This window comes from Pseudomonas sp. KCJK9016, from assembly GCF_046231795.1.
Classification (GTDB): Bacteria; Pseudomonadota; Gammaproteobacteria; order Pseudomonadales; family Pseudomonadaceae; genus Aquipseudomonas; species Aquipseudomonas bananamidigenes.
Genome location: NZ_JBJJMM010000002.1, coordinates 54,801 through 110,407, shown reverse-complemented (window position 1 = coordinate 110,407; position 55,607 = coordinate 54,801). Strand labels below are relative to the sequence as shown.

At 61.6% G+C, this 55,607-nt stretch carries 53 protein-coding genes (2 of these 53 cut by a window edge); 28 read left to right on the top strand and 25 right to left on the bottom strand.

Annotated elements, in window-relative coordinates:
• A protein-coding gene (locus tag ACK6BI_RS02145; protein WP_409315826.1) for a transporter substrate-binding domain-containing protein crosses the window boundary here: on the bottom strand, positions 1–341 show its 5' portion. It extends 244 nt beyond the left edge of the window; 341 of the gene's 585 nt are visible here — the first part of the coding sequence; its start codon is at positions 339–341; the stop codon falls past the left edge of the window.
• Between the two features lie 134 nt (positions 342–475).
• Between ACK6BI_RS02145 and ACK6BI_RS02140 the strand changes: the two genes are divergently transcribed.
• Positions 476–901, top strand: coding sequence for a DUF4399 domain-containing protein (locus ACK6BI_RS02140; protein WP_409315825.1), 426 nt, complete (start codon positions 476–478; stop codon positions 899–901).
• Positions 902–995: 94 nt separating this feature from the next.
• Here ACK6BI_RS02140 and serA read toward each other — a convergent pair whose 3' ends face one another.
• Positions 996–2,225 carry a phosphoglycerate dehydrogenase gene (gene serA, locus ACK6BI_RS02135; protein WP_065258890.1) on the bottom strand — a complete coding sequence of 410 codons (1,230 nt, stop codon included), beginning with the start codon at positions 2,223–2,225 and terminating at the stop codon, positions 996–998.
• Between the two features lie 204 nt (positions 2,226–2,429).
• On the opposite strand from serA, the gene ACK6BI_RS02130 reads away from it, so the two are divergent.
• The 4 genes from ACK6BI_RS02130 to ACK6BI_RS02115 all read left to right on the top strand — a co-directional run bounded on the left by ACK6BI_RS02130 (position 2,430) and on the right by ACK6BI_RS02115 (position 6,675).
• Positions 2,430–3,824 (top strand): FAD-binding oxidoreductase, encoded by a 1,395-nt coding sequence (locus ACK6BI_RS02130; RefSeq protein ID WP_409315824.1) that lies wholly within the window; start codon positions 2,430–2,432, stop codon positions 3,822–3,824.
• 40 nt (positions 3,825–3,864) lie between these two features.
• Positions 3,865–4,530 (top strand): fumarylacetoacetate hydrolase family protein, encoded by a 666-nt coding sequence (locus tag ACK6BI_RS02125; RefSeq protein ID WP_409315823.1) that lies wholly within the window; start codon positions 3,865–3,867, stop codon positions 4,528–4,530.
• Positions 4,531–4,728: 198 nt separating this feature from the next.
• A complete protein-coding gene (locus ACK6BI_RS02120) occupies positions 4,729–5,652 on the top strand; it encodes an SdiA-regulated domain-containing protein (RefSeq protein ID WP_409315822.1) in 924 nt (307 codons plus the stop codon).
• Positions 5,653–5,757: 105 nt separating this feature from the next.
• Complete coding sequence (locus tag ACK6BI_RS02115; RefSeq protein ID WP_409315821.1) at positions 5,758–6,675, top strand: SdiA-regulated domain-containing protein; 918 nt, start codon at positions 5,758–5,760, stop codon at positions 6,673–6,675.
• A gap of 147 nt (positions 6,676–6,822) precedes the next feature.
• On the opposite strand, the gene rpiA is transcribed toward ACK6BI_RS02115, so the two are convergent.
• On the bottom strand, positions 6,823–7,497 hold the full coding sequence (gene rpiA, locus ACK6BI_RS02110; RefSeq protein WP_065258895.1) for a ribose-5-phosphate isomerase RpiA: 675 nt from the start codon (positions 7,495–7,497) through the stop codon (positions 6,823–6,825).
• A gap of 146 nt (positions 7,498–7,643) precedes the next feature.
• On the opposite strand from rpiA, the gene ilvA reads away from it, so the two are divergent.
• Positions 7,644–9,158 (top strand): threonine ammonia-lyase, biosynthetic, encoded by a 1,515-nt coding sequence (gene ilvA, locus ACK6BI_RS02105; RefSeq protein WP_065258896.1) that lies wholly within the window; start codon positions 7,644–7,646, stop codon positions 9,156–9,158.
• A 39-nt stretch (positions 9,159–9,197) separates the two neighbouring features.
• Positions 9,198–9,623: a DUF2269 domain-containing protein gene (locus ACK6BI_RS02100; RefSeq protein ID WP_409315820.1), complete on the top strand. Its 426-nt coding sequence runs from the start codon at positions 9,198–9,200 to the stop codon at positions 9,621–9,623.
• 104 nt (positions 9,624–9,727) lie between these two features.
• On the opposite strand, the gene ACK6BI_RS02095 is transcribed toward ACK6BI_RS02100, so the two are convergent.
• Positions 9,728–10,384 (bottom strand): HAD family hydrolase, encoded by a 657-nt coding sequence (locus tag ACK6BI_RS02095; RefSeq protein ID WP_409315819.1) that lies wholly within the window; start codon positions 10,382–10,384, stop codon positions 9,728–9,730.
• A gap of 143 nt (positions 10,385–10,527) precedes the next feature.
• Here ACK6BI_RS02095 and ACK6BI_RS02090 point away from each other — a divergent pair, with 143 nt between their 5' ends.
• Positions 10,528–11,007 carry an RNA pyrophosphohydrolase gene (locus ACK6BI_RS02090; protein WP_003229203.1) on the top strand — a complete coding sequence of 160 codons (480 nt, stop codon included), beginning with the start codon at positions 10,528–10,530 and terminating at the stop codon, positions 11,005–11,007.
• A 22-nt stretch (positions 11,008–11,029) separates the two neighbouring features.
• Entirely contained in the window at positions 11,030–13,294 is a 2,265-nt protein-coding gene (ptsP, locus tag ACK6BI_RS02085; protein ID WP_409315818.1) for a phosphoenolpyruvate--protein phosphotransferase, read from the top strand.
• 31 nt (positions 13,295–13,325) lie between these two features.
• Here the strand turns inward: ptsP and ACK6BI_RS02080 are convergent, their stop codons facing one another.
• Positions 13,326–14,072, bottom strand: coding sequence for an NRDE family protein (locus ACK6BI_RS02080; RefSeq protein ID WP_409315817.1), 747 nt, complete (start codon positions 14,070–14,072; stop codon positions 13,326–13,328).
• A 130-nt stretch (positions 14,073–14,202) separates the two neighbouring features.
• Here ACK6BI_RS02080 and ACK6BI_RS02075 point away from each other — a divergent pair, with 130 nt between their 5' ends.
• From ACK6BI_RS02075 to ACK6BI_RS02065, 3 genes are all read left to right on the top strand, one after another.
• On the top strand, positions 14,203–14,985 hold the full coding sequence (locus tag ACK6BI_RS02075) for a sulfite exporter TauE/SafE family protein (RefSeq protein WP_409315816.1): 783 nt from the start codon (positions 14,203–14,205) through the stop codon (positions 14,983–14,985).
• A gap of 83 nt (positions 14,986–15,068) precedes the next feature.
• Positions 15,069–15,884, top strand: a complete 816-nt coding sequence (gene lgt / locus ACK6BI_RS02070) for a prolipoprotein diacylglyceryl transferase (RefSeq protein ID WP_065258902.1) — start codon at positions 15,069–15,071, stop codon at positions 15,882–15,884.
• Positions 15,885–15,935: 51 nt separating this feature from the next.
• Positions 15,936–16,907 carry a thymidylate synthase gene (locus ACK6BI_RS02065; RefSeq protein ID WP_409315815.1) on the top strand — a complete coding sequence of 324 codons (972 nt, stop codon included), beginning with the start codon at positions 15,936–15,938 and terminating at the stop codon, positions 16,905–16,907.
• Positions 16,908–16,966: 59 nt separating this feature from the next.
• Here ACK6BI_RS02065 and cadR read toward each other — a convergent pair whose 3' ends face one another.
• The gene (cadR, locus tag ACK6BI_RS02060) at positions 16,967–17,416 is read right to left on the bottom strand and encodes a Cd(II)/Pb(II)-responsive transcriptional regulator (protein ID WP_409315814.1); all 450 of its coding nucleotides are present in this window, start codon (positions 17,414–17,416) and stop codon (positions 16,967–16,969) included.
• Positions 17,417–17,501: 85 nt separating this feature from the next.
• On the opposite strand from cadR, the gene ACK6BI_RS02055 reads away from it, so the two are divergent.
• The 8 genes from ACK6BI_RS02055 to ACK6BI_RS02020 all read left to right on the top strand — a co-directional run bounded on the left by ACK6BI_RS02055 (position 17,502) and on the right by ACK6BI_RS02020 (position 26,964).
• Complete coding sequence (locus ACK6BI_RS02055) at positions 17,502–19,757, top strand: heavy metal translocating P-type ATPase (RefSeq protein WP_409315813.1); 2,256 nt, start codon at positions 17,502–17,504, stop codon at positions 19,755–19,757.
• 16 nt (positions 19,758–19,773) lie between these two features.
• Complete coding sequence (locus ACK6BI_RS02050; protein WP_409315812.1) at positions 19,774–20,637, top strand: LysR family transcriptional regulator; 864 nt, start codon at positions 19,774–19,776, stop codon at positions 20,635–20,637.
• Between the two features lie 107 nt (positions 20,638–20,744).
• Positions 20,745–21,821 (top strand): putative 2-aminoethylphosphonate ABC transporter ATP-binding protein, encoded by a 1,077-nt coding sequence (locus ACK6BI_RS02045; RefSeq protein WP_409315811.1) that lies wholly within the window; start codon positions 20,745–20,747, stop codon positions 21,819–21,821.
• Entirely contained in the window at positions 21,821–23,545 is a 1,725-nt protein-coding gene (locus tag ACK6BI_RS02040) for a putative 2-aminoethylphosphonate ABC transporter permease subunit (RefSeq protein ID WP_409315810.1), read from the top strand. Before ACK6BI_RS02045 ends, ACK6BI_RS02040 begins: the two co-directional genes overlap by 1 nt.
• 35 nt (positions 23,546–23,580) lie before the next feature.
• Positions 23,581–24,606: a putative 2-aminoethylphosphonate ABC transporter substrate-binding protein gene (locus ACK6BI_RS02035; RefSeq protein WP_409315809.1), complete on the top strand. Its 1,026-nt coding sequence runs from the start codon at positions 23,581–23,583 to the stop codon at positions 24,604–24,606.
• Positions 24,607–24,753: 147 nt separating this feature from the next.
• Positions 24,754–25,887: a TIGR03364 family FAD-dependent oxidoreductase gene (locus ACK6BI_RS02030; protein ID WP_409315808.1), complete on the top strand. Its 1,134-nt coding sequence runs from the start codon at positions 24,754–24,756 to the stop codon at positions 25,885–25,887.
• Entirely contained in the window at positions 25,887–26,453 is a 567-nt protein-coding gene (locus ACK6BI_RS02025; protein ID WP_409315807.1) for a phosphonate degradation HD-domain oxygenase, read from the top strand. The genes ACK6BI_RS02030 and ACK6BI_RS02025 overlap by 1 nt, the downstream gene beginning before the upstream one ends.
• A gap of 85 nt (positions 26,454–26,538) precedes the next feature.
• Positions 26,539–26,964: a hypothetical protein gene (locus ACK6BI_RS02020; protein WP_409315806.1), complete on the top strand. Its 426-nt coding sequence runs from the start codon at positions 26,539–26,541 to the stop codon at positions 26,962–26,964.
• On the opposite strand, the gene ACK6BI_RS02015 is transcribed toward ACK6BI_RS02020, so the two are convergent.
• Both ACK6BI_RS02015 and ACK6BI_RS02010 read right to left on the bottom strand, forming a co-directional pair.
• Positions 26,961–28,346: a GTPase/DUF3482 domain-containing protein gene (locus ACK6BI_RS02015; protein WP_409315805.1), complete on the bottom strand. Its 1,386-nt coding sequence runs from the start codon at positions 28,344–28,346 to the stop codon at positions 26,961–26,963. The genes ACK6BI_RS02020 and ACK6BI_RS02015 overlap by 4 nt on opposite strands.
• Positions 28,339–29,712, bottom strand: a complete 1,374-nt coding sequence (locus ACK6BI_RS02010) for a DUF2868 domain-containing protein (protein ID WP_409315804.1) — start codon at positions 29,710–29,712, stop codon at positions 28,339–28,341. The genes ACK6BI_RS02015 and ACK6BI_RS02010 overlap by 8 nt, the downstream gene beginning before the upstream one ends.
• Positions 29,713–29,797: 85 nt before the next feature.
• On the opposite strand from ACK6BI_RS02010, the gene ACK6BI_RS02005 reads away from it, so the two are divergent.
• On the top strand, positions 29,798–30,310 hold the full coding sequence (locus tag ACK6BI_RS02005; protein ID WP_409315803.1) for a dihydrofolate reductase: 513 nt from the start codon (positions 29,798–29,800) through the stop codon (positions 30,308–30,310).
• A 41-nt stretch (positions 30,311–30,351) separates the two neighbouring features.
• Here ACK6BI_RS02005 and ACK6BI_RS02000 read toward each other — a convergent pair whose 3' ends face one another.
• Positions 30,352–31,743 (bottom strand): L-cystine transporter, encoded by a 1,392-nt coding sequence (locus ACK6BI_RS02000; protein ID WP_065258914.1) that lies wholly within the window; start codon positions 31,741–31,743, stop codon positions 30,352–30,354.
• Positions 31,744–31,984: 241 nt separating this feature from the next.
• Here ACK6BI_RS02000 and ACK6BI_RS01995 point away from each other — a divergent pair, with 241 nt between their 5' ends.
• The gene (locus ACK6BI_RS01995) at positions 31,985–33,046 is read left to right on the top strand and encodes a haloacid dehalogenase-like hydrolase (protein ID WP_260521397.1); all 1,062 of its coding nucleotides are present in this window, start codon (positions 31,985–31,987) and stop codon (positions 33,044–33,046) included.
• A 61-nt stretch (positions 33,047–33,107) separates the two neighbouring features.
• On the opposite strand, the gene ilvD is transcribed toward ACK6BI_RS01995, so the two are convergent.
• From ilvD to ACK6BI_RS01965, 6 genes are all read right to left on the bottom strand, one after another.
• A complete protein-coding gene (gene ilvD / locus ACK6BI_RS01990; protein ID WP_409315802.1) occupies positions 33,108–34,949 on the bottom strand; it encodes a dihydroxy-acid dehydratase in 1,842 nt (613 codons plus the stop codon).
• Positions 34,950–35,215: 266 nt separating this feature from the next.
• Complete coding sequence (locus tag ACK6BI_RS01985) at positions 35,216–36,448, bottom strand: multidrug effflux MFS transporter (RefSeq protein ID WP_409315801.1); 1,233 nt, start codon at positions 36,446–36,448, stop codon at positions 35,216–35,218.
• Complete coding sequence (locus tag ACK6BI_RS01980; protein WP_409315800.1) at positions 36,441–37,397, bottom strand: diiron oxygenase; 957 nt, start codon at positions 37,395–37,397, stop codon at positions 36,441–36,443. Before ACK6BI_RS01980 ends, ACK6BI_RS01985 begins: the two co-directional genes overlap by 8 nt.
• The gene (locus ACK6BI_RS01975) at positions 37,394–38,467 is read right to left on the bottom strand and encodes a SagB family peptide dehydrogenase (protein WP_409315799.1); all 1,074 of its coding nucleotides are present in this window, start codon (positions 38,465–38,467) and stop codon (positions 37,394–37,396) included. Before ACK6BI_RS01975 ends, ACK6BI_RS01980 begins: the two co-directional genes overlap by 4 nt.
• Before the next feature lie 443 nt (positions 38,468–38,910).
• Positions 38,911–40,107, bottom strand: a complete 1,197-nt coding sequence (locus tag ACK6BI_RS01970) for a class I SAM-dependent rRNA methyltransferase (protein WP_260521393.1) — start codon at positions 40,105–40,107, stop codon at positions 38,911–38,913.
• 124 nt (positions 40,108–40,231) lie between these two features.
• Positions 40,232–40,771: a type 1 glutamine amidotransferase domain-containing protein gene (locus ACK6BI_RS01965; RefSeq protein WP_409315798.1), complete on the bottom strand. Its 540-nt coding sequence runs from the start codon at positions 40,769–40,771 to the stop codon at positions 40,232–40,234.
• 227 nt (positions 40,772–40,998) lie between these two features.
• Here ACK6BI_RS01965 and ACK6BI_RS01960 point away from each other — a divergent pair, with 227 nt between their 5' ends.
• The 3 genes from ACK6BI_RS01960 to ACK6BI_RS01950 all read left to right on the top strand — a co-directional run bounded on the left by ACK6BI_RS01960 (position 40,999) and on the right by ACK6BI_RS01950 (position 43,040).
• The gene (locus ACK6BI_RS01960; protein WP_409315948.1) at positions 40,999–41,811 is read left to right on the top strand and encodes an HDOD domain-containing protein; all 813 of its coding nucleotides are present in this window, start codon (positions 40,999–41,001) and stop codon (positions 41,809–41,811) included.
• 25 nt (positions 41,812–41,836) lie between these two features.
• On the top strand, positions 41,837–42,649 hold the full coding sequence (gene mutM / locus ACK6BI_RS01955) for a bifunctional DNA-formamidopyrimidine glycosylase/DNA-(apurinic or apyrimidinic site) lyase (RefSeq protein ID WP_409315797.1): 813 nt from the start codon (positions 41,837–41,839) through the stop codon (positions 42,647–42,649).
• A 67-nt stretch (positions 42,650–42,716) separates the two neighbouring features.
• Positions 42,717–43,040: a multidrug transporter gene (locus ACK6BI_RS01950; protein WP_409315796.1), complete on the top strand. Its 324-nt coding sequence runs from the start codon at positions 42,717–42,719 to the stop codon at positions 43,038–43,040.
• Between the two features lie 38 nt (positions 43,041–43,078).
• Here the strand turns inward: ACK6BI_RS01950 and ACK6BI_RS01945 are convergent, their stop codons facing one another.
• From ACK6BI_RS01945 to ACK6BI_RS01925, 5 genes are all read right to left on the bottom strand, one after another.
• A complete protein-coding gene (locus ACK6BI_RS01945) occupies positions 43,079–43,330 on the bottom strand; it encodes a YfhL family 4Fe-4S dicluster ferredoxin (RefSeq protein ID WP_010222176.1) in 252 nt (83 codons plus the stop codon).
• A gap of 102 nt (positions 43,331–43,432) precedes the next feature.
• Positions 43,433–43,912: a pantetheine-phosphate adenylyltransferase gene (gene coaD, locus ACK6BI_RS01940; RefSeq protein WP_003229157.1), complete on the bottom strand. Its 480-nt coding sequence runs from the start codon at positions 43,910–43,912 to the stop codon at positions 43,433–43,435.
• A gap of 115 nt (positions 43,913–44,027) precedes the next feature.
• Positions 44,028–45,623, bottom strand: a complete 1,596-nt coding sequence (locus ACK6BI_RS01935) for a GMC family oxidoreductase N-terminal domain-containing protein (RefSeq protein WP_409315795.1) — start codon at positions 45,621–45,623, stop codon at positions 44,028–44,030.
• Positions 45,624–45,663: 40 nt separating this feature from the next.
• Entirely contained in the window at positions 45,664–46,209 is a 546-nt protein-coding gene (locus ACK6BI_RS01930; RefSeq protein WP_409315794.1) for a twin-arginine translocation pathway signal protein, read from the bottom strand.
• Positions 46,210–46,233: 24 nt separating this feature from the next.
• A complete protein-coding gene (locus tag ACK6BI_RS01925) occupies positions 46,234–47,664 on the bottom strand; it encodes a coniferyl aldehyde dehydrogenase (protein WP_409315793.1) in 1,431 nt (476 codons plus the stop codon).
• Between the two features lie 138 nt (positions 47,665–47,802).
• On the opposite strand from ACK6BI_RS01925, the gene ACK6BI_RS01920 reads away from it, so the two are divergent.
• A complete protein-coding gene (locus tag ACK6BI_RS01920) occupies positions 47,803–48,474 on the top strand; it encodes a TetR/AcrR family transcriptional regulator (protein WP_065258928.1) in 672 nt (223 codons plus the stop codon).
• 27 nt (positions 48,475–48,501) lie between these two features.
• Positions 48,502–49,356 (top strand): sulfurtransferase, encoded by an 855-nt coding sequence (locus ACK6BI_RS01915; RefSeq protein WP_409315792.1) that lies wholly within the window; start codon positions 48,502–48,504, stop codon positions 49,354–49,356.
• A 6-nt stretch (positions 49,357–49,362) separates the two neighbouring features.
• On the opposite strand, the gene ACK6BI_RS01910 is transcribed toward ACK6BI_RS01915, so the two are convergent.
• From ACK6BI_RS01910 to ACK6BI_RS01890, 5 genes are all read right to left on the bottom strand, one after another.
• Positions 49,363–50,193 (bottom strand): AraC family ligand binding domain-containing protein, encoded by an 831-nt coding sequence (locus ACK6BI_RS01910; RefSeq protein WP_409315791.1) that lies wholly within the window; start codon positions 50,191–50,193, stop codon positions 49,363–49,365.
• Between the two features lie 4 nt (positions 50,194–50,197).
• On the bottom strand, positions 50,198–51,196 hold the full coding sequence (locus ACK6BI_RS01905; protein ID WP_409315790.1) for a hydrolase: 999 nt from the start codon (positions 51,194–51,196) through the stop codon (positions 50,198–50,200).
• A 63-nt stretch (positions 51,197–51,259) separates the two neighbouring features.
• The gene (gene rsmD, locus ACK6BI_RS01900) at positions 51,260–51,868 is read right to left on the bottom strand and encodes a 16S rRNA (guanine(966)-N(2))-methyltransferase RsmD (protein ID WP_409315789.1); all 609 of its coding nucleotides are present in this window, start codon (positions 51,866–51,868) and stop codon (positions 51,260–51,262) included.
• A complete protein-coding gene (locus ACK6BI_RS01895; RefSeq protein WP_409315788.1) occupies positions 51,868–53,355 on the bottom strand; it encodes a M16 family metallopeptidase in 1,488 nt (495 codons plus the stop codon). Before ACK6BI_RS01895 ends, rsmD begins: the two co-directional genes overlap by 1 nt.
• A complete protein-coding gene (locus ACK6BI_RS01890) occupies positions 53,348–54,703 on the bottom strand; it encodes a M16 family metallopeptidase (RefSeq protein ID WP_409315787.1) in 1,356 nt (451 codons plus the stop codon). Before ACK6BI_RS01890 ends, ACK6BI_RS01895 begins: the two co-directional genes overlap by 8 nt.
• A gap of 608 nt (positions 54,704–55,311) precedes the next feature.
• Between ACK6BI_RS01890 and ftsY the strand changes: the two genes are divergently transcribed.
• Positions 55,312–55,607, top strand: the start of a protein-coding gene (gene ftsY / locus ACK6BI_RS01885; RefSeq protein WP_409315786.1) for a signal recognition particle-docking protein FtsY. 1,150 nt of this gene lie beyond the right edge of the window; only the first 296 of its 1,446 coding nucleotides appear in the window; it begins with the start codon at positions 55,312–55,314; its stop codon lies off the right edge, out of view.

Genomic DNA, 55,607 nt, shown 5'->3' with positions numbered 1-55,607 from the left:
TGTGTGTAAGGCTCGCTCACGTCGAAACGATCCTTGAGTTCCGGGGTCAGTGCTATGTGGTTGAGCGCGACGTCGTACTTGCCGCTTTCGACGCCCTGAAACATATCGGCCTCGTCGGTGACAATGAAATCGGCGCGTACATCCAGTTCGCGGGCCAGTTGTTGACCCAGCTCGACCTCGAACCCTGTGAGGGTGTCGTCATCCTTGAAATTGAAGGGCGGTGTATTAGCCTCAAGGGCGATGCGCAATTCGCCTCGGTCGTTGACGTCATCAAGCAGTTCGGCGTGAGCCAAGGGGCTCAGAAGGGGAAGCAGGCAGATCAGGCCAGGCAGAAAGCGCATGGTCACTCCTTTGAAATCATTGTCGCGGCCTGTTGGTCAGGCTCGCTTTGCTATGGTTGTCGAGTGCCTTCGACAACGAATGGTCATGAAGTTGTCATGACCGCGCGGATTTTACGGAAAAACTGGAGAAGAGAATGAAAACATTCATGTCACGTGCTGCTTTGGCTGGTTTGCTGATGGGCGTTTCGGTGCTGGCCAGTGCGGCCACGCCGGCGCCGAAGGGAGCCGAAGTGTTCATCGTTTCTCCCGAAGACGGAGCAAAGGTTTCGCAGACCTTCACCGTCAAGTTCGGTACAAAGGATGTCGCGCTCGCGCCGGCCGGTGATGCCACACCGAACACCGGTCACCACCATCTGCTGATCGACGCCAAGGACATCGTTCCGGCCGGCGCAGTGGTGCCGACCGACGCCAACCATATGCATTTCGGCAAGGCCCAGACGTTCGCAGAAATCAAACTGGCGCCAGGCAAGCACACTTTGCAACTGGAGCTGGGCGACAAGAACCACATGGCTTTCGACCCGCCGGTGGTCTCGAAGAAAATCACCATTACCGTCGAATAAAAAAGGGAGCCCTTCGGGGCTCCCTTTTTAGTGACGAAGTTCAGGCAAAAGCGCTTTTCACTTGCCGCTTGAAGCTTGCCACGCGTAGCTGCAATTAAAACAGCACACGGCTACGGATGGTGCCGTTGACGTGTTGCAGCTTCTCTTGCGCCAGCTCCGAGTACTCGGCGTCGACGTCGATCACCACGTAACCGACCTTCTCGTTGGTCTGCAGGAACTGACCGGAGATGTTGATGCCGTTTTCGGCGAAGACCTTGTTGATCTCGCTCATCACACCCGGGATGTTCTCGTGGATGTGCAGCAGGCGGTGCTTGCCAGGGTGAGCCGGCAGGGCCACTTCCGGGAAGTTCACCGACGATACCGAGGTACCGTTGTCGCTGTACTTGACCAGTTTCTCTGCCACTTCCAGACCGATGTTGGCTTGCGCTTCAGCGGTGGAACCGCCGATGTGCGGAGTCAGGATCACGTTGTCCAGGCCGCGCAGCGGGCTTTCGAACTCTTCGTCGTTGGAGCGCGGCTCGACCGGGAACACGTCGATGGCAGCGCCGATCAGGTGCTTGTCCTTGATCGCGGCGGCCAGGTGCTCCAGCTCGACCACGGTGCCGCGTGCCGCGTTGATCAGGATGCCGCCCTTCTTGATGGCACGGATCTCCTTCTCGCCGATCATCCACTGGGTCGCAGCGGTTTCCGGAACGTGCAGGGTGACGATGTCGGACATGCCCAGCAGCTCGTGCAGGTTGCCGACCTGGGTTGCGTTGCCCAGTGGCAGCTTGGTCACGGTGTCATAGAAGAACACCTGCATGCCAAGGCCTTCGGCCAGGACCGACAGCTGGGTACCGATCGAGCCATAGCCGACGATGCCCAGTTTCTTGCCGCGGATCTCGAAGGAGTTGGCTGCGGACTTGATCCAGCCGCCACGGTGGCAGGATGCGTTTTTCTCGGGGATGCCGCGCAGCAGCAGGATCGCTTCGGCCAGCACCAGCTCGGCCACGGAGCGGGTGTTGGAGTATGGTGCGTTGAACACGGCGATGCCGCGCTCGCGGGCCGCTTCCAGGTCGACCTGGTTGGTGCCGATGCAGAAACAGCCGACGGCCACCAGCTTCTTCGCGTGATCGAAGATCTCTTCGGTCAGTTGGGTGCGCGAACGAATGCCGATGAAGTGAGCATCAGCGATCTTTTCCTTGAGCTGGTCTTCCGGCAGGGAGCCAGTCAAGTATTCGATGCTGGTGTAGCCCGCCGCCTTGAGGACGTCGACAGCCGATTGGTGGACGCCTTCGAGAAGAAGGAACTTGATCTTGCTCTTATCGAGAGAAGTCTTGCTCATCTGCGTAAACCTGTATCCCGGAGAAAAATGGCAGGAAATGGTCAACAGACATTGACCTGGACGACAAGAAAGCCGTCACCGCAGAACCGCCGTTGGGCACTGGCCTGCGGGGTCGGTATGCTAGCATAGCCGCCCTGCTAATCACTCATTCCTGCGACGTGAAGCGTTCTCAGGATGACCATGAATTGTTCGAGAGTTCTGTCGATGACCAATCCTGCCCTGATTGATGAACTGAAGACCCTGGTCGAACCCGGCAAGGTCCTGACCGACGCCGACTCCCTGAACGCGTACGGCAAGGATTGGACCAAACATTTCGCCCCGGCGCCGAGCGCCATCGTGTTTCCCAAGACCATCGAGCAAGTGCAGGCCGTCGTTCGCTGGGCCAACGAACATAAAGTGGCGCTGGTGCCATCGGGTGGGCGCACCGGTCTTTCCGCCGCTGCCGTGGCCGCCCATGGCGAAGTGGTCGTGTCGTTCGACTACATGAACCGGATTCTCGACATCAACCTCACCGACCGTACCGCCGTGTGCCAGCCGGGCGTGGTCACCGAGCAATTGCAAAACGCTGCCGAAGAACATCACCTGTACTATCCGGTTGACTTTGCTTCCGCCGGTTCCAGCCAGATTGGCGGCAATATCGGCACCAATGCCGGCGGGATCAAGGTCATTCGTTATGGCATGACCCGCAACTGGGTGGCGGGCATGAAAGTGGTCACCGGCAAGGGCGATGTGCTGGAACTCAACAAGGACCTGATCAAGAACGCCACCGGTTATGACCTGCGCCAGCTGTTCATCGGCGCCGAAGGCACCCTCGGCTTTGTGGTCGAAGCCACCATGCGTCTGGATCGCGCACCGAAAAACCTCACGGCGATGGTCCTCGGCACCGCCGATTTCGACTCGATCATGCCGGTGCTGCACGCCTTTCAGGGCAAGCTCGACCTGACCGCGTTCGAGTTCTTCTCCGACAAGGCCCTGGCCAAGGTCATGGGCCGTGGCGATGTTCCGGCGCCGTTCGAGACCGACTGTCCGTTCTACGCCTTGCTGGAATTCGAGGCGACCACCGAGGAGGTGGCCAACAGTGCCCTGGAAATCTTCGAGCATTGCGTGGAGCAGGGCTGGGTGCTGGACGGCGTGATGAGCCAGAGCGAAACCCAGTTGCAGAACCTGTGGAAGCTGCGCGAGTACATCTCGGAAACCATCTCCCACTGGACGCCGTACAAGAACGACATCTCGGTCACTGTCTCGAAAGTCCCGGCGTTCCTGCGGGAAATCGATGCGATCGTCGGCAGACACTATCCGGATTTCGAAATCGTCTGGTTCGGCCACATCGGCGACGGCAACCTGCACCTGAACATCCTCAAGCCGGATAACTTGAGCAAGGACGAGTTTTTCGCCAAGTGCGCCACCGTCAACAAGTGGGTGTTCGAAACCGTCGAGAAGTACAACGGTTCGATCTCCGCCGAACACGGCGTGGGCATGACCAAGCGCGATTACTTGACCTACAGCCGCTCGCCGGTGGAAATCGAATACATGAAAGCGGTCAAGGCGGTGTTCGACCCGAACGGCATCATGAACCCGGGCAAGATCTTCGCGGTTTGATCTGCAATCCCTGATGAATCAATGAAGGCAGGAGTCGGTAATGAGCTATCAGCACCAGTATGTCGACGGTACGCGGATTCATTTTCCGCTGGGGAAAGTGGTGTGTATCGGCCGTAACTACGCCGAACACGCCAGGGAGCTGGATAACCCGGTCCCTACCGAGCCGCTGCTGTTCATCAAGCCGGGCAGTTGCGTGGTGCCGCTGGAAGGCGGTTTCAGCATTCCGACCGAGCGTGGCTCCGTGCATTACGAGGCGGAAATCGCTGTGTTGATCGGCAAGCCGCTGTCCACCAAACCGAGTCGTGAGGAGGTGCTGGACGCGATTTCCGGTTTCGCCCCGGCGCTGGACCTGACCCTGCGCGACAAGCAGGCCGAACTCAAGTCCAAGGGCCTGCCGTGGGAAATCGCCAAGTCGTTCGATGGCGCGGCGGTGATTGCTCCGTTCGTGGTCGGCAGTACTTTCCCTGATCTCACTGACATCGGCATCCGCCTGACCATCAATGGCGAAGTACGCCAGGACGGCAACAGCAGCGCGATGCTCAACCCGATCGTGCCGATGATTCAGCACATGGCCGGTTGTTTCTCACTGCAGGCCGGTGATGTGATCCTGACCGGCACGCCGGTGGGCGTCGGCCCGCTGAACGTTGGCGATGACATCGTGCTGGAACTGCCGGGCGCCAGCCGCTTCACCAGCAGCGTGCGCTGACTGCAACTCTAAGAAAAACTGTGGGAGCGAGCTTGCTCCCACATTTGTTTTTGTGGTGCCGCCCGCAAAGGCATAAGGCAATCCCGCCATTTGCCGTTTTTTTCACATCCTGTCCGGATAATTCCGGTCATTCTGGCGTCTGAGCCGGCCTCTTTGTGCTATTACCCTATGGCCTGAATTTTCGGAACTCGTCCTCTGATGCCATCTCAAGCTCAGCTCAATCCTGCTCGTCGCTCACGTTACGCCCTGCGCTGGTATTACTGGCTGTTGCTGGCAGTCGCTGCCGCTTACGGTCTGGCGCATGCGATGCATTGGGATGACCGGGGCCTGCTCTGGCTGCGCGAGCGCTTCGAGAGCCCGGCCGAACGTACGGCCAGCATCTGGTTGCCTGACTATCGGGTGGTGATCGACGGCAAATTGCTGCCGGGAATGGAAAAGGATGAGGCCTCGGACCTGTCCTTCGACCCGCAGAGCAAGACCCTGTTTTCGGTGATGGGCAAAAACCCGTTCCTGGTCGAACTGACCTTGCAGGGCGACGTGCTGCGCAAGATGCCGCTGGTGGGCTGGAGCAACCCGGAAGGCGTTACGGTGCTGGGCAACGGCCTGCTGGCGGTCGTCGATGAGCGCGAGCACATGCTGTCCATCGTCAAGGTCGACGCTGCGACCCGCGAACTGAAACGCGATGATTTCCCGAAATACGACCTCGGCCCGTCGAAGGACCAGAACAAGGCCTTTGAAGCGATTGCCTGGGACCCGCGCAATCAACAGTTGCTGCTGGGCGAAGAGCGTCCACCGGCACTGTTCACCTGGAAAAGCGACGGCAGCCAGACCCTCGACGGCGACAAGCAGAAGCTGCCGAACGACGAGCTGGACATCCGCAATCTCTCGGCGCTGGCGGTCGATCCGCGTACCGGCCATACCCTGGTGCTGTCCGCCGATTCGCACCTGCTGCTGGAACTGGACGAGAAGGGCGAGCAAGTCAGCTTCATGACTCTGCTCGGCGGTTTCAACGGCCTGAAGAAAACCATTCCCCGCGCCGAAGGCGTGACCATGGACGAGCAGGGCACGCTGTACATGGTCAGCGAGCCGAACCTGTTCTACCGCTTCGAAAAACAGAAATAACCTGCCCGCCGCTGCAAGGTTGTCGTCCGGGGCAAGGGGCCTTTAAGCTTCGATTCAGACAGGCGTGATATTTCATCCGCCTGTTTTGATCCGAGCCCAGCCCGAATGCGTCGACTTGCCCGCCCCAAGCCTCTTCTGATCATCCTTTCGGTCATTACCCTGCTCGCATTGATTGCGATCGGCCAATACCTGCGACTGTTCGAGCGCGCCTGGTTCAACCTGCAAAGTCACTGGCAGCCCCACCGCATCGAGGCGATCAATCTGGACCGGTACCACGTGGCCATCGAGGGCCGGGTCATCGAAGGGCTGAACGATGACGTCTCGGCGCTGACCTACGATCCGGTACGTAAGAGCCTGTTCACCGTCACCAACAAGCATGCCGAGCTGATCGAGCTGTCGCTGGAAGGCCGGATCTTGCGGCGTGTCGCGTTGATCGGTTTTGGCGATGCGGAGGCGGTGGAGTTCATCAGCGCCGATACCTACGTCATCAGCGATGAGCGTCAGCAGCGCCTGATCAAGGTTCATCTGGAGCAGGACACGACTTTCCTTGATGCAGCCGACGCCGAGCAGATGACGCTCGGCGTGCACATGAGCGGCAACAAGGGGTTCGAAGGTCTGGCTTACGACTCGGTGGGCAAGCGTCTGTTCGTGGCCAAGGAGCGCGATCCGATGCTGATCTACGAAGTGCATGGCTTTCCGCACTTCAACCCGGAAAAATCCTACGCGGTACATGTGATCAACAACCCCAAACGCGATGCCGGGATGTTCGTGCGTGACCTGTCGAGCCTGCAATACGACGAGCGCAGCGGCCATCTGCTGGCGCTGTCGGACGAGTCGCGGCTGATTCTGGAGCTGGATGTGGACGGACGCCCGTTGAGCACGATGTCGTTGAGCGGTGGCCGGCAAGGACTGAAGAAAACCGTGCCGCAGGCGGAAGGCATCGCGATGGATGATGACGGGACGTTGTATCTGGTGAGCGAGCCGAATCTGTTTTATGTCTTCAGAAAACCTGCGCAGCACTAATTCGCACCACAAAACACTGTGGGAGCGAGCCTGCTCGCGATGGCGTCGTGTCAGCCAATGAAGCTGTTGGCTGAACTGGCGCTTTCGCGAGCAGGCTCGCTCCCACGGGTTTATTCGTCTGCCCGCGAATTTGCAGGCAGCCTGAGGTTACTCGGCCTTCAGGGTCTTCACACCTTCGCTGGTACCCAGCAACAACAGATCCGCCGGACGCGCCGCGAACAGGCCGTTGGTGACCACGCCGACGATCGCATTGATCTGCGCTTCCAGCTCCACCGGGTTGGTGATCTGCAGGTTGTGCACGTCGAGAATGATGTTGCCGTTGTCGGTCAGCACACCTTCGCGGTAGACCGGGTCGCCGCCCAGTTTCACCAGTTGGCGGGCAACGTGGCTGCGGGCCATCGGGATCACCTCAACCGGCAGCGGGAAGGCGCCGAGCACCGGCACCAGTTTGCTGCCGTCGGCGATGCAGATGAAGGTCTTGGCCACGGCCGCGACGATCTTCTCGCGGGTCAGGGCTGCACCGCCGCCCTTGATCAGGTTCAGGTGCGCGTCGCTTTCGTCGGCGCCGTCGATGTAGAACTCCAGGTCGCTGACCGTGTTCAGTTCGTACACGGGAATCCCGTGGCCCTTGAGGCGTGCGGCAGTGGCTTCGGAACTGGCGACGGCGCCATCGAACGCGCTCTTGTGCCGAGCCAGGGCGTCGATGAAGCAGTTGGCGGTGGAGCCGGTGCCGACACCGATGATGCTCTTGTCGTCGAGTTTCGGAAGGATGAAGTCGACGGCGGCCTGGGCGACGGCCTGTTTGAGTTGATCCTGGGTCATGCGGGCTCCGGAAGCGGGCAAGGTAAGAACAGAAAGGCCGGCATTATAGCCGCAAGCCGGGCTAAAACCTCTGGATTCGTGTGGTCGTGCGCCCGAAAGCCGGGTTAGACTCGTTGGTCCCGCTCAACCGCCAGTGATGCTTTCCGATGCTCGAACAGTACGTCAAGAAGATCCTCACCTCGCGCGTTTATGACGTTGCCGTGGAAACCCCGCTGCAGAACGCCCGCCAGCTCTCCGAGCGGCTGGGCAACGACATCTGGCTCAAGCGCGAAGACTTGCAGCCGGTGTTCTCGTTCAAGATTCGCGGCGCCTACAACAAGCTGACTCAACTGACTGACGAAGAGCGTGCCCGTGGCGTGGTCACCGCTTCGGCGGGCAACCATGCCCAGGGCCTGGCCCTGGCGGCGAAAGTGTTGGGCGTGAAAGCGACCATCGTCATGCCCAAGACCACACCGGAGATCAAGGTCGAAGGCGTGCGCTCCCGCGGCGGCAAGGTCGTGCTGCATGGCGACTCGTTCCCGGAGGCCCTGGCCTATTCGCTGAAACTGGTCGATGAAAAGGGCTACGTTTACATCCACCCTTACGACGATCCGCACACCATTGCCGGGCAGGGCACCGTGGCGATGGAAATCCTGCGCCAGCATCCGCAGCCGCTGGACGCCATTTTCGTGCCTGTGGGGGGTGGCGGTCTGATCGCCGGCATCGCGGCCTATGTGAAATACCTGCGGCCGGACATCAAGGTCATTGGCGTCGAGCCTGACGATTCCAACTGCCTGCAAGCGGCGCTGGCGGCGGGCGAGCGCGTGGTGCTGCCGACCGTGGGCATCTTCGCCGATGGCGTGGCGGTGGCGCAGATCGGCCAGCACACCTTCGATATCTGCAAGGATTACGTCGATGAAGTGATCACCGTCAGCACCGACGAGATCTGTGCGGCGATCAAGGACATCTACGACGACACCCGTTCGATCACCGAACCTGCCGGCGCGCTGGGCGTGGCCGGGATCAAGAAGTACGTGGAACAGCGCGGCGTCAGCGGCAAAACGTTCGTGGCCATCGATTCCGGGGCCAACGTCAACTTCGACCGCCTGCGCCACGTTGCCGAGCGCGCCGAGCTGGGTGAAGGCCGCGAAGCGATCATCGCCGTGACCATCCCGGAGCAGGCCGGCAGCTTCAAGGCGTTCTGCGAAGCCATCGGCAAGCGCCAGATCACCGAATTCAACTACCGCTACAACACCGGCAGCGAAGCGCACATCTTCGTCGGCGTGCAGACCCATCCGGAAAACGATCCGCGCAGCGCACTGCTGGCGAGCCTGACCGAGCAGGGTTTCCCGGTACTCGACCTGACCGACAACGAACTGGCCAAGCTGCACATCCGGCACATGGTCGGCGGGCGCGCAGCGCAGGTGGTCGATGAAGTGGTGCTGCGCTTCGAATTTCCGGAGCGTCCGGGGGCGCTGTTCAACTTCCTCAACAAGCTTGGCGGGCGCTGGAATATCTCGATGTTCCACTACCGCAACCACGGTGCGGCGGACGGTCGTGTGGTCGCCGGTCTGCAAGTGCCGCACGAGGAACGTCATCTGGTGCCCGCCGCGCTGGCGGAAATCGGCTACCCGTACTGGGATGAAAGCGACAACCCGGCCTATAAGCTGTTTCTTGGCTGACGGGCTACGCTGATGGGCAGGTCATAAGGAAATTCGACAATGGAAACGCTGACTGCCCTGAAAACGGCACACATGGTTGCAACGGCGGTTTTGCTGGCGGGTGCGCTGGGTCTGGGTATCTGGGTGCTGCTCGCGCGGCGCAAGGGTGATGCGACGGCGGGCAGCCGCACCCTGCAGCGGCCACGGGTATTCATCTGGCTGCTGATGGGGCTGGCGCTGCTGAGCATGCCGTTCACCGGCTGGTGGATGGTGCATCTGGTGGGCTGGCCGCTGGGACAGACCTGGATTCTGGCCTCCAGCGTGCTGTATACCGTGGCGGCGCTGGCGTGGTTCTGGCTGCTGGTGCGCCTGAACCGCTTGCGCAAGACGCCGGGTGGTGTCGGCAGGTTCAGCCTTGCCCTGGCGTTGTTCAGTTTTGTCTGCTTTGTGGCGATTGCCGGCTTGATGGGCGCCAAGCCGGTTTAAGGCTTGGGACCTTATTGCCTTCATTAGCGAGCAGGCTCGCTCCCACGGAGGATTGTGTGCGACACAGTTCCAAAGTGGGAGCGGGCTTGCCAGCGATGGCGATGTCAGTCGCGCAGACTGATCACCTGCCAGCCACGATTTTGGGCTTCGCTGCGCAAATTCGGATCCGGATCGACCGCCACCGGATTCGCCACCTGTTCCAGCAGCGGCAGATCATTCATCGAGTCGCTGTAGAAATAGCTGTCTTCCAGGGTATGCCCGGTCTCGTCCAGCCAGCGGTTCAGGCGCGTCACCTTGCCTTCGCGGAAACACGGCACATCGGTGCTGCGCCCGGTGTAGCGGCCATCCTGCATCTCGCACTCGGTGGCGATCAGGGTTTCAACGCCTAGGCGCACGGCAATCGGGGCGGTGACGAAGCGGTTGGTAGCGGTGATGATCACCAGTTTGTCGCCGGCGTCGCGGTGTTTTTTCAGCAACTCCAGCGCCTTTGGCAGCACGATGGGCTCGATGCAGTCGCGCATGTAATCGCTGTGCCATTGCTCGAGCACGGCCATCTCGGTGCGACCGAGGATTTCCAGGCAGAAGTTCAGGTAGGCGGCGTTATCCAGCTTGCCCGCCAGGTAATCCTGGTAGAACTCGTCGTTGCGCGCCTTGTAGGCGATCGGGTCGAGGAAGCCGCGCTCGCACAGATAGTCGCCCCAGGCGTGATCGCTGTCGCCGCCGAGAAGGGTGTTGTCCAGATCGAATAAAGCCAGGCGCATTGCAGTTACCCGCTGAAAAGTCAGTAAAAAGGCCACAAGAATACGGTCTTTTCACAAGAGTGCACATAAGCTCGGAACCTTCGTTGCCGCCTTCACAATCTTTGTGGAACAATGCGGCGACATGCGTTTGCGAGGTTGTTGCCGTGATCGACCCCGATGGTTTCCGTCCTAATGTCGGGATCATTCTGACGAATGACGCCGGCCAGGTGCTATGGGCTCGCCGTATCAATCAGGATGCCTGGCAGTTTCCGCAAGGGGGAATCAATCCCGAGGAAACGCCGGAAGACGCCTTGTACCGCGAGTTGAACGAAGAAGTGGGCCTGGAGCGCGAAGATGTTGAAATTCTCGCCTGTACCCGGGGCTGGTTGCGCTATCGTTTGCCGCAACGTCTGGTGCGAACCCACAGCCAACCGCTGTGCATTGGCCAGAAACAGAAGTGGTTTCTCCTGCGCCTGATCTCCAACGAGCAGCGGGTGCGGATGGATTTGACCGGTAAACCGGAGTTCGATGGCTGGCGCTGGGTCAGCTATTGGTATCCGTTGGGCCAGGTGGTGACATTCAAGCGCGAAGTGTATCGCCGCGCTCTCAAAGAGCTTGCCCCGCGCCTTTTAGCGCGCGACTGACGACGGAGTTCGACCCCGAGCCATGCTCAATACGCTGCGCAAGATCGTCCAGGAAGTTAACTCCGCCAAGGATCTCAAGGCGGCGTTGGGGATTATTGTATTGCGCGTCAAAGAGGCCATGGGCAGCCAGGTCTGCTCGGTCTACTTGCTTGATCCCGAGACCAACCGCTTCGTCCTGATGGCCACCGAGGGCTTGAACAAGCGCTCGATCGGCAAGGTCAGCATGGCACCCAACGAAGGTCTGGTCGGCCTGGTCGGCACGCGTGAAGAACCCCTGAACCTCGAAAACGCCGCGGATCACCCGCGCTACCGCTACTTCGCCGAAACGGGCGAGGAGCGTTACGCCTCGTTCCTCGGGGCGCCGATCATTCACCACCGCCGCGTCGTCGGCGTGTTGGTCATCCAGCAGAAAGAACGCCGCCAGTTCGATGAAGGTGAAGAAGCCTTCCTCGTGACCATGAGCGCGCAGCTGGCCGGCGTGATCGCCCATGCCGAGGCCACCGGGTCGATCCGTGGCCTGGGCCGGCAGGGCAAGGGCATCCAGGAAGCCAAGTTCGTCGGTGTGCCGGGTTCGCCGGGCGCGGCGGTCGGTACGGCGGTGGTCATGCTGCCGCCGGCCGACCTCGATGTCGTGCCAGACAAATCTGTCGACGACATCGATGCCGAAATAAAACTGTTCAAGAAGGCGCTTGAAGGCGTGCGCGCCGACATGCGCAACCTGTCGACCAAACTGGCCACCCAGTTGCGTCCCGAAGAACGCGCGTTGTTCGACGTGTACCAGATGATGCTCGATGACGCGTCCCTCGGTAACGAAGTCAAAACCGTGATCAAGACGGGCCAGTGGGCCCAGGGCGCGCTGCGTCAGGTGGTGACCGATCACGTCAACCGTTTCGAATTGATGGACGATGAATACCTGCGTGAGCGGGCGTCGGATGTGCGTGACCTCGGTCGCCGTCTGCTGGCCTATCTGCAGGAAGACCGCACGACCAACATGGTTTTCCCCGACAACACCATCCTGGTCAGTGAAGAGCTGACCGCCACCCAGCTCGGTGAAGTGCCGGAAGGCAAGCTGGTGGGGTTGGTCTCGGTACTGGGTTCGGGTAACTCTCACGTCGCGATCCTGGCCCGGGCCATGGGTATTCCGACAGTGATGGGTGTAGTCGACTTGCCGTACGCCAAGGTCGATGGCATCCCGATGATCGTCGACGGGATCAAGGGCGAAATCTACACCAACCCGAGCGAAGTGCTGATCAAGCAATTCGCCGACGTGGTGGAAGAAGAAAAGCAATTGGCGCTGGGGCTAGACACCCTGCGCGACCTGCCCTGCGTGACCCTCGATGGCCATCGCATGCCGCTGTGGGTCAACACCGGTCTGCTGGCGGACGTGGCGCGGGCGCAGAAGCGTGGCGCCGAAGGCGTCGGCCTGTACCGCACCGAAGTGCCGTTCATGATCAACCAGCGCTTCCCGAGCGAGAAGGAGCAACTGGCGATCTACCGCGAGCAGCTCGCCGCGTTTCATCCGCAACCGGTCACCATGCGTACGCTGGACATCGGTGGCGACAAGGCGTTGTCGTACTTCCCGATCAAGGAAGACAACCCGTTCCTTGGCTGGCGCGGGATTCGCGTCACCCTCGACCACCCGGAAATCTTCCTGGTGCAGACCCGCGCCATGCTCAAGGCCAGCGAAGGCCTGAACAACCTGCGGATCCTGTTGCCGATGATCTCCGGCATCCACGAACTCGAAGAAGCGTTGCACCTGATCCACCGGGCCTGGGGCGAAGTGCGTGACGAAGGCACCGATGTGCCGATGCCGCCAGTGGGCGTGATGATCGAGATTCCGGCGGCGGTTTACCAGACAAGGGAATTGGCGCGGCAGGTGGACTTCCTGTCGGTCGGCTCCAACGACCTGACCCAGTATCTGCTGGCCGTGGACCGCAACAACCCACGGGTGGCGGACCTCTACGACTACCTGCACCCGGCGGTGCTGCAAGCCTTGCAGATCGTGGTGCGCGAAGCCCATGCCGAAGGCAAGCCGGTGAGCATCTGCGGCGAGATGGCCGGTGATCCGGCAGCCGCCGTGCTGTTGATGGCGATGGGTTTCGACAGCCTGTCGATGAACGCCACCAACCTGCCGAAAGTGAAGTGGATGCTGCGTCAGCTCAATCTGAGCAAGGCGAAGGATCTGTTGGCGGAACTGATGACCATCGACAACCCGCAGGTTATCCACAGCTCGCTGCAACTGGCGTTGAAGAGTCTCGGGTTATCGCGGACGGTCAAACCGCTCTGAACAGAAGATCGCAGCCTTCGGGCTGCGATCTTCAGAGATTGATCTCCACCTCCCCCAAATGCCCGCCATACGGCCCGAAACTGCGCTCTACCATCCGCCGCGTCCCGTCCGCCTGCACGATCAGCGCCGTACTCGCCCGGGTCCCGTAACTCTGGCTGGCAATGAACACACTCGACAGCAACGACTCGGTCGCCAGCCCCACGCCGGTATCCGGCAGCTCGGCGAACGGCGCCGTTTGCGCATCTCCCAGCAGCGCCAGCAATGGTTCGGGCTGCGGATCATCCAATACCGCACTCAATGCCGCCTTGGCCTTGAGCAGTTTCGGCCACGGCGTATCCAGTCCGGCGTTTGACAGTCCATAGATACCCGGTTGCAACATCACCGGTTCCGAAGACCGCGCGTTGAAGTGCCACAGCTCGTGGGCGTTACCCAGCAGCAGGTTGAACCCGGCATATTCCGGCGAACGGGCGACAACGTCGGACAAGTAGTCATCGATCGACAGGTTGCCGGTCAGAAAACCCGCCACCAGTTCGCCCCGGGAGCGCCGTGCCGGCGGTTGATGCGGATCGCGGATGTTGGTCAGCGCAGCGAAGCGCCCGTTCTCGCCGAGGCCGAGCCAGGTGCCGCCAGCTTCCAGATCCCTTCCGGCGTAAACCTGCGGCGATTCGGGCCACTGGGCCAGCGGCAGGCTGGGCCGGGCGTAGAACTCGTCACGGTTGGCCGCGACGATCAGCGGCAGGGCATGTCCCGGCCGCCAGGCGAAAACGATCAGGCACATAAGGTGGTCCTTGTGTGTTTTTTGCCCACTCTACGCAGACATCGTCCGTGCATCCATCGCCAGTGGAGCCGAAGGGTATCCATCCGTTACCATGCCGCTCCGGTTTTGGGATGCGCCTCTGGAGGCAGTCATGGAATTTCTGCTCTATCTGGCGCTGGGTGCCTGCGCAGGCATACTGGCAGGGCTGTTCGGGGTTGGCGGCGGAATCATCATCGTCCCGGTGCTGGTGTTCAGTTTCACCTTGCAGGGCTTCGATCCGTCGATCCTGACCCACCTGGCCGTCGGCACATCGCTGGCGACGATCATCTTTACCTCGGTCAACGCCGTGCGTGAACATCATCGACGCGGGGCGGTACGCTGGCCGATTTTCGCCTGGATGACTGTCGGCATCCTGCTCGGTGCCGGTTTCGGCGCGCTGACCGCCGAGGCGATCTCCGGGCCAAACCTGCAGAAGATCATCGGCGTGTTTGCCCTGGTGATCGCGGCACAGCTGGCGCTGGACATCAAACCCAAGGCCAGCCGAACGGTGCCTGGCAAACTCGGTCTGACCGTGGCCGGCAGTGTGATCGGCTGGGCCTCGGCGATTTTCGGTATCGGTGGCGGCTCGTTGACCGTGCCGTTCCTGACCTGGCGCAGCGTGCCGATGCAGCAGGCGGTGGCGACCTCGTCGGCCTGTGGGCTGCCGATCGCCGTGGCAAGTGCAATAAGTTTCATGATTCTGGGCTGGCATGATCCATTGCTGCCGGCCCATAGTCTCGGGTTTGTGTATCTGCCGGCGTTGCTCGGCATTGCCCTGACCAGCATGGTATTCGCCCGTCTCGGCGCGCGGCTGGCACACAGGCTGTCGCCGAAGTTGCTGAAACGGCTGTTCGCCGCTTTGCTGTTCTGCGTGGGGCTGAGCTTTTTGTTCTGAGCAGGTCCACAATCCTGGCTTAATCCTGAGGTGGCAGCGTCGCCCGGGAATTTTGAAGATTTGAACGCTAACGAGGACTCGCAATGCTGCCTTACCCGCAGATCGATCCGGTGGCCCTGGCCATCGGTCCGCTGAAAATCCACTGGTACGGCCTGATGTACCTGGTCGGCATCGGCGGCGCATGGCTGCTGGCGTCGCGCCGGCTCAACCGTTTCGATCCGACCTGGACCAAGGAGAAACTCTCCGACCTGGTGTTCTGGCTGTCGATGGGCGTGATTGTCGGCGGGCGACTGGGCTATGTGCTGTTCTACGATCTGAGTGCCTACATCGCCAACCCGACGCTGATTTTCGAAGTGTGGAAGGGCGGCATGTCGTTTCACGGCGGCTTTATTGGCGTGATGCTGGCGGCGCTGTGGTTCGGCAAGCGTAACGGCAAGTCGTTCTTCCAGCTGATGGACTTCGTCGCGCCGATGGTGCCGATCGGTCTGGGCGCCGGGCGTATCGGCAACTTCATCAACGCCGAGCTGTGGGGCAAGGCCACCGACGTGCCGTGGGCCATGGTGTTCCCGCCGTTCAGCGACCCGGCGCAACTGCCGCGTCACCCGTCGCAGCTGTATCAGTTCGCGCTCGAAGGCGTGGCGCTGTTCCTGATTCTCTGGCTGTTCTCGCGCAAGCCGCGCCCGACCATGGCGGTTTCGGGCATGTTCGCGCTGTTCTATGGCATCTTCCGTTTCATCGTCGAATTCGTCCGCGTACCGGACGCGCAACTGGGCTATCTGGCCTGGAACTGGCTGACCATGGGTCAGATCCTCTGCGTACCGATGATCATCGGCGGGCTGTTCCTGATCTGGCTGGCCTACCGCCGAGCCCCGTCGGCGCCGGTTGCACCGACAGCTTAAATATTCGAACCCCGGCGCGGTTTGGCCGGGGCTCAAGGACACAGGTAACTCATGAAGCAATATCTCGATCTGGTGTCGCACGTCATCAATAACGGCACCAAACAGGCCAACCGTACCGGCGTGAACACCATCAGCTTTCCGGGCGCGATGCTGCGCTTCGATCTGCAGGAAGGTTTCCCGGCGATCACCACCCGCAAGATGGCCTTCAAATCGGCCATCGGCGAGATGTGCGGTTTTCTGCGCGGGGTGAACAACGCCGCCGAATTCCGTGCGCTGGGCTGCAAGGTCTGGGATCAGAACGCCAACGAAAACGCCCAGTGGCTGGCCAACCCGTTCCGCCAGGGCGAGGACGACCTCGGCGAAATCTACGGTGTGCAATGGCGCAAATGGCCGGCGTACAAGCAGATTCCGCTGAGCAACACCGCCGCCATCGAACAAACCCTGAGCAACGGCTACAAGCAGATTGCCCAGGGTGAAGAAGACGGCCAGGCCTATGTGGTGCTGTACAAAGCCATCGATCAGGTGCGCCAATGCGTCGACACGATCATCAAGGACCCGGGCAGCCGCCGCATCCTGTTCCACGGCTGGAACTGCGCCCAGCTCGATGAAATGGCCCTGCCGCCGTGCCATCTGCTTTATCAGTTCCACCCGAACGTCGAGACCAGAGAGATCTCTCTGACCCTCTACATCCGCTCCAACGACCTGGGGCTGGGCACGCCGTTCAACCTCACCGAAGGCGCTGCGCTGCTGAGCCTGATCGGTCGCCTGACCGGCTACACGCCGCGCTGGTTCACCTATTTCATCGGTGACGCCCACGTCTACGAAAACCACCTGGACATGCTCAACGAACAGCTCAAGCGCGAGCCATTCGCCATGCCGAAGCTGAAGATTTCGGATCGCGTGCCGGAGTTTGCCAAGACAGGCGTGTACCAACCGGAATGGCTGGAACGGGTGGAACCGAGCGACTTCTCGCTGGAAGGCTACGAGCACCATGCGCCGATGACTGCGCCGATGGCGGTCTGAAGCACGAGTGACAAAACACTGAGGGAGCCAAATGGCTCCCTCAGTCGTTTCTGGCGTTCTTAATGGCCGTGACTACGGCCCACATGCGAATGCTCGACCTCCGCCGCCACAACCCCGCCACTCACTTCCAGCTGCTGCAAGATCCCGCACTGATCCGCTGCCGGCCCTTCGCCACAACGCTGGCGCAGGTCGAGCAGTTGCGTCTGTAACGCCAACAACCCGTCGATCCGCGCCTTGACGTGCTGGATGTGCTCGTCGATCAGCGCATTCACGCTCTCGCACTGATCCTGCGGGCTGTCGCGCAAGGCGAGCAGGCTGCGGATTTCTTCGAGGGTCATGTCGAGGGTACGGCAATTGCGGATGAAGGTCAGGCGTTCGGCGTGGGCCTGGGTGTAGACGCGGTAGTTGCCGTCGCTGCGGGCCGGTTCCGGCAGCAGGTTTTCGCGCTCGTAGTAGCGGATGGTTTCCACGGCGCAATCGGTCTGTTTCGCCAGTTCTCCGATCTTCATGGCGGCAATCTCCAAAAAGGGTGCTTGACCCTATAGTGGCTACAGGGTCTTTACTTGGCAACAGGCACCTTCATGGACGCGACCAATGAGCGATTCCCAGCACACCCACACATCCCGCGCGGGACACGACCACAGCCACAAATTGCAGCCTGTGCATAAACATGACCACGGCGCTGATTCCTGCTGTGCATCAAAAGCCGCGGCCCCGTCGCTGATTCAGCTGAGCGAAGCGAAAAGCGCCGACGCCCGCTTGAGCAGTTTCCGCATCGAGGCGATGGACTGCCCGACGGAGCAAACGCTGATCCAGAACAAGCTCGGCAAGCTGGCCAGGATCCAGCAACTGGAATTCAACCTGATCAACCGCGTGCTCGGCGTGACCCACAATCTGCCGGACACCGCGCCGATCATCGACGCGATCAAATCCCTCGGCATGCAGGCCGAGCCGCTGGAGGCAGGCGTTGATGCCCCGGCCGCCGCCCCGGTGAAAAAACACTGGTGGCCATTGGCGCTGTCCGGCGTCGGTGCGCTCGCTGCTGAAGTGATCCACTTCACCAACGCTGCCCCGACCTGGGTGGTGGCGATCATCGCGCTGATCTCGATCCTCAGCGGTGGCCTCACCACCTACAAGAAGGGCTGGATCGCCCTGAAGAACCGCAACCTCAACATCAACGCCCTGATGAGCATCGCCGTGACCGGTGCGGTGTTGATCGGCCAGTGGCCGGAAGCGGCGATGGTGATGTTCCTGTTTACTGTGGCCGAGCTGATCGAAGCGCGCTCGCTGGACCGCGCACGCAACGCCATCAGCGGTTTGATGCAGATGACGCCAGAACAGGCGACTGTGTTGCAGGCTGACGGCAACTGGGTCGAACTGGAGGTAAAAAGCATCGATCTCGGCGCCCGTGTGCGGGTAAAACCGGGCGAGCGCATCGCGCTGGACGGTGAAGTCGTCAGCGGCAGCTCGACCATCGATCAGGCGCCGATCACCGGTGAAAGCCTGCCGGTGGAAAAAACCGTCGGTGATAAAGTCTTCGCCGGCACCATCAACCAGGCCGGTTCGCTGGAATACACCGTGACCGCAGCGGCGAACAATTCCACTCTGGCGCGAATCATCCACGCCGTGGAACAGGCCCAGGGCGCACGTGCGCCGACCCAGCGCTTCGTCGATCAATTCTCGAAAATCTACACCCCGGTGGTCTTCGTTCTGGCCCTGGCCGTGGCGATCATCCCGCCGCTGTTCATGGGCGCCGCGTGGTTCGACTGGATCTACCGCGCGCTGGTGCTGCTGGTCGTCGCATGCCCGTGTGCACTGGTGATTTCCACCCCGGTGACCATCGTCAGTGGCCTCGCGGCGGCGGCGCGCAAAGGCATTCTGGTCAAGGGTGGCGTGTACCTGGAGGGCGGTTTCAAGCTCGACTATCTGGCCCTCGACAAGACCGGCACCATCACCCACGGCAAACCGGTGCAGACCGACTACCTGTCCCTCGACCCGACCGCCGACGCCACGGCCCCGGCGATTGCCGCCGCACTGGCCGGGCGTTCCGATCACCCGGTCTCGCTGGCCATCGCCAACGCGGCTGTGGATAAAGGCTTCGCGACCCTGGCTGTGGATAACTTCGAAGCGCTGGCCGGGCGCGGTGTGAAAGGTGAGGTCAACGGTCAGGCCTACCACCTGGGCAACCACCGACTGGTCGAAGAGCTGGGCCTGTGCTCGCCGCAACTGGAAGAAAAACTGTTCGCGCTGGAGAAACAGGGCAAGTCCGTGGTGTTGCTGCTCGACCGTTCCGGTCCGCTGGCGCTGTTCGCTGTGGCTGACACGGTCAAGGAAACCAGCCGCGAGGCGATCCGCCAGTTGCATGATCTGGGCGTGAAAACCCTGATGCTCACCGGCGACAACATCCACACCGCGCAGGCGATTGCGGCGCAGGTCGGGATCGATCAAGCCAAGGGCGACTTGTTGCCGACCGACAAACTGCAAGCCATTGAAGACCTGTATGCGCAGGGCCGTCGGGTCGGCATGGTCGGTGACGGCATCAACGATGCGCCGGCGCTGGCTCGGGCGGAGATCGGTTTTGCGATGGCGGCGGCCGGTACCGATACGGCCATCGAGACCGCTGATGTCGCCCTGATGGACGACGATCTGCGCAAGATCCCGGCCTTCATCAGCCTGTCGCGCCATACCGCCGCTATTCTGAAGCAGAACATCGCACTGGCGCTGGTGATCAAAGCGATCTTTCTTGGGGTAACCTTCGCCGGGCTCGCCACCATGTGGATGGCGGTGTTCGCCGACATGGGCGTGAGCCTGCTGGTGGTGTTCAACGGTTTGCGCCTGCTGCGCAAATAGAGGAAGAGGGACGGTTGTGCTGAGTGCCGAGCTGAAAGCGTTTTACATGGTGGCCCGCCTGGGCAGCATCACGCTGGCGGCGAAAAAGCTCGGCCTCAGTCAACCGACCGTGACCACCCAGATCCGTAATCTGGAAAGCCAGTATTCGGTGGAGCTGTTCTATCGAGGTGGCCGGCGCCTGAGTGTCAGCGACGAAGGCGCGCGGCTGTTGCCGATGGTCAAGGCGCTGTTGCAGCAGGAGGCTGATATCGACTTCTTCCTGCGCAACAGCGGCCAGGTGCAGGGCACGCTGCGCATCGCTGCCACCGCACCGTATTACATCCTCGATCTGGTGAAGACCTTCCGTGAGCGCTTGCCTCAGGTGGAGGTCTCGGTGGAAATCGGTAATTCCCAGCAAGTGCTCGAAGCGCTGGAGGATTATCGGGTGGATGTCGCGGCGTCGTCGCAGCTGCTCGACGATGCGCGGCTGATCCGCCGGGTGCTCGGCAGCGATCCGCTGGTGCTGGCGGTGCATCGCAATCATCCGCTGGCGGCGCACGACCATGTGACGCTGAACGCCCTGGCCGGGCATACCCTGTTGATGCGCGAACCGGGTTCGACTACCCGTCGCCTGACCGAAGAGTTGCTGGCCGATGCCGGAGTGAGTTTCGGCCCGTTGCTGGAGATCGGCAGCCGTGAATCGATCCGCGAGGCGGTGCTGCGCAATATCGGCATCAGCATCATTGCCCGTCAGGAAGTGCCCCATGATCCGCAGTTGCGGGTGCTGACCCTGGAGAATGCGCCGCAGATTCCCGAATACCTCTACTGCCTCAAAGAGCGCAAGAATGCGCGCTTGCCGGCAGCGTTTCTCGGGCTGGCGCAGGAAATGTCACCGGCCTGATCAACCAAAATCCCTGAATACCACTATCGGTCGATTTTGCCTTGTTGCCATATGACCGACGCATTACAACTCTAGGATCTGCCTCATCCGCTTGATGAGGCCTGTCCATGAACCCTGCAATCGCAACTGCCCTGACCAACTCCGGCGCACCGATGAAAGTGCGCGGCGTGCAGAAGCGCTTCGGCGCCTTTACCGCGCTGGATAACGTCTCTCTCGATGTCGCGGCCGGTGAACTGGTGTGCCTGCTCGGCCCGTCGGGCTGCGGCAAGACCACGCTGTTGCGCTGCATCGCCGGTCTGGAGAAGCAGGACAGCGGCGAGTTGTACCTAGGCGAGCGCGACGTTTCCCACCTCGCGCCACAGGCTCGGGACTACGGCATCCTGTTCCAGTCCTACGCGCTGTTCCCCAATCTGACTGTCGAAGCGAACATTGCCTACGGCCTCGCCGGCAGTGGTCGCGATGAAGTGCGCCGTCGTGTCGGTCAGATGCTGGAACTGGTCGGCCTCAGCGGCAGTGAGAAAAAGTACCCGGGCCAGTTATCCGGCGGTCAGCAGCAACGTGTGGCACTGGCCCGCGCCCTGGCGCCGGCACCGTCGCTGCTGTTGCTCGACGAACCGATGTCGGCCCTCGACGCACGGGTTCGCGAGCATTTGTGCACCGAGCTGCGCCAACTGCAACGCAACCTCGGCATTACCACCCTGATGGTCACCCACAATCAGGACGAAGCCATGCTGATGGCCGACCGCATCGCCGTGATGAACAACGGCAAGGTCGAGCAATACGCCACCCCGCAGGAAATCTACAACCGCCCGGCCACACCGTTCGTGGCCGAGTTTGTCGGCCAGGGCAACTGGCTGCCGTTCCAGCGCAGCAGCGACAGCCACGCCAAGGTCGGCGGGATGAACCTGCGCCTGGCCGACGGCAGCGTCCACAGCCCGTCGGGCCGGTTGTTCTGCCGCCCGGAAGCGATCAACGTCAATCCGTTGGTGCATGAAGAAAACCTGTTCCCGGCCAAAGTCCGCGAGATCACCTTCCTCGGCAACCGCTGCCGCATGAGCTTCGAGCTCGATCAATTGCCCGGTCACGCCTTGCTCGCCGAACTGGCGCCGGAAGCCATGCCGCGCCTCGGTGCCCGGCAGATCATGGTCGCGCTGCCGCCGCGCAGCCTGCAGGTGTTTGCCTGATGAGCGCGAACATGGCGCTGCCGCTACCGCACAAGCAGGCGCGGCAGGTGTCCGGGGCCGAGGTCGGCGACCGGATCTTCGTCCTCGGCGGCAAACTCCTGCTGCTGGTGCTGCTCGGTGTGGCGGTGCTGTTGCCCTTGCTGGCGATCTTCTGGCGCGGTTTCAGCAGCGAAGCGGGGCAGGGTGGTGGCTGGCTGGCCGCGAGGGAGCTGGTGACCAGCGACAACTTCCATTGGCTGCTCGGCAACAGTCTGAAGGTTTCCCTCAGCGTTGCGGCGATTGTCGTACCGCTGGCCTACCTGTTTGCCTACGCCCTGCAACGCACGTTGATTCCCGGCAAAGGCATCTGGCGCGGGATTTCACTGCTGCCGCTGATGGCACCTTCGATGCTGCCGGGAATCGCGCTGGTCTATCTGTTCGGCAATCAGGGCCTGTTGCGCGGGCTGCTCTCGGACAACATCTACGGGTTCTGGGGGATTGTTCTGGGTGAAGTGATCTACACCTTCCCACACGCCTTGATGATTTTGCTGTCGGCGCTGTCGTTGGCGGATGCGCGACTGTTCGATGCAGCGTCGAGCATGGGCGCCAGTCCGGCGAAGGCCTTTCGCAGCATCACCTGGCCGGCGACCCGCCAGGCGGTGTTTGCCGCGTTCTGTCTGGTGTTCACCCTGACCATCACCGATTTCGGCGTGCCGGTGGTGGTCGGTGGCGACTTTCAGGTGCTGGCGCTGGAAGCCTACAAAGCCGTGGTCGGCCAACAGCAGTTCGGTCGCGGCGCATTGATCGGCATGGTTCTGCTGCTGCCGGCGCTGTTCAGCTTCGGTGTCGATGCCTGGCTGCGTCGTCGTCACGGCGACTCCATGAGCGGCCGCGCCCAGGTGTTCAAACCGGCGCCATCAAAGAAGCGCGATGCCTGTTATCTGGCCATCGTCCTGCTGATCAGCGCGGCGTTGCTGCTGGTGTTCGGCATGGCGATGTTCTCCTCGCTGGTGAAGTTCTGGCCGTACAACCTGTCGCTGTCGCTCAACCACTACCGGTTCAACGAGACCGCCGGCGGTGGCTGGCTGGCCTATGGCAACAGTCTGAAGATGGCGCTGGGCACGGCGTTGGTCGGCAGTGTGCTGATCTTCACCGGCGCCTATCTGATGGAAAAGACCCGCAGCCAGCGCGGGCTGAATCTGACCCTGCGCATGCTCAGTTTCGTACCGATGGCGGTGCCGGGGCTGGTGCTGGGGCTGGGTTATGTCTTCTTTTTCAACCTGACCGGCAACCCGCTGCACATGCTGTACGGGAGCATGACGCTGCTGATCGTCTGCACCATTGCTCACTATCTGACCACCGCGCAGATGACCGCCACCACCGCGCTGCGCCAGCTCGATGCCGAGTTCGAAGCCGCCGCACTGTCGCTCAAGGCACCGCTGTACCGGCATTACCTGCGCGTCACCGTGCCGATCTGTCTGCCGGCGCTGCTGGACATCGTGCGCTACCTGTTCGTCTCTGCGATGACCACCGTGTCCGCCGCGATCTTCCTCTACAGCCCCGACACCATCCTCGCCGCGGTGGCGGTGCTGAACATGGATGACGCCGGCAACGTCGGCGGCGCGGCGGCGATGTCGACCCTGATTCTGTTCACCTCGGCGGGCGTGTCCTTGCTGCTGGCGTGGGCTTCGCGCGGCTTGCTGCGCCGTTCCCAGGCCTGGCGGCAAACCGCGCCCGGCCACTGATTTTCCCAACCTCAACTCAAGACAGGAAAACGATCATGTTCAAGCCTATGGCCCTGGCCGCTGCTGTGCTCGCTACTTTCAGCCTGAATGCCTTCGCGGCAAAAACCGAGTTGACGGTGTACACCGCCCTCGAAGCCGAGCAGTTGAAGTCCTACAAAGAGGCTTTCGAAAAAGCTAATCCGGACATCGAGATCAAGTGGGTGCGTGATTCCACCGGGATCATCACCGCCAAACTGCTGGCCGAAAAGGAACGTCCACAGGCTGACGCGGTGTGGGGGCTGGCGGCGTCGAGCCTGGCGATCCTCGATCAGCAAGGCATGCTGCAAAGCTATGCGCCGAAGGATCTGGGCAAGATCGGCGCCAACTACCGCGACGCCGCCAACCCGCCAGCCTGGGTCGGCATGGACGTCTGGGCCGCGACCATCTGCTTCAACACCGTCGAGGCCGAGAAGCAGGGCCTGAGCAAACCGGTGAGCTGGCAGGACCTGACCAGGCCTGAATACAAAGGCAAGATCGTGATGCCGAACCCGGCCTCGTCCGGTACCGGTTTCCTCGACGTCAGCGCCTGGCTGCAAACCTTCGGCGAGAAGCAGGGCTGGGCCTACATGGATGGTCTGCACCAGAACATCGGCCAGTACGTTCACTCCGGTTCCAAGCCTTGCAAACTGGCGGCGGCGGGCGAGTTCCCGATCGGCATTTCCTTTGAATATCCGGCTGTTCAGTTGAAGCGTCAGGGCGCGCCGCTGGACATCATCCTGCCGAAGGAGGGGCTGGGCTGGGAGATCGAAGCGACTGCCGTGATCAAAGGCACGCCGCATGAAGAAGCGGCGAAGAAACTGGCCGACTTCTCCGCCAGCGCCCCGGCGATGGATCTGTACAAGGAAAACTTCGCCGTCCTCGCCCAGCCGGGCATCGCCAAGCCACAAACCGAACTGCCGGCCGACTACGAGCAGCGCCTGATCAAGAACGACTTTGCCTGGGCGTCGAAGAACCGCGACGAGATCCTGACCGAATGGCGCAAGCGCTATGACGGCAAGTCCGAGAAAGTCGCCGCGAAATAACTGACTCACACATCTGTGGCGAGGGAGCTTGCTCCCGTTGGAGCACTAAGCGGTCCCGAATTCTGCAAACGGGCACTCTGCTGAATTCACGACGGCTGCGCAGCCGAGCGGGAGCAAGCTCCCTCGCCACAAAAACGGGATTGCGTTATGACTCATCACAAAGACTTGCTGATCGTCGGCGCCGGCATTCTGGGTCTGTCCCACGCTTATGCCGCTGCCCGACGCGGCCTCAAGGTCACGGTTTTCGAACGCACCGCCACACCACTCGGCGCCTCGGTACGCAACTTCGGCCAGGCACTGGTCACCGGTCAGCCACCGGGTCCGATGCTTGAACTGGCCAAAGCCAGTCGCGAAATCTGGGGGCAGTGGGCGCAGCTCGCCGGCCTGCAACTCAAGCGCAATGGCTCGTACCTGTTCGCTCGCACTGAGGCGGAAGAACACTTGCTCGAAGCCTTCTGCGCCGGGCGCGCCGTGGAGCACGACTACCGCGTCGAGCTGCTGCGCGGTGCCGCGATGCGCGATCTGTATGGCGGCCAGTTCAGTCATCACCGCGCCGCTCTGCATGGCCTGGACGATCAACAGCTGTATTCCAGGGAGGCGATTCCAGCGCTGATCGAATACCTGCGCCGTGAACTCGGCGTCGAGTTTCACTTCTCGACGCTGGTGCGCGACGTCGAACCGGGGCGCCTGTACAGCACTGCCGGGATCTTCAATGCCGAGCAGATCATCGTCTGTTCCGGCCACGATTATCAGACCTTGCTGGCCGAGCCGATTGCCGCACTCGACCCGCAAATCTGCCGTCTGCAAATGCTTCGCGCCCGGCCGCAGATTGACCTGAACCTGCAACACGCCTTGCTCACCGGCCTCAGCTGCGTGCATTACGGCGCCTTCGCCGACCTGCCGGAAGCGTCTGAGGTGCACGCGCAGATCCTGCGCGAGCAACCACACCTGCAGGAAAACGGCATTCACCTGCTGATCAGCCCGACACCTTATGGCGAACTGATCATCGGTGATTCGCACCATTACGGCAGCGATCCTTCGCCGTTCAACGCCGAGCAGGTCGACAACTGGATGCTCGAACTGGCCGAACAGACCCTCGGCTGCAAGGTGCAGGTGGTCGAGCGCTGGCAGGGTGTCTATGGTTCCCGGGGGCCGGGGCCGTTTTCGTTCCTGCGTGCGGCACCGGGGCTGAGTGTGGCGCTGATGCACAGCGGCGTCGGCATGAGCGTCGGCCCGGCCATGGCCGAGCGCAATGTTGCACAGCTTTTTGGAGAGCGTTGATGTTGAGTCACGAACAAGTCATCGCCCGGGTATTCGGGCTCTATGAGCGTTTTGGCACCAGCGATTACATCGGCGAACCGGTGTCGCAGATTGAACACATGTCCCAGGCCGCGCAACTGGCCATCGCCGAAGGCTTTGACGATGAAGTGGTCCTCGCCGCGTTCTTCCACGACATCGGCCATTTGTGTACCGAAGGCGCGGAGAACATGGACGGTTACGGCGTGGTCAGCCACGAGCGGCTGGGTGCGGATTATTTGCGCGAGGCCGGATTCAGCGAACGCCTGGCGCGGCTGGTGGAGTATCACGTCCAGGCCAAGCGCTATCTGACGCTCAGGGAGCCGGGCTATTACGAACGCTTGAGCGAAGCCAGCCGCCGCACCCTCGAGTATCAGGGCGGGGTGATGACCGAGGTCGAAGCCGATGCGTTCGAGGAGGATCCGCTGTGCGCCATCAGTCTGCGGATGCGCCAGTGGGATGAGCTGGCGAAGGAGATGGACGTGCCGGTGATGGATCTTGCCGTGTTGAAGCACAAGGCTTTTACCGTGCTGTCCCGCGAGACGCGCTGAACCTTCTTACGTCAAGCCGGGAAACGGTATATGGCGCGTGCTGCCCCTTCGGCCCAGACTGTTTTTTTGCGGAGGGAGCGCACGGATGCGTTTTTTGAAAGTAATTGCCCGGGATCGATCGGGCAGCGGCGCAGGGGGCACTGTCCAGTTGCGCTTTCATGACAGCGAACAGGATTGGCGCGAAGCCTCTGCCCGTGAAGTCGCGCAACTGCGCAGCTTCACCCGAACCTATCTGAAATGCGCCTGGTTCAACGCGGCCGACGAGGACACGCGACATCTGCGGATCTTCGCTCTGAACCCCGGCGGCTATGGAACGCCGGAATCAGTAAGGCTGCACTTTCATCAGGGCGAAACCATCGCTTACAAGGCCGCCGTCCACGGCCTGGATAACGATGGCGGCTTTGAGGTTGTCCTGTGTTCGGACGTCGACAACGACGGGCGCGCCGATCGCACCGATCGCAGCCGTGTGACGGCGCTGGTCAAGCAATTCCTCAAGTTGGGCTGGTTCTAGAGTTCGAGGACCGTGCTCACCAACTCATCGATCTGTTCCTGACGCTGAGCCTGATTCAACTTCGGATGCGGGTTGAGCGACGACCATTGCGGATGGGCCCGGGCGATGTTCAGTGCGTCCGGCAACTTGCCTTCACGCCAGGTCTTGTCCTGCGGCGTCGCCACCTGAACGGCATCCATCGCTGCATGACCACGGGCATTCAGCGCTTGCAGCAGTTGCCGCTGACGCAGGGCCAACAGGCGCAACACGTTGTCGTCGACCGTCAGTTCACGTTGTCCCTTGATCTTGCCCAACAGGCGATTGCCATAGCTGCGGGCGGTTTGCAGGGCGCCGCCGGCAATTGCACCGGCCAGCGCGGCGGCGCCAAGGGTGATGCCGCCCACCAGCAGATCCACCCCGGCGCCGGCTGCCGCGCCGGCCGCGATCCCGCCGCCGACCCGCACGCCCAGTTGCTTGAGGGTTTCCGGGTTGAACAGGTCATCGCCCCAACGCCCGTCGAGCAGCGGCAGATCGCTGGCGGCAGCGTCCTGCGGGCGGAAGGCGTAGAGCTTGAGCAGCGTTTCTACACAACGTTGTTCGCGTTGGCGCACGTCCTTGCGCAGATCGCTGATGGCTTGTTGTTCCTGCTCGGCTTCGGTCGCCACACTGCGCCGGCATGCGGCGCAGTCGATCAACAGTTCGGCGATCAGGCGTGCAGCACTTTGCTCGCGGGCGAGGCGCTGGGCCTGTTGATCGGCGATCAGACGTTCAAGCTGTGGGCGGGCATTTTCCAGCAGCAACGCGAGGCTTTCATACAGTCGCCGCTCGCCATCTTCGGGCGGGGCAACGCTGTCGAAACGCACCAGCGCATGCAGGCCGAGACGCGCCAGCGCTTCACGCCAGTCCGGCTCGCGGTGGTTGGCACTGCTGACGAAATTCAGCACCGGAAGCAGCGGCTTGCCGCAACCGGCCAGCACTTCCAGTTCATCGCGGTACTTGGCCAGCACCGGTTCGCGGGCATCGATTACATACAGGCCGGCGTCGGAGTCGAGCAGTTGCCGCAGCACCTTGGCTTCCTGTTCGAAACGCTGGCGTGCTTCGCTGCCGTCGAGAAACCGCGCCAATCGCGCCGGGCCATCGAGGCGTTCGCCGGGGCGTTCCAGGCGCTCGAGAAAATCCAGCAGGGCGATGGCGTCTTCCAGGCCCGGTGTGTCGTAGAGGTCGAGCAACGGCTCACCATCCACCGACAACCGCGCACCTTCGACATGCCGCGTGGTGCTCGGGCGATGGGACACTTCGCCGAAGCCGACATCGCGGGTCAGCGTGCGCAGCAGCGAAGTCTTGCCGACATTGGTGTGGCCGACCACCGCCAGTTTCAGCGGTGCTTTCCAGGCATCAGTCATGTCCATGCTCCAGCCAGTTCAACGGGGCGCTATCGGCAAATGGCAGCTCAAGCTGTTGCAGCGCGACGTGCCAGTCACCGAGGCGCTCGGCGTCCAGGGCTTGTCCTGGCGGCGCCTGCAACAGCCAGATCCGGGTCGCGGCGGCATTGCGCGCCAGCTCGGCGATCAGCGCCAGACTGCCGCGATCCGGCGAGCGCCGTGGGTCGCAGGCAATTGCCAGTCGCGCCGGCGGAAAGCGGCTGAGCTGTTCGAGCAGTTTGTTGCGCGATTCACGGCTGTCGAGGATGCCGGCGTTGCCGACGTTTTTCGGTAGCGTCGGTGGCCATGTCTGTTGATCGTCGAGTTCGATCGCCACCAGCAACGCGCCATCGCTGGCGTGTTCGCCGACGGTGCTTTCGACACGGTGCAATTGCGCGGGCTCGGGGTCGGTGATGCCGAGGCGTTCGCTGGTCGGCATCAGACGTTCGCGCAGCTGCGCGTAGCCCGGCAGATTCAGGTCCAGACGCAACCCGGCTTTGCCACGACTCCAGCGCCAGAAGCAGAACAGTGCCAATAACAGACGCGGCAGTACGCCGTACACCACCAGCACACCGACCAGCCAAGTCGCCCAGGCCTGACGGGCGCTTTCGATGTTCAATGCGGTGTCGCCGCTGGCGCGGATCATATCCACGGTGGGCACGTTGAACCCCAACAGCGCCGGCAATGCGCCTAAGGCCCGGGTCATGTCGATGAACGTATCGGCACTGAGAATCGTGGTTTCCCAGACAAAGCCGTAGCGCCGGGTCGCCATCAGCGTCAGCAGCAAAACCAGCGCGCTGAGCATCGCCAGCAGCCACAGGCCATTGACCAGCGTGCCGAGCGCCCAGCGATTGAGTTTCTGACGTTGCAGCATCAGCAGCAGGGCCGGCGCCAGTTGCGCAGCCTTGGCATCGCGGGCGAGTTTTTCACTGAGCCACAGCCACAAGCGGCCAAGGGTGGCGCCGTGTTCACCAGCGAAGATCAGCCCCAGCGCCCAGCTCAACAGCAAGATCAGATTCAGCCCGAGCAGGCTGCCCAGGGCCCAGAACACATTGACCGGCGTCTGGCCCAGTGCAGCGAAGGCCAGACCCGCGCCGCTCAACACGGCGAGGATCGCCAGCAACACCAGCGCCAGCCGTGCGCCCTGCAACCAGTGCTTGAGCGCCGAGGCCAGGCCATCGCGCTCGGCCAGCCACAGGGCGCGGCGTTGAATGCGTCCCGACAGATCGCCGCCGGCCGCGCGGGCCAGGCGATTGGCTTCCGGATCGTCCAGCGGGCCTGCGTGTTCTTCGCGCAGGCGCACGGTTTCAGTGAGCCAGAGGTTTTGCAATGGAGTCAGTTCAGTCACGCGGCATCCCGATGCTTGATTGAGCCGTGAGCATAACCGCTGTGGCGCTTATCGGGGTAAGCGCGGCTCTGGTATCCTCGCCGGCATGACTAAATCACTCCCCCTCAGCCTGATCGCAGCCCTCGGTGAAAACCGCGTGATCGGCGTCGACAACAGCATGCCCTGGCATTTGCCGGGGGACTTCAAATACTTCAAGGCCACGACGCTCGGCAAACCGATCATCATGGGCCGCAAGACCTGGGATTCACTGGGTCGTCCATTGCCGGGCCGTCTGAACATCGTAGTCAGCCGTCAGCAGGATCTGGTGCTGGAAGGTGCGGAAGTCTATCCGTCGCTGGACGCCGCCGTGGTGCGCGCAGAGCAATGGGCGAAAGAGCAGGGCGTCGACGAGTTGATGCTGATTGGCGGGGCGCAACTCTATGCGCAGGGGCTGGCACAGGCGGATCGTCTGTATCTGACTCGTGTGGCACTGAGCCCGGAAGGCGATGCGTGGTTTCCGGAGTTTGATCTGAACCAGTGGAAGCTGGTGTCGAACGTGCCGAATCCGGCTGAAGGCGACAAACCGGCTTACCACTTCGAGGTCTGGGAAAAGGCTTAGAACCGTGGCGAGGGAGCAAGCTCCCTCGCCACGAAGGTCAATCAAGCCTGAGCAAGCTCCGCATGCTCATCGGCTTCCAGCAGTGCCTTGTCGGTCTGCTGCATCACCTGACTGGTAATCGCGCCAGCGGTGATCGAACCACTCACGTTCAGCGCCGTACGGCCCATGTCGATCAGCGGCTCGACCGAAATCAACAACGCCACCAGCGAAACCGGCAAGCCCATGGCCGGCAGCACGATCAGTGCCGCGAAGGTCGCACCGCCGCCCACGCCTGCCACACCGGCCGAACTCAAGGTCACGATCGCCACCAGCGTCGCGATCCACAGCGGATCCAGCGGGTTGATACCCACGGTTGGCGCAACCATCACCGCAAGCATTGCCGGGTACAGGCCGGCGCAGCCGTTCTGGCCGATGGTCGCGCCGAACGAGGCGGCGAAGCTGGCAACCGATTGCGGAATGCCCAGACGCCGGGTCTGCGCTTCGATGCTCAGCGGAATGCTGGCGGCGCTGGAGCGACTGGTGAAGGCAAAGGTCAGCACCGGCCAGATCTTGCGGAAGAAGCGCAGCGGGTTGATCCCGGCCGCCGACACCAGCAAGCCGTGCACCACGAACATCAGGCCCAGACCGAGGTAGGACACCACCACAAAACTGCCGAGCTTGATGATGTCCTGCAGGTTGGAACCGGCCACCACTTTGGTCATCAGCGCCAGCACGCCATACGGAGTCAGCTTCATCACCAGACGCACCAGGCGCATCACCCAGGCTTGCAGGGTGTCGATGGCGTTGATCACTTTCTGACCTTTCTCGGCGTCATCCTTGAGCAGTTGCAGCGCGGCAACCCCCATGAACGCGGCGAAGATCACCACGCTGATGATCGAGGTCGGCTTGGCCCGTGCCAGGTCGGCGAACGGGTTCTGCGGGATGAACGACAGCAGCAGTTGCGGCACATTCAGGTCGGCGACCTTGCCGGCGTAGTCGGTCTGAATGGTTTGCAGACGGGCCATTTCCTGCGTCCCGGCGACCAGGCCTTCGGCGGTCAGGCCGAACAGGTTGGTCAGGCCGATGCCGATCAGCGCGGCAATTGCGGTGGTGAACAACAGCGTGCCAATGGTCAGGAAGCTGATCTTGCCCAGCGACGATGCGTTGTGCAGACGGGCGACGGCGCTGAGGATCGAGGCGAACACCAGCGGGATCACGATCATCTGCAGCAGCTGTACGTAACCGTTGCCCACCAGATCGAACCAGCCGATCGAGGCTTTCAACACCGGGTTGCCGGCACCGTAGATCGAGTGCAGCGCGACGCCGAATACCACGCCCAGCACCAAGGCGAGCAGGACTTTTTTCGCCAGGCTCCACGAGGTGTGACGGGTTTGCGCCAGACCGAAGAGCAGGGCGAGGAACACCAGCAAGTTGAGAATCAGTGGCAGATTCATGGGGACTCCAGAAAAGACTGTGCCAACAACCTTCCGGGGCTGTTGCGAACCGGCAAGCCTAACAGCTTGATTTCCAATGATTTAATACCGAAATCAAAGGTCGTCCGTCGTTTTTGGAATAAGCGGGTGTCGCTCTCGGGGATGCACCTGGCGTGAAACGGACGTGGACGGTCGCTGACAGACGAGGACTGTCACATTTATTTGTTAGCGTCGATTTCTTTGACCCGGGGAGAAAGCGTCGATGAAGTTCACACCGAAATTTCTGGCTGTCGCACTGACTGTGGGAATGGGCCTGGCCACTCAGGCATTCGCCACCGACCTGAAACACTGGCCGGCGGATCAGGCCAAGGCACTCGACGCGATGATCGCGGCCAACGCCAACAAGGGTAACTACGCGGTGTTCGACATGGACAACACCAGTTATCGCTATGACCTCGAAGAATCGTTGCTGCCGTTCATGGAAAACAAGGGCCTGATCACCCGCGACAAGCTCGACCCGTCACTGAAACTGATGCCGTTCAAGGACACCGCCGACCACAAGGAAAGCCTGTTCAGCTACTACTATCGTCTCTGCGAAGTCGACGACATGGTCTGCTACCCGTGGGTGGCGCAGGTGTTCTCCGGTTTCACCCTCAAGGAACTCAAAGGCTACGTCGACGAACTGATGGCCTCGGGCAAGCCGGTACCGGCGACTTATTACGAGGGTGATGTGGTCAAGAACATCGATGTTCAGCCGCCGAAGGTATTCACCGGCCAGGCCGAGCTGTACAACAAGCTGATGGAGAACGGCATCGAGGTCTACGTGATGACCGCCGCCTCCGAAGAACTGGTGCGCATGGTCGCGGCCGATCCGAAGTACGGTTACAACGTAAAACCGCAGAACGTGATCGGCGTGACCACGTTGCTGAAGAACCGCGAGACCGGCGAGCTGACCACCGCACGCAAGCAGATCACCGCCGGCAAGTATGACGAAAAGGCCAACCTCGGCCTGGAACTGACCCCGTACCTGTGGACCCCGGCAACCTGGATGGCCGGCAAGCACGCGGCGATCCTGACCTACATCGACGAATGGAAAAAACCGGTGCTGGTGGGCGGTGACACCCCGAGCAGCGACGGCTACATGCTGTTCCACGATGTGGACGTGGCCAAGGGCGGTATCCACTTGTGGGTCAACCGCAAGGACAAGTACATGACCCAGCTCAACGGCATGATGGCCAAGCATGCAGCGGCTCAGGCCAAGGAAGGTTTGCCGGTGACGGCGGACAAGAACTGGGTGATCGTGAAGCCGGAAGAGATCCAGTAATCCTCAAGGCAAAAAAATGCCCCGCACTTGGCGGGGCATTTTTATGCGCAACGGTTGAGCATTACAGCCCGTCGAGCATCGCCTTGTTGCGTACCGCACCCTTGTCGGCGCTGGTGGCCAGCAGGGCGTAGGCCTTGAGGGCAGTGGTCACTTTGCGTGGACGCTTCTCGACCGGTTTCCAGCCTTTCTTGTCTTGCTCGACCCGGCGTGCCGCCAGTTCTTCGTCGCTGATCAACAGATTGATCGAACGGTTCGGAATGTCGATCAGAACCTTGTCACCGTCCTGTACCAGGCCGATTGCGCCGCCGGCCGCAGCCTCTGGCGAAGCGTGGCCGATGGACAGGCCGGACGTACCGCCGGAGAAGCGACCGTCGGTCAGCAGGGCGCAGGCTTTGCCCAGGCCCTTGGACTTCAGGTACGACGTCGGGTAGAGCATTTCCTGCATGCCAGGGCCGCCTTTCGGGCCTTCGTAGCGAATGATGACGATGTCGCCTTCCTTCACTTCGTCGGCGAGGATGCCGCGCACGGCGCTGTCCTGGCTTTCGAAGATCTTCGCGTTGCCTTCGAAGACGTGAATCGACTCGTCGACGCCGGCGGTTTTCACCACGCAGCCGTCGAGGGCGATGTTGCCGTACAGCACGGCCAGACCACCCTCTTTCGAGTAGGCATGTTCGACGCTGCGGATGCAGCCGTTTTCACGGTCGTCGTCCAGGGTTTCCCAGCGGGTCGACTGGCTGAACGCGGTTTGCGTCGGAATGCCGGCCGGGCCTGCCTTGAAGAAATGGTGCACGGCTTCATCGTCGGTCTGGGTGATGTCCCACTTGGCGATGGCTTCTTCCATGCTGCGGCTGTGCACGGTCGGCAGGTCGGTGTGCAACAGGCCGCCACGGGCCAGTGAACCGAGGATGCTGAAGATGCCGCCGGCACGGTGCACATCTTCCATGTGGTACTTCTGGATGTTCGGCGCGACCTTGCACAGTTGCGGCACCTTGCGCGACAGACGATCGATGTCACGCAGGTCGAAGTCGATCTCGGCTTCCTGGGCGGCGGCCAGCAAGTGCAGGATGGTGTTGGTCGAACCGCCCATGGCGATGTCGAGCATCATCGCGTTCTCGAATGCCTTGAAGTTGGCGATGTTGCGTGGCAGTACCGATTCGTCGTTCTCGCCGTAGTAGCGTTTGCACAGCTCGACGATGGTACGGCCGGCCTGCAGGAACAGCTGTTCGCGGTCGCTGTGGGTGGCCAGGGTCGAACCGTTGCCCGGCAGTGCGAGGCCCAGGGCTTCGGTCAGGCAGTTCATGGAGTTGGCGGTGAACATGCCGGAGCACGAACCGCAGGTCGGGCAGGCGCTGCGCTCGTACTCGGCAACCTTCTCGTCAGAAGCGCTGGAGTCGGCGGCGATGACCATGGCGTCGACGAGGTCGAGACCGTGGCTGGCCAGTTTGGTCTTGCCGGCTTCCATCGGGCCGCCGGAAACGAAGATCACCGGAATGTTCAGGCGCAGGGCGGCCATCAGCATGCCCGGGGTGATCTTGTCGCAGTTGGAGATGCAGACGATGGCGTCGGCGCAGTGGGCGTTGACCATGTACTCGACGGAGTCGGCGATGATCTCGCGGCTCGGCAGCGAATACAGCATGCCGTCGTGGCCCATGGCGATGCCGTCGTCAACGGCGATGGTGTTGAATTCTTTCGCAACGCCACCGGCGCGTTCGATCTCGCGGGCAACCAGCTGGCCCAGGTCTTTCAGGTGCACGTGGCCTGGGACGAACTGGGTGAAAGAGTTGGCAATCGCGATGATCGGCTTCTTGAAGTCGTCATCCTTCATCCCGGTGGCGCGCCACAGTGCGCGGGCGCCGGCCATGTTGCGGCCGTGGGTGGATGTTTTCGAACGGTAATCTGGCATGGAGCACTCCGGGCGGCTAATCACTTATTAATCAGGTGCAAAAAGGGAGTGAGCTTCTATTGACGTCTGGAACACTCAGAAATGGCCGTGTGTCCTGATGTTGCCGATGACGTTGCGGGATCGCCGCTGGTCTCAGCCTGAGCTCATAAACCCGCCGGGGATGAATGGCGATGAATCCCGCGATTCTACACCGCTGGCGTCAGGAGGGAATGGCGCAAAACGTGGTTCCGGTGCAGACGCTGTGTGCGGAATGACGACTGGCAGGTTCAATCACCGCCCGGTTGCACAACGGCATCGGTGTGCAGCACTTTGGCGCGATGGCTGATACGGTTGTTCACTGCGAGCGCCACACCACCGAGCACCACAAACGCGTAACCCAGTGTGGATTGCAGATGGGTCGGGCTCAGGCTGATCAATGCGCTGATCAGGCCGCCGCAGATGAAAATGATCGTGCTGCCGGCCGAAGCCGAGGTGCCGGCGTTGTCCGGAAACAGGCTCATGGCCCGGGAGGTAGCGGCCGGTCGGGCAATGGTGGTACCCGCAGTGCAGACCAACATCGGAATCAGCACGGTTTCCGGAGCCAGCGCGAAGTTTGACGACAGGTACAGCAGGGTCACGCCGGCAACGAGGATCAGGCTCAGGCCGACGACGATCTGCCGGCCACTGGTAATGCGCCTGCTCAGCACGCTGGCGAGGACGCCGCCGGCGACATAGGCCGCCCCGTAGATCAGCAGGATCAGGGAGAATTCGTAGCCGGACAGTTGCAACCGCTCCATGAAGATCAGTGGCGAGATCACGATGAAGGAAAAATGGCAGGCGAACGCAAATGCCGAAATCAGCCAGTAACCGACAAAATCGAAATCTCCCAGAACCCGTCGGTAAGCCTTGAGAAAGTTCGTGCGTGTACCGCGGGTGGCCGGTCGGATGTTCTCCAGAAGCCGCCAGGCCTTGAACAGCACGACGGCTGATAACGCGATGAATGCCCAGAAACTGCCACGCCAGCCCAGTGTTGCCTGCAGGAACGTACCGGCAAGCGGCGATATCGAGATGAAAATCCCGCCGGCGGTGACCATCAGGATTCGCAGTCGATCACGCTCCTCACCTTCGAACAGGTCCTGGACCAGGGCCTGGGACAGCACAAAGCAACCGCAGCCCAGTGCCTGAACGACCCGGAACATCAGAAACAGCGAATAATCAGCCGTCATGACACAGCCGAGGGCGCCGAGCATGGAAACGCTCATGCCCGCGAGCAGCAGCCCCTTGCGCCCGATCACGTCCGACAGTGGCCCGATCAGCAGCTGGGCGAAAGCGATGCCGACGGCGAACAGGCTGATGGACAGCGCGATCTCGGCCGGATCGCTGCGAAAGTGTTCGGCCAGCGCCGGGAACGAAGGCAGCATGACATCCAGCGGGAATACACCCAGCAATACCATCGCCAGTAACAGGCTGACGGCTCCGCGACGTTGGCGGGTCGCCATTCCGGATTTTCCGTTATCCATCAATCAGTCCTGCCTCGACGAAAAGTATCCGGATGTGCGGTTCGGCAAAAAAACCTGCCTTTTTCAGTGCATTCAATGTGGCGATGCTGCCGGTCCGTGCGCGTCGTCGGTTGGCTTGCCCTGTGGTCAGTTCGTCGATTATTTCGTGCACGGTGCTGTCGGCGATTCCGGCGTCACGCAGGCTTTTTCGAAGCCACGGTTCATCGGCTTCGAAGAAGGTCTCTATGATTTCCAGAAGGGTGGTGGCCGCGAACGTCTGGTGTTGCGGATCCAGATGCCGCCAGAGGTAGTGGAATGCTTCAGTGAAATAGCGACTGTGGCGTGCTTCGTCGGTGAGGTGATCGCGCAGCATGTCGTTGACTCCGGACACCAGGTTGTCCCGGCAGACGTCGAGCAATTCCCGGGCGATGATGGTTTCCGAGACGAAACCGAGCAGAAACCCTGTCAGCGGCCGCTGTTCCGGAGCGGTTCTGGCGATCAGCGCTTCCATCCGGGTGATTCGCCCGGGCATTGCCGGGCGACCGCCGATGGCGTAGATCCCGGCGATCTGTTCCGCGACCTGATGGGAGAACAGGGCGTGGTAACCCTCATCGGTGTAGAGCTGCAGTGCAGCGGTTTTCATGGAGAGCGGGACATCGACCGGCAGCTCGCCGTGGACAATGACCTCCACGGCGCGATTGACGATACGGTGTTCGAGCAACGTGGTGTAATCGAGAAAGTGCACCAGATGCCGGGCTGTAAGCCGGTGCAACAGCGAGCGGCCTGCCGCCTCGATGGCCGGATGGGCGAGATAGGGCAGAAATGCCGGCGGGAACCAGTGACGGGTTTCCAGTTGTTGCATTACGTCATTCGGCAGGCGGTAATCGTGGGTACTGGTACGTACCGAGGCACGCGTGTTCCAGTCGCTCAGGGTGAACTGAAAGGCTGGTTCCAGGGCGGTAGCGTTCATGTCTGCACCTCACGCAGCAGATCGCGCATTTCCTGACACATCGCCTGGCCGTCGCTTTCCCCGCAACCGACGAAGAACAGGGGTTGCTCCGCATTGTTGTCGAGTTTCAGCAGACGCTCGACCTGGGTATCGGAAAATGCCCCCGTCAGCCACGTGCCCATGCCCAGGGCAGTAGCGACCAGTTGAAACGTCTGTGAAAGGTGTCCGGCTTCGACGAATGCCATTCGATAGGCGCGCGAATGCGCGTATTTCCACCAGAGACGGTCGAACCGGGCGGTAATGAACAGCCCCAATGGCAAGTTGTTGATGAAGTGCTGCCCCCCCAGCAAATTGCCGGGTGCGGTGTCGGGCAACGTGCCGATGAAGCTCAAGGCGTGTTCGGCAGGGTGATAGGCGTACACGCCCGGGGCCAGCCCGGCGACATTCTGAACCAGCGCGTAGCCCGCGCAGGCATTGAGCCCGCCTCCGGAAGGGCTGCTGCGACGTGCACCAAGTCCTTCGGCGATGGTGTCGTCGCGGTCGGCGTTCCGTTCTCGCAAATAGCCAAGTGACAGGTAAAGCAGGCTGCCGACATCGTCCAGCGACACGGCGGCGCCGGTGAAGGATCGGCAGGTCTTTCGCCGGGTGAGTGAGTTCAACAGGCTGTCGTCATTCAGTGCCTGGGGTACCGGAAGCGTGATGAGCGTATCGGGATCGTCATGCCCAGGGGAATCGGCCGGTGGCGAAGTGGCAAGTACGGCGCTGCAATGTTCAAGGTACTGCCTCGACCATTCCTGAATGTTTTGGGGGGGCTGCTCGCAGGGAATGTCTCGAGTGCCGATATGGTAGATCTTCGATAGTTCATCCCAACCCCAGTCGGGCGTTGCGACTTTTGACGGGGTCAGTATTCGGGCATTCGATAGTTGTGTATCTATGGGGTTGTTCTTGTCGAATGAGTTCGGCTCGTGAATTAGTTGCGTCAGTCGAGTCGAGTATTCAAGGTCAAGTTCGTGCTGGCTGTGATCTTTGTAGTTCCAGACTATTAGGCCGGGCGATTGGGGGAGTATGAATAAATAAGGATTTATATGCATGTCGGGGGCACGCTGCTCTGGATTGTCATTTCAGAGGCGCTGGATAGCCGGCGATACCCAGCGCCCACCTTACTTAACGGGCTTTAGGTGCAACCAGAAAAGCCAGGTTTGCGAGGGTGCGGGATTCCAGAGTAATTGCTTTCATGATTGAACTCCTTGTTCATTGTTGCTTCGTGTTAGTGGATGCCACCTTTGTGGTGACGACTTAATAATAGTTTGCAATGGATTAATCGCAAGCAGATATTAAGTAGGAATTGTCCAGTAATTTTGTCGGAGTGATCTTTGGCTGGAAGTGGGTGTGTAAGTTAAAGTTCAGTGAATAGAGTATTTAAGGAAATATCCTGCAAGACCGCAGGACGATAAATGTAGGAAGGCAAAGTGGAAGGCAAAAAGAAGGGGAACCCGTGGGTTCCCCTTCACACCGCTTCAGTGCCGCGCCTCTGTCAGCTGTTTGGCAGCAGGCGGCAGGTGATGCTCTTGATGTAGCGGGTTTCCGCAATGGCCGGGTGCACCGGGTGGTCCGGGCCCTGACCGCCGCGCTCCAGCAATTGAATGTTGCGGTCCAGGTGACGGGCACTGGTCAGCAGGATGTTCTGCAGATCGTCCTCGGGCAGGTGCATCGAGCAGGATGCGCTGACGAGAATGCCGTCCTTGGTCAGCAGGCGCATGGCCTGTTCGTTCAAGCGGCGGTAGGCGCCTTCACCGTTCTTCAGGTCCTTCTTGCGCTTGATGAACGCAGGCGGGTCGGCCACGATCACGTCGAAGCGCTCTTCGCCGGCCTTGAGTTCCTTCAGGGCCTCGAAGACGTCGCCTTCGATGCAGGTCATCTTGTCGGCGAAGCCGTTCAGCGCGGCATTGCGCTCGACGCCGTCGAGGGCGAAACCGGATGCATCGACGCAGAACACCTCGCTGGCACCGAATGCGCCGGCCTGCACGCCCCAGCCGCCAATGTAGCTGTAGAGGTCCAGGACCCGCTTGCCCTTGACGTAAGGGGCCAGGCGCGCGCGGTTCATGCGGTGGTCGTAGAACCAGCCGGTTTTCTGGCCACCGATCACTGGCGCTTCGAACTTCACGCCATTCTCTTCCAGCGGCACCCACTCAGGCACGACGCCGAACACGGTTTCGACGTAACGCTCCAGACCTTCGGCATCACGGGCGGCGGAGTCGTTCTTGAACAGAATGCCGCTTGGCTTGAGCACTTGGGTCAGCGCAGCGATCACGTCGTCTTTATGGGCTTCCATGGTCGCCGAGGCGAGCTGCACCACAAGAATGTCGCCGAAACGGTCGACCACCAGGCCTGGCAGCAGGTCGGAATCACCGTAGACCAGGCGATAAAACGGCTTGTCGAACAGACGTTCGCGCAGGGACAGGGCCACGTTCAGGCGATGCACCAGCAGCGACTTGTCCAGCGGCAGTTTAATGTCGCGCGACAGCAGGCGGGCGCAGATCAGGTTGTTCGGGCTCATGGCCACGATCCCCAGCGGCTTGCCGCCGGCAGCTTCGAGGACCGCCTGGTCGCCGGCCTTGAAGCCGTGCAACGGGGTGGCGGCCACGTCGATTTCGTTGCTGTAGACCCACAGGTGGCCGGCGCGCAGGCGACGGTCGGCGTTGGCTTTGAGGCGCAGGCTAGGCAGGGACATGACGTCGCTCCGAAAAAAAGAGCGGGAGTATACCGTGTTGCGCCTTATGCCGGGTTTGGCGTGCGATGAAACGCGGCGGACCTCGTCACAAGCAGGCCCACCCCCGTGTCCACCCGCCTGTGCTCTATGCCGACAGCGCGTCAATCAGCGCTTTGCTGAATGCCGGAATATCGTCCGGTTGGCGGCTGCTGATCAGGTTGCCGTCTTTTACGACTTCCTGATCGACCCAATTCACCCCCGCATTGACCAGATCGTCCTTGACGGTCTTGTAGCTGGTCATGGTCTTGCCATTGACCAGTCCGGCCGAAATCAGCAGCCAGCTGCCGTGACAGATCACCGCGATCGGTTTGCCGGCGGAGACACCGGTCTTGACCAGATGTTGCGCGTCCTGGTCGATGCGGATGGTGTCAGAGTTCTGCACGCCGCCCGGGAGCACCACGGCGTCGTACTGATCGATGCTTGCGCCCTGGAAAGTCTGGTCGACCTTGAAATCGTCCGCAGGTTTATCGTGGTTCCAGCCTTTGACGCTGCCGGTTTCGGCAGAAAGGATGTCAACCTGCGCTCCAGCCTGCTCGAGTGCCTGTTTGGGACCGGTCAGTTCAACTTGCTCGAAACCATCGGTTACCAGAAAAGCGACGCGCTTGCTGCCGAGAGAATTTGCCATCGTTAAGCTCCTGAGTCTGTTGGGATTACCGCCCGAGACAGATGTAGAACTGTTCCGGGCCCTACAGATTCCGAAGACCGGGGAAAAGTGAAAGTTCCTGCGAATTGCCCACTGGTGTGTCGTGCGTCGGTTTTTAGAGGTTAGAATCGCCGCCTGTCCAAGAGTGTGTACTTATGTCCCAAGAGCTGACCACCGAACAGATTCAACAGTCCCTGCAAGGCATCAGCGTGCCAGCGCAGCCGCAGATCATGGTGGATCTGCAAATGGAGCAGTACATGCCGGACCCGGATCTGGAGACGATCGCCAAGCTGATCTCCCAAGACCCCGGCCTGTCCGGTTCGCTGCTGAAGATCGTCAATTCGCCGTATTACGGTCTGAGCAACAAGATCACTTCGATCAAGCGCGCAGTGAACCTGTTGGGCAGCCGCTCGATCATCAACCTGATCAACGCGCAGTCGATCAAGGGCGAAATGAACGACGACACCATCGTCACCCTCAACCGTTTCTGGGACACCGCCCAGGACGTGGCCATGACCTGTCTGACCCTGGCCAAGCGCGTTGGTACCGAGGCCTGTGACGAGGCCTATGCCTTGGGCCTGTTCCATGATTGCGGTGTGCCGCTGATGCTTCAGCGTTTCCCGGATTACATGACGACGCTGGAAAAGGCCTATGCCGATGCGAGCGCCGAACGCCGGGTCGTGGACACCGAGAACGATGTCTACAACACCAATCACTCGGTGGTCGGTTACTACACCGCCAAGTCTTGGCGCCTGCCGGAGCACGTCAGCGCGGCCATCGCGAACCATCACAACGCCATGGCAATCTTCAGCGACGACACCTTGCGCAATACTCAGATGAAAAACCTGCTGGCGATCCTGAAAATGGCCGAGCACATCTGTTCGTCGTACCGGGTGCTGGGTAACCAGAGCGAAGACTTCGAGTGGCAGGCTGTCGGGCCGCTGGTGCTTGAATACATCGGTCTGTCGGACTACGACTTCGAAACCTTGAAGCAAACGATCCGCGAACTCGGCGCACACTGATTTAGCAAACTGATTCGAGACCCCCATGCCTGAACTGCCGGAAGTCGAAACCACCCGCCGCGGCATCGCCCCACACCTTGAAGGGCAGCGGGTCAGCCGGGTAATCGTGCGCGACCGGCGGCTGCGCTGGCCAGTTCCCGAAGACCTTGATGTGCGCCTGTCCGGGCAGCGCATCGTGCTGGTCGAGCGGCGCGCCAAGTACCTGCTGATCAACGCCGAAGCCGGTACGTTGATCAGCCATTTGGGTATGTCGGGCAATTTGCGGCTGGTCGAGGTCGGAATGCCGGCGGCCAGGCATGAGCATGTCGACATCGAACTGGAATCCGGTCTGGCCCTGCGCTACACCGATCCTCGACGTTTCGGGGCGATGCTCTGGAGCAACGACCCGCTCAATCACGAACTGTTGATTCGCCTTGGGCCGGAACCGTTGACCGACCTGTTCGATGGCGAGCGGCTGTTCCAGCTGTCCCGTGGGCGTTCGATGGCGGTCAAGCCGTTCATCATGGATAACGCGGTGGTGGTGGGCGTCGGCAATATTTATGCGACCGAGGCATTGTTTGCCGCCGGCATCGATCCGCGCCGCGAGGCCAAGGGCATTTCCCGGGCGCGCTACTTGAAGCTGGCGATCGAGATCAAACGCATCCTCGCCGCCGCCATCGAGCGCGGCGGCACCACGTTGCGCGATTTCATCGGTGGCGACGGGCAGCCGGGGTATTTCCAGCAGGAGCTGTTTGTCTATGGCCGCGGTGGCGAGCACTGCAAGGTCTGTGGCACAGGCCTGCGGGAAGTGAAGCTGGGCCAGCGGGCCAGTGTCTTCTGCCCGCGCTGCCAGACCTGACGGGACTCTGAAAAAGTCCTACGGTCTATAGTGAGTTGTCTCACTGTTCAGCCCGAAGGATCGTGCCATGAAATCCTCGCAAGCCCTTTTTCTCGTACTGCTGCTGTGTGCCAGCCTGACCGTTCAGGCTACGGAAGGTGGCAGCGGTGATCCGCGTTACGCCATCCAGAATCCACCGGCCTACGCCATGATCGGCGATCTGCTGATTGCCCGACCATTGCTGGTGGCGGCGACAGTGATCGGTGCGGGGGTATTTGTGGTGTCGTTGCCGTTTACCGCGCTGGGTGGCGGTGTCGGCGATGCGGGGGAGGCGCTGGTGGTGGCGCCGGCGAAAGCGGCGTTCGTGCGCTGCCTGGGATGTACCGGGGAAGGATTCGAGCAGCGCGAATGACGCGATCGCAGCCTGGCGCTGCGATCGCGGTCAGAGGCTCAAGCCTTGCCGGTGATCCGGCGGTATTTCTCCATCAACTGTTCTTCAGTCTCCGGATGGGCTTCGTCCAGTGGAATACAATCCACCGGGCAGACCTGCTGGCACTGCGGCTCGTCATAGTGGCCGACGCACTGGGTGCACAGGTTCGGGTCGATCACGTAGATTTCTTCGCCCTGGGAAATGGCGGCGTTCGGGCACTCGGGTTCGCAGACGTCGCAGTTGATGCAATCGTCGGTGATGATCAGGGACATGCTAACTCCAGCCGGGGCGGCAAGCCCGGGCGCTATGAATCAATGCGCGCAATTGTGCCGCATTGGCGCCCGCAGTGCACGCGGGCGCCGTTTGAACGGTCGTTACTTCTTGAAGCGCAGGGTCAGGGCGTCGGCCACCGCCGGGTGAACGAACTTGCTGATATCGCCGCCCAGGGCCGCGATTTCCCGCACCAGTGTCGAGGAAATGAACGAATAACGTTCGGACGGAGTGAGAAACAGACTTTCCACATCCGGTGCCAACTGACGGTTCATGTTGGCCAGCTGAAATTCGTATTCGAAGTCCGACACCGCACGCAGGCCGCGCAGGAACACATTGGCGTTCTGTTCCTTGGCGAAATGCGCCAGCAGCGTCGAAAAGCCGACCACTTCCACGTTCGGCAGGTGCTTGGTGACTTCGCGGGCCAGCTCGACCCGTTGTTCCAGCGGGAACAGCGGATTTTTCTTGGGGCTGGCGGCGACGGCGATGATCACATGGTCGAACAGGCGCGAGGCGCGTTCGACCAGATCGCCATGGCCCTTGGTAATAGGGTCGAAGGTACCTGGGTACAACACTCGGTTCATCGCGTCGTCCTGGCGGGAATCCGTTGGGGAGTCGGATGGTATCGCAGCCGTCCCGGTCGGCCAAGTCGCCTTTTGGGTAAGAAAGCACGATGGACGGTACGAATCTTCGGCTTTTTCAAGGGTTTTTCAGCCGTTCGCCGAGGGAGGTCGCCAGTTGTGCTGTCAGGCCATAAACCGACAACTGCGGGTTGGCGCCGATGCTGGTAGGGAACAGCGAGCCGTCGTGAATCGACAAATTGCGCAACTGGTGATGGCGGCCGAGGCTGTCGGTAACAGCGGTTTTCGGGTCTTCGCCCATGGCGCAGCCGCCCATGACATGGGCACTGCCCAGTCGCGTGCGGTACAGCTCAAGGCTCAAGCCGTCGATCATTGTCCGGGCCTCGGCCAGGCTGTTCACATAGCGCGCATCCGCATGCATCGGCATCACCGCTCTGGCACCGCCGGCGAACTGGATTTCGGCCATGACGTGGAAAGCCCGGCGCAAACCGTCCCAGGCGTAGGACGAAACCTGATAGTCGAGCACGGGCGAGCCGTCACCGCGCAATTCGACGCTACCGCCCTGGCTGTCGGGGTGAAAGCCGTCACGCAGCAGCGCCAGCATGGCGTGGGTGTGCGGCAAATCCGCCATGTGCTGCGCGTTTTCCTGGCCGAAGCCGCCGAGCAAGGTGGCGGCCAGCGCCGGGTGCAGCGGCGGCACTTCGAGTTTGAAGGCCATCGGCCCGGTGGTGCCGTCCTTCCACTGGAAATGGTCGGAGTAGATCGACTGCGGCGCCCCGTAAAACGGGTTGATGACCTCGTCGAACCGCCCGGCGGACATGTTCACCGGGTGCAGGAACGTGCGCTTGCCGAGGCGCTTGTGCGGATCCGGTGCGTCCGAGCGCAGCAGCAGGGCAGGGCTGTTGATTCCGCCGCCGGCCAGCACGTAATGGCGAGCCTTGACCGTGATCTGCCGCCCGGTCGGCTCTACGCAGCGTTCGTCCATCGCGACGCATTGCAGGCCGGTCACCTTGTCGCCGTTGATCAGCAGTTTTTCAGCGCGGGCCAGATAGAGCAGCTCGCCACCCTTTTCCAGGGTCGCCGGAATGGTGGTGACCATCATCGATTGCTTGGCGTTGGTCGGGCAGCCCATGCCGCAGTAGCCGAGGTTCCAGCAGCCGCGCACGTTGCGCGGGATCACGTGCCAGCTGTAACCGAGTTGTTCGCAGCCCTTGCGGATCACATCGTTGTTGGCGTTGGGCGGGACCATCCACGGAGCGACGCCGAGACGCTGCTCCATTTTTTCGAACCACGGCGCCATGTCGGCGGGGCTGTGGCCTTTGACGTTGTGCTCTTTGGCCCAGTGTTCGAGGGTCGGTTCAGGTGTGCGAAAACTCGAGGTCCAGTTGATCAGGGTGGTGCCACCCACCGCGCGGCCCTGGAGGATGGTGATTGCGCCGTCCTTGCTCATGCGCCCGATGCCTTCCTGATAGAGGCTGCTGTAGGCCTTGTCTTCGAGCATCTTGAAGTCGCTGCTGGTCTTGAGCGGGCCTTCTTCGATCAACAGCACCCTGTAGCCGGCGGCACTGAGGATTTCCGCCGTGGTGCCGCCGCCGGCACCGCTGCCGATGATCGCCACGTCGGCTTCAAGGGTCAGGTCGCCGGTCAGTTGTGCGCCGTTGTGGGTTTTCCAGCCACGGGCAAGGCCTTCGCGAAACGGGTCGGGTACGGGCATCGATCAGGTTCTCTTATTATTTTTCGGGGCGGCGCGGGACTTAAACCGTGGGCGGGCCGGGATAACCGCAATGGGCCCAGGATTCGGCGCGGGTGTACCAGGCCATCATCACCATTTGCAGCAGGGAGCTGTGCCCCATGCGCAAAAGGCTCAACGAACTGTTTTCCCAGCGATCAAGAAAGTGCCGGATCGCCTCGGAACTGGCGTTTTCCCAACTGCCCCAGATGCCGGTCAGCGGTCCGCGGGTCACGGCCATGCCCAGCACATCGAACAACTGCCGGGTGAGCTTGAGCATTTCCGGTGACAGGTGATCGAGGCTGTAGTCCAGGGATTTCAAGGTGCCGTCGACGGCCGTGGGCATTTTTTCCCCAGCGACGGCGCCCTCGAGCATCACCGGAATCACGGCGCGCAGAAACAGCAGATCCCCGCTGCGCAACGTGCTGAAACCGTTGGCCGATACGCTCGATGAGCAGCCACTGAGGCTGGCACCGAGGCCGGCAGTGGCGAGGAACGCCGTAGCGCCGAGGCTGAACTTGAGCAGGCCGCGGCGCGAGAAGGCAGGTGTTTCGGTCAGGCTTGGGTGCATTGTTGTTATTACCCGGCGGTGACGTTAGCGAATGAACAGTTTCTGGATCAGTTTCTGGATTGATTTGCCGTAGGGCGGATAGATCAGCTTCGCCGCGTTGAAGCGCTGTTTGACCAGCACGCTCTTGGCCTTGCTGAACGTCAGGAAGCCTTCATGCCCGTGGTAGTGGCCCATCCCCGACGGGCCGATGCCGCCGAATGGCAAGTCGTCCTGAGCCACATGCAGCAGGGTGTCGTTCAGGCACACACCGCCGGAATGGGTTTCATGGAGCACGCGGTTCTGTTCGCGTTTGTCGTAGCCGAAGTAGTAAAGCGCCAGAGGACGAGGCAGCTGATTGATGTAAGCGAATGCCTGATCCAGGTCCTGATACGGCACGATCGGCAGCAGCGGGCCGAATATTTCGTCCTGCATCACGGTCATTTCGTCGCTGACATTCAATAACAGGCTGTGGGGCATGCGCCGGCCCTGACCCTGGTCGAACAGCGGAATCAACAGCGCTCCCTTGCCGGTAGCGTCGCTGAGGTAGCTGTTCAGGCGCGCCAGTTGGCGTTCGTTGATGATGGCGGTGTAGTCCGGGTTGTCGGTCAGTGTCGGATAAAACCCGCACACCGCCTGACGATAGGCTTCAACGAAAGCGCCGACCCGCTCTTGCGGCACCAGCACGTAATCCGGGGCCACGCAGGTCTGGCCGGCGTTGAGGGTCTTGCCGAAAGCGATGCGTTCGGCGGCGTCCTTGAGCGGCACGTCGCGGGAGACGATGGCGGGCGACTTGCCGCCCAGCTCCAGAGTCACCGGCGTGAGGTTTTCCGCCGCCGCACGCATCACATGCTTGCCAATGCTGGTGGCGCCGGTGAATAGCAGGTGATCGAAGCGCAGTTTCGAGAAGGCCACGCCGACATCGGCCTCGCCGAGCACCACGCAGACGAGGTCTTCGGGGAAGATCCGCGCCAGTAATTGCTTGAGCAGCAGACCGGTGGCCGGGGTCGACTCGCTGAGCTTGAGCATCACACGGTTGCCGGCGGCGAGAGCGCCGGTCAACGGGCCCATGGCCAGGAATAACGGGTAGTTCCACGGCACGATGACGCCCACTACGCCCAGCGGCTGGTACACGACTTTGGCCGACGCAGGCTGGAACGCGACGCCGACCTTGCGCCGCGAAGGTTTCATCCACTGATTGATATGCCTGCTGGCGTAATGAATGCCGTGCAGGCTCGGCATCAGCTCGGCGAGCAGGGTTTCATCGGCGCTGCGATGGCTGAAGTCCGAGCTGATGGCCTCGACCAGTGCCTGCCGTTCGCTGCTCAGCAGATCGCGCAGGGCCTTGAGCCATTGCTGGCGCTGGGCGGCGGGCGGCATCGGATTGGCGGCGTAGGCGGCACGCTGCGCCTCGAACAACCGGTTGAGCTCCTCCAGCGGCTGTTGCAGCGTTTGCAGGTAGGCGATGTCGGCTGTCATTGTCGGCTCCGATTTTATTGTCGTGAGGAACTTTTTAGAGTCTATGCTCTATAAAGTCAAATGACTTCCTTGTGTTTTATCCAATTCCGGTTAGGCCGTAAGATGCCCCCCAACGCACTCTGAATTAAAGCTCAAGCCATGGCCCCACGGATCAAAACCAGCGAGCGCATCGTGCAGAACAGCCTCGAGCTGTTCAATCAGCAGGGCGAGCGCAGCATCAGCACCAACCACATCGCCGCCCACATGGAGATTTCTCCGGGCAATCTGTACTACCACTTCCCCAACAAGCAGGCGATCATCGCCGTGCTGTTCAGTGAGTACGAAAGCCTGGTGGACAGCTTCCTGCGCCCGCCCCAGGGCCGTGCCGCGACCGTCGAGGACAAGCGCTTCTACCTCAAGGAATTGCTGTCGGCGATGTGGCGCTACCGTTTCCTGCATCGCGATCTCGAACACCTGCTCGACAGCGACCCGGACCTGGCCGCGCGTTACCGGCGTTTTTCCCAGCGTTGCGTGATTCAGGGCGCGGCGATCTATGAAGGTTTCGTCGCTGCCGGCATCCTGAAGATGGACCGGGTGCAGATCGAATCCCTGACCCTCAACGCGTGGATCATCCTCACCTCTTGGGTGCGCTTCCTGTGCACGACCCGGGAGAACTCCAATCACCTCAGCGAGCAGGCCATCAAACGCGGCGTGTATCAGGTGCTGGTGCTGGAAGCGGGGTTTGTCACCGAGCAGGCCCGCGATGAGGTCAACGCACTGTTCGAAGAATTCTACGTACCGTTGGCCCAGGCCCTCGAAGAAAGGTCCTGACCCATCCGCTCACAGGAGTCGTTCGCCATGCCGATTGCACAACTGATCAGCCCGACCACGCTGGAGGCCCGCAAGGAGCAGCCGGGGCTGGTGATTCTCGATTGCCGTTTTGCCCTCGAAGACCCGGACTACGGCCAGCGCAGCTATGCCGAAGGGCACATTGCCGGAGCGAGTTTCGCGGATCTGGAGCGCGACCTCAGCGGCCCGGTGACCAAGGGCGTGACCGGGCGTCATCCGTTGCCGGAGCCGGCGACGCTGATCGAACGGTTGCAAGCATTCGGCATCAGCAACGACAGTGACGTGGTTCTGTATGACGACGGCCCAGGAGCCTACGCGGCGCGGGCTTGGTGGTTGCTGGCATGGCTGGGCAAGCGCGATGGCGTGTTCATTCTTGATGGGGGACTCAAGGCCTGGCACGCGGCCGGTCTGCCGCTGAGTCTCGATCCGCCGGCGACGGTCCGGGGCAACTTCAGCGGCCATCCGGACAAAACACTGCTGCTCGGCGCCGATCAATTGCTGCAGCGCCTCGGTCAGCCAGGCCTGACCCTGCTCGATGCCCGCGCCTTGCCGCGTTTCAAGGGCGAAGTGGAACCGATCGATCCAATAGCAGGGCACATTCCTGGCGCGCAATGCGCGGCGTTCACCGATAACCTGGGCAGTGATGGACGTTTCCTTCCGGCGGATCAGCTCAAGCAGCGCTTTGCCGCGAAACTCGGCGAGCGTTCGCCTGCGGATCTGGTGGCGTACTGCGGCTCGGGGGTGACGGCGTGCCATAACCTGTTCGCCCTTTGTCTGGCGGGTTATCCGTTGGGTACGTTGTATGCCGGGTCGTGGAGCGAGTGGATCAACGAGCCTTCTCGCGGTATTGCCACCGGCGAGTAAGCGCGTTCAGCGCTCCAGCCGCGCACTGCGATAGGCCGCTGGCCCCACGCCATAAACCTGTTTGAACTGCCGGCTCAGATGACTCTGGTCGGCAAACCCCAGTTGCGTGGCGACTTCCACCGGCAGGCAGCCGCTCTGCAACAGGCCCCGTGCGCGGGCGATCCGTTGCTGCATCAGCCAGGTGTGCGGCGGCATGCCGGTGGCGCGGCGGAATACCCGGGCGAAGTGGAAGGGCGACAGGTTCACCGCCGCTGCCAGCTCTTCTAGCGAGGGTGGGGCCGCCAGTTGTGCATGCAGCAACTCCTTGGCCATCACCACTGCGCGGTGCTCTTTTCCGGGTTTGCCGTTGATCCGCACTGCGGCATGGCGTTGCAGCAGCAACATCATCATTTCGCGCCACACCGTCTGCTGTTGCAGGGCGGTGGCGGGGCTTTCCAGCAAGCGGTGCAACTGGCTGAAGCCGTTGACCAGATCCGGATCGCGGTACAGCGTCGCGCCGAAGGCCGGCATCGGCGCGTTCGGCAACTCCAGTTCTTCAAGCAGCGAGACAATCTTGCCGGTGTCCGGATAGAAGGCCCGATACAACCAGCCGTCCTCGGTGCCTTTGTGACCGGTGTGCAACTCGTCCGGGTTGATCAGCACCAGCGTGCCGCTGCCGGCCAGGTGTTCGGCACCGCGATAACGGTAGCGCTGGGCGCCGGCCATGATCATGCCGATCACGTAGCCGTCGTGGACATGTGGGGCGAAACGATGCTCGATGTAGCGTGCCGAGAGCAGTTCGACACCGGCCAGCGGCGCGGTTTGCCAGAAACGGATCGATTCGCCCTGATCGTTCATGATGTCAGCCGCGCACCGTATCGGCCAGCCATTGGGGAATGCGCCGTTCCAGGTAATAGCCCGGCTGGCGGAACGAGCCGTCGACGAAACCGACATGCCCGCCCTTGTTCTGCAATTCGAATTGCGTCGAAGACGACAGTTCATTGGCCTGCGGCAGGCTGTGCGGGAACACGAACGGATCGTCTGCCGCCTGAATGATCAGGGTCGGCGTTCGGATTTCGCCGAGATAGTAGCGGCTCGAAGCGCGACGATAGTAATCCTCGGCATCGACAAAGCCATTCAATGGCGCAGTCACCCGGCCATCGAAATCCCAGAAGGTGCGCATGTTTTCCAGTGAACCGAGGGCGGCCAGTGCGGCGAGACCGTCCTCGCGGCCGTCATGCTGGAACTGGCGTTGCTTGTTCTTGATGTAGGCCACCATCTCGCGCATGAAGTGCGCTTGATAGACCTTCGAAAACCCTTTGCCGATGCGGTCGGCACACTGATCAAGACGAAACGGCACCGACACCGCCACCGCCCCGAGCACGCCGCTGGCGCTACCGGATTCCCCCAGATGCTTGAGCAACACGTTGCCCCCCAGCGAGTAGCCGACCGCGTACAGCGGAGCAAGAGGGCGTTTGGCCTTGAGGTGGCGGATGGTTTCGGCAAGGTCTTCGCTGGCGCCGGAGTGGTAGCTGCGCGGCAACAGGTTCGGTTCACCCGAGCAGCCGCGCCAGTTCAGGGCGACGCTGGCCCAGCCTTGGGCGGCGAGCGCTGCCTGGATGCCGGCGACGTAAGGCGAATTGGAAGACCCGGTCAGCCCGTGCAACACCAGCACGAGCGGTGCTTCGGCGCTGTGCGGGCCGTGCCAGTCGAGGTCGAGAAAATCGCCGTCTTCCAGCCACAGTCGTTCGCGCTGGCGATCAAGGTGCACGGTTTTGCGCCACAGCGGTCCCCACAGGGTTTGCAGGTGTGGATTGCCAAGGCCGAAGGCGGGGATGAACGGTTTTGACGAAAGGGACACGATGGCTCTCGATGCAGCGCAGCGAGCCTCGGCTGAAGCCCGCTGCTTTTTCAGGCCGGTCGGTTAACCGGCGATCACTGCCATACGTTGCCACAACGCGTAATACACCTGCCCGGATTTTTGCTCGCGGTGCAGGCGCCAGTTGCCTGGCAGACCGAGGGTCGATGGCGCGGTTTCGCTTTCAGTGTAGATCCACGCATCGTCGGCCAGCCATTGGCGTTCTTCCAGCAGGGTGCAGGCGGCGGGCAGCAGGTTCTGGTTGAACGGCGGGTCGAGGAACACCAGATCGAACGCGGTTGCAGGCTGGGTTTCCAGGTAGCGCAAGGCATCGGCGGTCTGCACCTGGCCGTTGGTGCAGCGCAGGGTGCCGAGGTGTTCTTTCAGGCTGGAGACCGCAACGTGGCTGGCATCCAGCGCCTGACCCATGGACGCGCCACGGGACAGCGCCTCCAGAAACAATGCGCCGCTGCCGGCGAACGGATCGAACACCTTGGCCCCGGCAACATACGGCGCGAGCCAGTTGAACAGGGTTTCACGCACGCGGTCCGGCGTCGGGCGCAGGCTCGGTACATCGGGGAAGCTCAGTTTGCGGCTGCGCCATTCGCCGCCGATGATGCGCAACTGGTTCACGCCGTTGTGCAGTTTTTGTGCAGGTTTCTTCGGACTTGCCATTAGTGCTCCGGAACCCCGAGCGGCTGCTCGGCGGGTTTGTCAGATGGGGCCGGTAACGGCTTTTGCGGCACGGTCGGGCCAGCGCTGACGATGACCATTTTGTCCGTGCTCAGGTGTTTGTTCAGGGCGTCGCGCACCTGCTCGACCGTCAGGCTCTGGGACTGACGCATGAAATCATCCAGATAACTCAGCGGCAGGTTGTAGAAGCCCATGGCGCCGAGTTGGCCGACGATATCGGCGTTGCTCGCGGTGGACAGCGGGAAACTGCCGGCCAGCTCGCGCTTGGCGTCATCCAGTTCTTTCTGGGTCGGACCGGTCTTCAGGTAGTCGGCGAGTACGTCCTGCACCAGTTTCAGAGTGCCTTCGCTCATTTCCGCGCGGGTCTGCAGGTTGATCATGAACGGACCGCGTGCCTGCATCGGGCTGAAGGCCGAGTACACGCCGTAGGCCAGGCCGCGTTTCTCGCGGACTTCGCTCATCAAACGCGTGCCGAAGCCACCGCCGCCGAGGATCTGGTTGCCCATCGACAGGGCGGCATAGTCCGGGTCGTCGCGGTCGATGCCCAGTTGCGCGAGCATCAGAGTGGTCTGCTTGGACGGGAACTCGATGTGACCCACGCTGGCTTTCGGCTCCTGCGGCTGGGCGATCTTCGCCAGTGCCGGGCCTTTCGGCAGGGCGGCAGAGACCTGACTGGCAATTGCCTCGGCTTCACTGCGGGACAAATCGCCCACCAGCGCAATGACCACGTTGCCGGCCGCATAGGCTTTGGCGTGGAATTCACGCAGTTGCGCCAGGGTGATTTTCGGCACGCTTTGCGCGCTGCCATCGCTGGAATGGGCGTAAGGATGATCACCGTACAGGCGCTTCATCAATTCCAGGCTGGCGAGCTTGCCGGGGTTCTGTTTCTGGTACTCGAAACCGGCGAGCATCTGGTTCTTGATGCGTGCAAGGGAATCGGCGGGGAAGGTCGGTTTGCCGATCACCTCCGAGAACAGCTTCAGCGCCGGTTCACGCTTGTCGGCGGCACTCAGGCTGCGCAACGAAACGATGGCCATGTCCTTGTAGGCGCCGTTGCCGAAGTCCGCGCCCAGGCCTTCGAACCCTTGGGCGATGGCGCCGACATCCTTGCCCGCCACGCCTTCGTTGAGCATGGCGTTGGTCAGCAGCGCCAGACCCGGTGCGTTGCCATCCTGGCTGCTGCCGGCGGAGAAGATCAGGCGCAGATCGAACATCGGCAGTTCACGAGCTTCGACGAACAAAACCTTGGCGCCTTCGGCGGTGCTCCAGGTCTGCACGTCGAGCTTGCGGCTGGCCGGGGCCTTGCCGTCGAGTTCGGCCAGTGATTGCAGCTTCTGACTGGATTTGGCGTTATCCAGGGCTTCGCTGGCCTTGCTGTTGTCGCTCGGCGCCAGATACAGCGCGGCGGAGCCGATCACTGCCACGGCGATCAGGCCGAGCAGCAGGCGTGGGGTTTTGCGCTCACTCATGAGTCGTCTCCAGTGGCAGGACGTGGGCGACGCTGAGACGTTCGCGGGTGAAATACTGTTTGGCGGCGTTCTGGATGTCTTGCGGGGTGACGCTTTCCAGATCGGCCAGCTCGGTGTCCATCAGCTTCCACGACAGACCTACGGTCTCCAGTTGGCCGATGGCGGTGGCCTGGCTGGTGATCGAATCGCGTTCGAAAACCAGACCGGCGATGACTTGCGCCCGCACCCGCTCCAGTTCTTCGGCAGACGGAGCGGTAGTTTTCAGCTGATCCAACAGCTTCCACAGGCCGGCTTCAGCCTGGGCCATGGTCTTTTTCTTCTGGGTGTTCGGCGTGGCCGACAGGGTGAACAGACTGTCGCCGCGGGTGTAGGCGTCGTAGCTCGAGGAACCGCCGGACACCAGCTCTTCACCGCGCTCCAGTTGCGTCGGGATACGCCCGCTGTAGCCGCCGTCCAGCAGGGCCGAAATCAGACGCAAGGCGTTGATCGACCGTTTGTCTTTGGCGGTGGCCAGGCTCGGCACGTTGAAACCGAGCATCAGGCTGGGCAGTTGGGTCTGCACGTGCAGCGTGATCTGGCGCTCGCCAGGTTCGGCCAGTTCCAGCGGTTTTTTCGATGGAGGCACGTCACGTTTCGGGATCGGACCGAAGTAGCGCTGGGCGAGGGTTTTCACTTCGTCCGGGGTCACGTCGCCGACCACCACCAGCGTGGCGTTGTTCGGCACATACCAGGACTGATACCAGTGGCGCAGCTCTTCGACTTTCATCCGGTCCAGGTCAGCCATCCAGCCGATGGTTGGCGTGTGATAACCGCTGGCCGGGTAGGCCATGGCCTTGTAGCGCTCGTAGGCCTTGGACATCGGCTTGTCGTCGGTGCGCAGGCGGCGCTCTTCCTTGATGACTTCGATTTCCTTGGCGAACTCGTCGGCCGGCAAGCGCAGGTTGGCCATGCGGTCGGCTTCCAGTTCGAAGGCGACGCCCAGGCGGTCGCGGGCCAGCACCTGGTAGTAGGCAGTGAAGTCATCGCTGGTGAAGGCGTTCTCTTCGGCGCCGAGGTCGCGCAGGATCAGCGAGGCTTCACCGGGGCCGACTTTCTCGCTGCCCTTGAACATCATGTGCTCCAGGGCATGGGACAGACCGGTCTGGCCCGGAGTTTCGTAGCTGGAACCAACCTTGTACCAGACCTGAGACACCACCACCGGCGCGCGATGGTCTTCGCGCACGACGACTTTCAGACCGTTGTCGAGGGTGAATTCGTGGGTCGGTTGCGGGTCGGCCGCCAGGGCCGAAAGGGGCAGGCAGACTGTGCTGAGCAGCAGGCCTGCAGCGCGGCGGGCTAGAGCATTCATTCGTTTTTAAACCTGTTCGGCTGCCCGCTTGGTCTTAGCCTAGGCGGGCGAGAGGTAGGGCGTGTCATCGATCATTACCAGTACCGCGCCGGGCCTGATAGTGTGCAGGGCAAGGCGCGAGGAGTGCGGTTTGGTTGTTCCAAATAAGCTCCGAGCAACGCAGCCCTGCACACTATCAGGCCCGGCCCTCCGGGTGGTGCCTGAAAACGGGCCATACTGCGTTGCAGTCCTTGGGAAGGAAAGCACATTCCCTGCGGCCTGCGCCTTGTCTGGCCCGTTTTCAGGCGGCCACGCGGTACTGGTAATGATCGATGACACGCCCTAGGATACTGATCCGTTTTACTGGCGGCCACGCCTATCAGGCCACTGATCGGTCTATAGGTTGTACGGGTTACCGGCAGAAGCTTTGAGTTTGTCAGCTAAACTCTGCGTTTTCGCCGACAATGCCGTTCCAGTCCTTCGTATTTAAAGACCTTTGAGGTGCTTTTGGCGCCTCGACAAAATGTTGCGCGTGAACAAGCTGGGTGAAACACAGTCTGTTCTGCATCGAATATTTATTTGCCGGGGCGCCCCTGTGGCGCTTCGCTACCGTGAGATAGCCGTCCTCCATGTTTGGTTCCAACGACGACAAGAAGACCCCAGCTGCGGCTGGCGAGAAGAAAGGCCTGTTCGGATGGCTGCGTAAAAAACCGCAGGAACCCGTCGTCGAACAGCCGACTGTCATTCCTGAGCCGGCCCCGGTGCCCGCGCCTGTAATAGAAGAAGCGCCCGCCCCGGTTGTGCTCCCGATTGCCGAGCCGGTGTTGCAACCCGTGGCCGAGGCCGAGCCTGAAGTGCCGGCTGCCGCCGAACTGCCGCTGACCCCGGCTGCCCAGCCATGGCTGACCTTGCCGGTGGCGGAAGA

Excerpts from the sequence above, each read along its gene's own strand:
- ACK6BI_RS02140 (WP_409315825.1), top strand. The coding sequence starts at position 476 with ATGAAAACATTCATGTCACGTGCTGCTTTGGCTGGTTTGCTGATGGGC.
- serA (WP_065258890.1), bottom strand. The coding sequence starts at position 2,225 with ATGAGCAAGACTTCTCTCGATAAGAGCAAGATCAAGTTCCTTCTTCTC.
- ACK6BI_RS02130 (WP_409315824.1), top strand. The coding sequence starts at position 2,430 with ATGACCAATCCTGCCCTGATTGATGAACTGAAGACCCTGGTCGAACCC.
- ACK6BI_RS02125 (WP_409315823.1), top strand. The coding sequence starts at position 3,865 with ATGAGCTATCAGCACCAGTATGTCGACGGTACGCGGATTCATTTTCCG.
- ACK6BI_RS02120 (WP_409315822.1), top strand. The coding sequence starts at position 4,729 with ATGCCATCTCAAGCTCAGCTCAATCCTGCTCGTCGCTCACGTTACGCC.
- ACK6BI_RS02115 (WP_409315821.1), top strand. The coding sequence starts at position 5,758 with ATGCGTCGACTTGCCCGCCCCAAGCCTCTTCTGATCATCCTTTCGGTC.
- rpiA (WP_065258895.1), bottom strand. The coding sequence starts at position 7,497 with ATGACCCAGGATCAACTCAAACAGGCCGTCGCCCAGGCCGCCGTCGAC.
- ilvA (WP_065258896.1), top strand. The coding sequence starts at position 7,644 with ATGCTCGAACAGTACGTCAAGAAGATCCTCACCTCGCGCGTTTATGAC.
- ACK6BI_RS02100 (WP_409315820.1), top strand. The coding sequence starts at position 9,198 with ATGGAAACGCTGACTGCCCTGAAAACGGCACACATGGTTGCAACGGCG.
- ACK6BI_RS02095 (WP_409315819.1), bottom strand. The coding sequence starts at position 10,384 with ATGCGCCTGGCTTTATTCGATCTGGACAACACCCTTCTCGGCGGCGAC.
- ptsP (WP_409315818.1), top strand. The coding sequence starts at position 11,030 with ATGCTCAATACGCTGCGCAAGATCGTCCAGGAAGTTAACTCCGCCAAG.
- ACK6BI_RS02080 (WP_409315817.1), bottom strand. The coding sequence starts at position 14,072 with ATGTGCCTGATCGTTTTCGCCTGGCGGCCGGGACATGCCCTGCCGCTG.
- ACK6BI_RS02075 (WP_409315816.1), top strand. The coding sequence starts at position 14,203 with ATGGAATTTCTGCTCTATCTGGCGCTGGGTGCCTGCGCAGGCATACTG.
- lgt (WP_065258902.1), top strand. The coding sequence starts at position 15,069 with ATGCTGCCTTACCCGCAGATCGATCCGGTGGCCCTGGCCATCGGTCCG.
- ACK6BI_RS02065 (WP_409315815.1), top strand. The coding sequence starts at position 15,936 with ATGAAGCAATATCTCGATCTGGTGTCGCACGTCATCAATAACGGCACC.
- cadR (WP_409315814.1), bottom strand. The coding sequence starts at position 17,416 with ATGAAGATCGGAGAACTGGCGAAACAGACCGATTGCGCCGTGGAAACC.
- ACK6BI_RS02055 (WP_409315813.1), top strand. The coding sequence starts at position 17,502 with ATGAGCGATTCCCAGCACACCCACACATCCCGCGCGGGACACGACCAC.
- ACK6BI_RS02045 (WP_409315811.1), top strand. The coding sequence starts at position 20,745 with ATGAACCCTGCAATCGCAACTGCCCTGACCAACTCCGGCGCACCGATG.
- ACK6BI_RS02040 (WP_409315810.1), top strand. The coding sequence starts at position 21,821 with ATGAGCGCGAACATGGCGCTGCCGCTACCGCACAAGCAGGCGCGGCAG.
- ACK6BI_RS02035 (WP_409315809.1), top strand. The coding sequence starts at position 23,581 with ATGTTCAAGCCTATGGCCCTGGCCGCTGCTGTGCTCGCTACTTTCAGC.
- ACK6BI_RS02030 (WP_409315808.1), top strand. The coding sequence starts at position 24,754 with ATGACTCATCACAAAGACTTGCTGATCGTCGGCGCCGGCATTCTGGGT.
- ACK6BI_RS02025 (WP_409315807.1), top strand. The coding sequence starts at position 25,887 with ATGTTGAGTCACGAACAAGTCATCGCCCGGGTATTCGGGCTCTATGAG.
- ACK6BI_RS02020 (WP_409315806.1), top strand. The coding sequence starts at position 26,539 with ATGCGTTTTTTGAAAGTAATTGCCCGGGATCGATCGGGCAGCGGCGCA.
- ACK6BI_RS02015 (WP_409315805.1), bottom strand. The coding sequence starts at position 28,346 with ATGACTGATGCCTGGAAAGCACCGCTGAAACTGGCGGTGGTCGGCCAC.
- ACK6BI_RS02005 (WP_409315803.1), top strand. The coding sequence starts at position 29,798 with ATGACTAAATCACTCCCCCTCAGCCTGATCGCAGCCCTCGGTGAAAAC.
- ACK6BI_RS02000 (WP_065258914.1), bottom strand. The coding sequence starts at position 31,743 with ATGAATCTGCCACTGATTCTCAACTTGCTGGTGTTCCTCGCCCTGCTC.
- ACK6BI_RS01995 (WP_260521397.1), top strand. The coding sequence starts at position 31,985 with ATGAAGTTCACACCGAAATTTCTGGCTGTCGCACTGACTGTGGGAATG.
- ilvD (WP_409315802.1), bottom strand. The coding sequence starts at position 34,949 with ATGCCAGATTACCGTTCGAAAACATCCACCCACGGCCGCAACATGGCC.
- ACK6BI_RS01985 (WP_409315801.1), bottom strand. The coding sequence starts at position 36,448 with ATGGATAACGGAAAATCCGGAATGGCGACCCGCCAACGTCGCGGAGCC.
- ACK6BI_RS01980 (WP_409315800.1), bottom strand. The coding sequence starts at position 37,397 with ATGAACGCTACCGCCCTGGAACCAGCCTTTCAGTTCACCCTGAGCGAC.
- ACK6BI_RS01975 (WP_409315799.1), bottom strand. The coding sequence starts at position 38,467 with ATGCATATAAATCCTTATTTATTCATACTCCCCCAATCGCCCGGCCTA.
- ACK6BI_RS01970 (WP_260521393.1), bottom strand. The coding sequence starts at position 40,107 with ATGTCCCTGCCTAGCCTGCGCCTCAAAGCCAACGCCGACCGTCGCCTG.
- ACK6BI_RS01965 (WP_409315798.1), bottom strand. The coding sequence starts at position 40,771 with ATGGCAAATTCTCTCGGCAGCAAGCGCGTCGCTTTTCTGGTAACCGAT.
- mutM (WP_409315797.1), top strand. The coding sequence starts at position 41,837 with ATGCCTGAACTGCCGGAAGTCGAAACCACCCGCCGCGGCATCGCCCCA.
- ACK6BI_RS01950 (WP_409315796.1), top strand. The coding sequence starts at position 42,717 with ATGAAATCCTCGCAAGCCCTTTTTCTCGTACTGCTGCTGTGTGCCAGC.
- ACK6BI_RS01945 (WP_010222176.1), bottom strand. The coding sequence starts at position 43,330 with ATGTCCCTGATCATCACCGACGATTGCATCAACTGCGACGTCTGCGAA.
- coaD (WP_003229157.1), bottom strand. The coding sequence starts at position 43,912 with ATGAACCGAGTGTTGTACCCAGGTACCTTCGACCCTATTACCAAGGGC.
- ACK6BI_RS01935 (WP_409315795.1), bottom strand. The coding sequence starts at position 45,623 with ATGCCCGTACCCGACCCGTTTCGCGAAGGCCTTGCCCGTGGCTGGAAA.
- ACK6BI_RS01930 (WP_409315794.1), bottom strand. The coding sequence starts at position 46,209 with ATGCACCCAAGCCTGACCGAAACACCTGCCTTCTCGCGCCGCGGCCTG.
- ACK6BI_RS01925 (WP_409315793.1), bottom strand. The coding sequence starts at position 47,664 with ATGACAGCCGACATCGCCTACCTGCAAACGCTGCAACAGCCGCTGGAG.
- ACK6BI_RS01920 (WP_065258928.1), top strand. The coding sequence starts at position 47,803 with ATGGCCCCACGGATCAAAACCAGCGAGCGCATCGTGCAGAACAGCCTC.
- ACK6BI_RS01915 (WP_409315792.1), top strand. The coding sequence starts at position 48,502 with ATGCCGATTGCACAACTGATCAGCCCGACCACGCTGGAGGCCCGCAAG.
- ACK6BI_RS01910 (WP_409315791.1), bottom strand. The coding sequence starts at position 50,193 with ATGAACGATCAGGGCGAATCGATCCGTTTCTGGCAAACCGCGCCGCTG.
- rsmD (WP_409315789.1), bottom strand. The coding sequence starts at position 51,868 with ATGGCAAGTCCGAAGAAACCTGCACAAAAACTGCACAACGGCGTGAAC.
- ACK6BI_RS01895 (WP_409315788.1), bottom strand. The coding sequence starts at position 53,355 with ATGAGTGAGCGCAAAACCCCACGCCTGCTGCTCGGCCTGATCGCCGTG.
- ACK6BI_RS01890 (WP_409315787.1), bottom strand. The coding sequence starts at position 54,703 with ATGAATGCTCTAGCCCGCCGCGCTGCAGGCCTGCTGCTCAGCACAGTC.